The following is a 57671-nucleotide window of genomic DNA, read 5'->3' on the forward strand; positions in this document are numbered from 1 at the left end:
ATTGGGACTTACTATGAAATTAAACAAGTAGGTTATGTTAAACCAGACAACTCACGTTATCATGCTGTTGTAGCAATTCCTAAAAATAAAAGTAAAGGGGCTGTTCGCGACCATAAAGTCCGTGTTAAGATTGTTGACTACTTAGAAAATAATGTTGTTAAAGCAGAAGTTTTAGAAATTCTTGGACATAAAAACGATCCAGGTATTGATATTTTATCTGTTGTTTATAAATATGACATTGTACCTGAATTTTCAAAGGATGCATTAGAACAAGCTGCTGCTATTCCTACGGAATTAGATGCAGACAGCTATAAAGGTCGTCGTGATTTACGTGGTGAAACCATTGTTACAATTGATGGCGATGATGCTAAAGACTTAGATGACGCTGTTCATGTAAAAATGCTTGATAATGGAAACTATTTATTAGGTGTTTCAATTGCAGACGTTTCGTATTATGTAACCGAAGGGTCTCCATTAGATCGTGATGCGTATTTTAGAGGGACTAGTGTGTATTTAGTTGACCGCGTTATCCCAATGATTCCACATCGTTTATCAAATGGAATTTGTTCATTAAATCCTCAAGTTGATCGTTTGACGATTACTTGTGAAATGGAGATTTCACCTAAAGGTGAAGTGGTTAACCATGAAATCTTCCCTTCTGTAATTAATACAACAGAACGTATGACTTATCACAATGTGAATTTGATTTTACAGGGTGAGGATCAAGAGGTTTTAAATCGTTATGAAGCGTTAGTACCAAATTTCCATCTAATGTATGAGTTATCTCAAATTCTACGTAAAGCTCGTCATGATCGTGGATCAATTGATTTTGATTTAGATGAAGCAAAAATTATTGTAGATGAGTATGGTTTTCCAACAGGTGTTGAACTTCGTGACCGTGGGATCGCAGAGCGCATTATTGAAGATTTTATGTTAGCAGCTAATGAAACAGTTGCTGAACATTTCCATTGGATGGATGTTCCATTTATTTATCGAGTTCATGAACATCCAAAACCTGAAAAATTAGAGCGTTTCTATAAGCTAGCTCGTGCTTTAGGTTATGAGATTAAAGGAACAAGAGAACATGTTCATCCAAAAGCATTGCAAATGATTACGGAAGCCGTACAAGGAAAACCTGAGCATGCTGCAATTAATACAATGATGCTTCGTTCATTACAAAAAGCAAAATATAGTGAAGAAAGTTTAGGACATTTTGGATTGGCTGCAGAGTTCTATACTCACTTTACATCACCGATTCGTCGTTACCCGGACTTAATTGTTCATCGATTAATTCGTCGATATTTGTTCGAACAGGACTTATCAAATGAGACTTTAACATATTATAATACTATTATGCCTGAAATTGGTCTTCAAACTTCAAAACGTGAGCGTGATGCAATCGATGCAGAACGTGAAGTGGAGGATATGAAAAAGGCAGAGTATATGACACAATTTATTGACGAAGAGTTTGAAGGTGTTATTTCATCTGTTACGAAATGGGGAATGTATGTCGAACTACCAAATACGGTAGAAGGGCTAGTTCATGTAAATGATTTAACAGATGATTATTATGAATTTGATGAAGATAATTTAGCATTAATTGGACGTCGTACGAAAACCATGTACAAACTTGGGGATGTTGTAAAAGTTGTTGTAGTAGCTGCAAGTAAAGAGGAAAGAACTATTGACTTCCAATTAGTTGGTATGAGTAAGAGCCGTCCTAAACGTTCATTTAAACGTATTGATACACGAGGTGCATCAGGAGCAAATGATCGAAGAAGAGATGGCAAACCTAAAACATCTTCATCATCAAATTCGAGAAATAATCGTAATAAAAAATCATCTGATCGTTTCAATGATAATAAGAAACCAAAAAGAAAAAATAATAAAGGTTCAAAAAACTTTTCGAATCAAAAAAGTAATAGTCAAAAAAAATCTAATAAATAATAGTTTGGCTAATTAGTGAAAGGGTGCAGGTAAATCATGATGAAGAAGTTAAAAGGTATTAAGTGGTTCAATGTCATTTTGTTCCTATTCGTCATGGTTGGTTTATTAGTTTTAGCTCAATTTTTTGTTCGTCCTAATATGGAAGGATGGGATGTTGAGCGTGTTTTACATTATGAAGCTGCTAATGATATAAATATTATTTATGATTATATTTATTCAGACGAAGTGGATTATGGGATCGTTGTTGATCAACAAAAATGTGAAAATGAGGAGACTTGTGATGTTAAATTAACGATATCAAAAGGAAGAGATGTCTCAAAAAACACAGAAACAGAAATTAGAGCCTACCTAGATGAATTGATTGCTACGGGATTAATTACAGCAAATGAAGTCAATTATCATGACTCAATGTACTCAAATGATGTAAAGCCTGGATTTGCAGTTTATTATGAACCAGATCCTATTAAACAGCGTATTGATATTAGCTTTTCTTTAGGACCCGAAATACGTGTCTATAAAGCTTCTATGGTTGCTGTAGGTGATATTTTACTACATGATACTGTATTTAATGATTTTAGATTAGAAGGAGATTTGTTTGATTTTTCTCCATTACTTGAAAATGTAAAATCATATATTGAACCAGCAGACTTTGCTTTTGCAAATCAAGAGTCAAATATTGGAGGTATAGAGATTGGATTATCTTCATATCCAAACTTTAATAGTCCATATGAAATTGTTCGAGATCTTGTTGGCATTGGATTCAATATGTTTTCAAGAGCTAATAATCACACATTAGATAAGGGAGAAAATGGCGTGATTTTGGCTGAATCATACTGGCAAACCTTAAATGGAATTATTTCAGCTGGATCAACTGATTCACAAGAAAAACGTGATCAAATCCCTGTGATTGAACAAAATGGAATTAGATTAGCATTACTAGCATATTCTTACGGATTTAATGGATATAGGGTTCCAGAAGATAAACCTTATTTAGCTAATGAGTTCAGTTATGAACAAGCGGAACAAGATATTCAAAAAGCTAAAGAAGTTGCAGATGTTATCGTGGTTTCAATGCATTGGGGTACTGAATATCAAGATACACCAAATGAAACACAGTTAGAACAAGCCAAGTGGCTAGCAGATCAAGGTGTAAATGTTATTTTAGGTGAACATCCTCATGTTTTACAACCTGTTGATATCTTGGTTGGACGTGATGGAAATGAAACATTAGTTGCGTATTCATTAGGTAACTTTATTTCAGGTCAAACAGGACTTGCTAAATTAGTAGGTGGAATTTTAAAGTTTGATATTATTAAAACAACGATTGGTGATGAAGTGAAAATTGAAATTTCGCAACCTCAATTAATGCCAACCTATAACTATGCTGAAAATGGAACAGTTAATTATCAATTAGTTCCATTAGTTGAATCTGATCAACGTGATTATTTTGAAACGGTTCAAGCTTTAATGGAAAATTACTCGAATGTAGTTGATGTTGTAGATTACATTACTTACGATGAAAATTAGTTGGAGAGCTTAAAGGTGGTGTAAGAATGCCAAAAGGTGTGGGATCAACGCTTGCGCAAAATAAAAAAGCAGGACATGATTATTTTATTGAAGAAACATTTGAAGCGGGAATTGTGCTGCAAGGAACTGAAATCAAATCGATTCGTGCCGGTAAAGTCAATTTAAGAGATTCATTTGTTCGTATTGATCGTAATGAAGCTTTTGTACATAATATGCACATTTCTCATTATGAACAAGGAAATCGATTTAATCATGATCCATTACGTACAAGAAAACTATTATTACACAAACGTGAAATAGCAAAATTAATTGGAACACAAAAAATGGGTGGTTATTCACTTATTCCATTAAAGTTATACATTAAAGATGGATATGCGAAATTATTATTTGGTATTGCAAAAGGGAAGAAAAATTACGATAAACGTCAAGATTTAAAGGCCAAAGATGCAAATCGTCAAATTGAAAAAGCATTGAAAGACCGTCAAAAGTATTAATTGAAAAAGACCTTGAGCTTAAGCTTGGGGTCTTTTTTGCATGATTTTTAAAAATTAACAAATAAATATAATAACAATAAACTGAGAGGCGGTTTACAGATGATTGAAGCACAAAAAAAAGTTATTATTGTTGGTGCTGGAATAGGAGGATTAGCCAGCGCTTTAAGGTTGTTAAGCAAAGGTTATGAAGTCGTCATATACGAAAAAAATGAAAGAGTCGGCGGGGTTGTAAATCAGTTTTATCAAGATGGATACACATTCGATTTGACAGCTTCTTTATCTCTAATTCCTCAAAATTTCTCGCAACTTTTTGACGATTTAAATTTAAAAAACGAGCTTGAAATGCTTTCGCCTAAGCTTTTGTATCGAGTCTTTAGCGCTAAGGGGGAAAAATTAGATTTTAGTACTAATTTGATACAGTTGACTCAAACATTAGAATCTATCTCTAAAAAAGATAGCATCGGCTATTTGAATTTGATGACAGATATTTATCAGAAATATCAACTGATTGAAGAGAATTTTTTGACTCAATCTTTTGAAAAAAAGAAAGAATTTTTTAATTTAGAAAATATGAAAAATATCTTTAAAATTCATCCTCTTCAAACGACTGAAGATTATGTCTCTCAATTTATTGAAAGTGAGATTCTTCAAAACTATTTATATTTTCAGGCAATGTATATTGGGTCATCTCCATTCGATAGTTCAAGTACATATAGCTTACTTCCAGGCGTTACTCAACTGTATGGGTTACCATACTTTAAAGGGGGAATGTACGCCTTTGTACAAAGGTTAGAGTCTTTAATTTTAAAACTGGGTGGTAAAATTTATTGTAGCCAGGAAGTAACGGAGTTAGTGACGGAAGGTAAACATGTGAAAGGGGTTAAAATAGGAGAAAAATTAGATAAAGCTGATCTTTTTTTAGTCAATTGTAATGGTTTTGAATTAAAAGATAAGTTGTTAGAAAATAAAGATAAGTTATCTTGTTCAGCCTTTATTTTATATCTTGGTATTAAAAAAGAATTACCTCAACTAAATGTTCATAATATTTATATAGGCGATGAATTTAAGAAAAATATTGAGACAGTATTCAAGGGGAATTTACCTGATAAACCATCTGTCTATATTTATTGCCCAAGTCGATTGGATTCTTCAATGGCCCCTAAAGGATGTGAATCGTTGAATATTATGATGAGGGTTCCTAATTTAACGTCACATATTTCTTGGAATGATGAAATCGTAATCCTGTTAAAACAAAAAATTTATCATATTTTAGAAGAGGTTTTAAATTGTGAGAATCTACAGCAATGGATTGAAGTGGAACAATTTTTGACGCCGAAAGATTTAGAAGAAAAGTTTGGTGAGGTTAAGGGATGTGCTTTTGGACTAGGGCATCATCTATTACAAACTAATTATTTTAGACCTCATTATCGAAGTGAAAAGTATGATAATTTATTTTTTGTTGGTGCTTCTAATCATCCTGGAACAGGGATTTCATTAGTTTTAAATAGTGCTAAGCTTGTCGTAGAAGAAATTGATAAGCATATCTTATAATTTAAAACATATAATTTTTGATGTAGACGAAATCAAGCACCAACGAGTGGTAAACTATGTTATAATAAATTAATGCCAAACCTAAAAGCATTATAAAACGGTTAAGGGGGGATTGTATGTTAAAAAGTGAAACTCTTAAAATCATCGAATTTGCTAAAGGTGAAATAAAAAAACCGGTATTGATTCGATATACGATAACAGTTGATTTAAACAGTCCAAAAGTATACGATGAAGATGCACTTAAGCTAATAGGCTCTGTCAAAACATTACCAGATAACATCTATTTAGCTGAATTTGTTTACGAAGTAACTGATTCACGTTTAACTCATCTTAACCGCCAAAAAATTACAATTAAAATAAACGAAAAAAATTATTTTACACTTGTACTAGATGATGATTTAGATATCTTCTTCTCATTGTTGAGATTATACAAAAATTATGAAGCTGAAGTAGAGGCTTATGAACAAACAATCACTCAAGGCATGTTGTTAAAAGTTTTAGAAACATATTATTCTTAATCAAAAAGAGATGAGTATTCATCTCTTTTTTTGTTAATTATTAATAATTATTTAAAATTATAATAAATAAGCTATAACTTTTGGAACAAAATAGGCAATAGGGTCGTCTAATTTAATGTAAAGAGCTAAATTTGGAATTCTATTTGAATCAAAATATTAGGAGGAACAATTATGAAAAAATTAAAGATGATGTTAATGGCTTTATTAGTAACAGTTGTAGCGGTAGGATGTAGTAATTCAAAAGAAGGAGAATCAGCTAGTAATACATCCGCGACACCTGAAGAAATCATGAATAAAATTCAAGAAACATTAGCAAGTGATTACGATATGCAACTTCAAGATGGTGTATTACCAGGATTTCAAGTGATTGATATGACAGATTCATTACAGTTAGGAATGTATGCGGATCATTTTAATACGGCAGATATTGAATCTGGATATATGTTATTACCAATGATGAATGTTAAATCTTCTTTAATTATGGTTGTAAAAGCTAAAGATGAGAAAGCATCAGAAAGTGTTAAAGATGGGTTTGAAAAAGTATTATCTGATCAAGAAGCAACATGGTCAATGTACTTACCAGATCAATATGAATTAGTTCAAGAAAACCAAATTAAACAACAAGGAAACTATTTATTATATGTAACAAGCGATGTAGCAGACAAAATTGTAAAAGTATTTGAAGAGTCAGTAAAATAATTTCTTTGAAAAAAAGATTGTTGATTGCTAAATGCTTCAACAGTCTTTTTTCTTCTTTGGGTGGTGATGAAGGATGGTTTTTAGTAGTCTTGTCTTTTTATTTGTTTTTTTACCAATTACGTTGTTGTTATATTTTATCGTTCCAAGACGTGTCCGTAATTTTATTTTACTACTAGTGAGCTTAGTTTTTTACGCATGGGGAGAACCTATTTATGTTGTTTTAATGATATTCTCAACCATTGTTGATTTTATTCATGGGTTACTTGTAGAAAAATATCAAGATCAACCTAAAAAGGCAAAGCGTGTGGTATTATCCTCAGTAATTATTAATTTAGGATTACTAACATTTTTTAAGTATTCGGGGTTTATCATTACAAATATTAATACGATTTTTGGAACAACTTTTTCAACTCCAGACATTGCTCTTCCAATTGGGATTTCATTCTATACGTTCCAAACAATGTCTTACACGATTGATATCTTTAGACGTGATGCTCGTGCACAACGGAATATCGTTGATTTAGGAGCTTATGTTGCAATGTTTCCACAACTTATTGCAGGACCCATTGTTCGTTACCGTACCGTGGCTGAACAATTAAATCATAGACAAGAAACAATCGAACGTTTTGCGGATGGAGTCAGACGATTTATTATTGGACTTGGGAAAAAAGTTTTATTAGCAAATAATATTGGTTTGCTTTGGGATAGCATTTCAACAACTGAAGTCACAAATTTAACAGTTTTATCTGCCTGGTTGGGGGTTATGGCCTTCGGACTTCAAATTTATTTCGACTTCAGTGGATATTCAGACATGGCTATTGGACTTGGTAAAATGCTTGGATTTGAATTGTTAGAAAACTTTAATTATCCATATATCTCACAAAGTATCACAGAGTTTTGGAGACGTTGGCATATCTCACTCGGTTCTTGGTTTAGAGATTATGTTTATATTCCACTTGGCGGGAATCGTAAAGGAAAGTATCGTACCTATTTAAATGTTTTTATTGTTTGGTTTTTAACAGGCCTTTGGCATGGGGCGAGTTGGAATTTCGTATTTTGGGGACTTTATTTTGGAAGCATTATTTCAATTGAGAAGGCCTTTTTAATGAAGTGGTTAAATAGAGGTCCAGCTTTTATTCGTCATTTCTATACCATCTTCTTATTATTAATCGGATGGGGATTATTCGCTTTTGATAATTTTGAACATTTATTGAATTACTTCAAAGTTATGTTTGGAATGCAAGGAGAAGGTCTTTATAATCAGATGACGTTGTTTTACTTAGCTTCTAATGCCATTACCCTCATTGTGTTAATTATCGCTTCTACGCCTTTAATGAAGCTAATTTATGGTTATGCCACACGCACGTCTAAATTCAAATGGCTTTTTGAACTAATCATTATGCCATTAATCTACTTTTCGATTTTATTTATTTCAACAGCTTACTTAGTTGATTCGTCTTATAATCCGTTCTTGTACTTTAGATTTTAGGAGGTGAGGATGATGGATAAAGTTAAGAATTTAGTTTATAGTTTGATGTTTTTAATTTTTATTTTTGGAATAAGTTTATGGAATATGATAACGCCAGATAAAAGTATTTCTGAAAGTGAAAATCGTCCTTTACAGCAATTTCCTAAGTTTACATGGGAAAGACTTGCATCAGGAAAATTTACGAGTGGATTTGATGAGTACATGACGGATCAATTTGTATTTAAGGATGATTGGGTAGGGGTAAAATCTGATGTCGAGCGTTTACTTTTAAAGGGGAAAAATAATGGAGTTTATTTTGGAAAACAAGGCTATTTACTAGAAGAATTTTTGACGCCTGGAAAATACTTTATAAGAAACTTAGATTCAATAAATGCCTTTCATAAAAAGTTGCCCTATTTGAATACAGAAGTCATGCTCATTCCAACGGCAGTTGAAATTTATAAAGAGTTATTGCCACTATATGCACCAACATATGATCAAAATCTGATGCTTAAACAAGCAAGTGCTACATTATCAGTTGATTTAATTGATGTGTATTCGGTTCTAGAAGCACATAAATCTGAATATATTTTCTATAAAACCGATCATCATTGGACGACACTTGGGGCTTTTTATGCTTATCAAAGTCTAATGGGTGCAATAGGTGAACAAGCTTATCATTTAGAGGATTTTAATATTAAACAAGTCAGTGATTCATTTTATGGAACATATTATTCAAAGGCAAATAACCACCATTTACAACCTGATTCAATGGATATCTTTATTCCAAAAACTGACGTGAGTTTTTCTGTGAGTTTGAATGGAGAAGAAGTTAGTTTAGATGGTTTATACGATTATAATTACCTTAATCAAAAAGATAAATACTCAATGTTTTTAGGAGGAAATCAGCCTTTAACCATTGTAAAAAGTAGTATAAATAACGGTAGAAAACTTGTTGTGTTTAAAGATTCATATGCTCACAGTTTAGTACCATTTTTAGCGTTACATTTTGAAGAAATTCACTTAATTGATTTAAGATATTTCAATATGAATCCATATGAATATATTAGAGATGAATCATTTGATCAGGCATTGTTTTTATATAATTTATCAACATTTGGATCAGAACCTAACTTAATAAAATTACAGTCTTATAACTAAGTGGGGGGGAACATTTAGTGAGAAAAATATATCTGTCATGTTTAAGTTGTTTAGTGGGATTCATGGGCTTAAGATATTATTTTGGGTTAACATCATTAAATGGACCATTTTTTAAGGGATATGGCTTAGTCTGTTTAATCATTGCAGTTTTATTACTGAGTTGCTATTTTAAAGATTTACCTCAAAAGTTAGTAAGGCGTCTAACAATAATTAATTTGATTGCTTTATTTGGCGTTCAATTAATCCCACTTTCAACATTTGTTTTTACTTTTGAATGGAATGTTGAACTCATCTTGCCAACGTTAATTGTATTATTTGAAGTAATGGGATTTTTTTATAGGGCATTAAAATCATTAATTAATTATGTTTCACTCAAAAGAACACGATTAAAAGTTAAATAAGGTGATTCTAGCACATAGAATCACCTTATTTTTATTTATTAGCTCCTTGGCGTTTTTTAAGTTTTTTTTCATAGTAGCCTAGAAGTTGATACATTAAAAGTGTACAGATTGCAAGGACTAAGATTCCCATCATAACAAGGCTTAAGTTAAATACTTGGCCACCATATACGATTAAATATCCAAGTCCAGCACGAGAAGCGATAAATTCCCCAACGATAACCCCGACCCAGACCATACCAATATTGATTTTTAACAGGTTAATCATATTACTTGTATTTGATGGTAAGACGAGTTTCGTTAAAATTTGAAACTTACTAGCTCCGAAACTTTTCATAAGTTTAATCTTATCCTCATCAACTGTTGAAAAATAGTTATAGGCAGATAAAATAGTGACAGCAATAGAGGTAATAATCGAGATGACGACAATCCCTTTTACTCCAGTTCCGACCCAAACGATTAAAATGGGAGCAAGAGCTGTTTTTGGCAAAGCATTTAGTACAACAAGAAATGGATCGAAAATTTTGGCAAGTTTTTCTGACCACCATAAGCAAATAGCAATAAATAATCCAGAGCAGGTCCCGATAATTAAACCAACAATTGTTTCATATAATGAAATACCAAGATGTTTGAAGATTTCTCCATTTGAAACATATTTGACGAGAATATTCCAAACAGCTGATGGTTTGCTAAATAAGAAATCATCAATAAATCCTAGTTGAGCGCCGACTTCCCAAAAAATTAGGAAAGCGACGAGTAGAAAAATTTGAAGAAAGTGAATATTGAATGCCTCTTTTTTACGATCTTTTAAGTATTTTTGATAGCCAGGAGTTCCATTAATTTGTTTCTTCATCATTTTGCAACTCCTTCCAGAATAAATCAAAGTAATCTTTAAACTCAGGAGCAGTTCGGGAGCTTAAAGGTGTTTTTTCATGATCAAGTGTCAAGTTGATCGGACGCATGCTTTTTATTGTCGTTGGACGATGACTTAAGACAGCAACATGGTCTGCTACTGAAATAGCTTCAGAGATGTCATGGGTTACTAAAATTGCTGTTTTATTTTCACTTTTAATAATTTTATAAATATCATCGGTAACGATTAATCTTGTTTGATAATCAAGTCCTGAAAAGGGTTCGTCTAGTAATAAAATATCAGGGTTTAATGCCAGTGTTCTAATTAGGGCAGCACGTTGCTTCATCCCACCAGAAAGCTCCCGAGGATAATTATTTCTAAAATCCCATAAATCATAAATTTGTAGTAATCGCTTAATTTCTTCCATTGCTTCATCTGTCAATTTGTTTTGAATTTCTAGGCCTAAGGTGATATTTTTCATAATAGTTCGCCACTCAAATAGATGATCCTTTTGAAACATATATCCGATTTTTTTGTTATAGGTATTAATCTCTCCACTTGTGGGTTCTAGTAAGCCAGAAATCATGTTTAAAATTGTAGATTTTCCACATCCTGAAGGTCCGAGTAAGACTAAAATTTCACCTTCTTCAACTGAAAAGGTGATATCATTTATAATATTTCGCTCTTCTTCAACTGAGTAAAAATCTTTATAAACATGGCTCACATCTAGAATTTTTGACATATAAGGTCACCTCCATTTTCTCATATGTCCTACTTTATAATATTAGGTAAAAGAATAAAGGGTACCTAATATCAAAAAAGATTTACTCCCTATTTTGATTAGGGAGTAAATCTTTTTATTTGATATTATTAATTGCATTTTCAGCATAGCTTGTATCGACGATTGTTTCATAAGGCGCACGATTATCAAGTTGTCCTGCTAATTCCATAACATCCATTAGGTTATTTAAGCTATCTTCTTTTAAAACAGGATCAGTTGCCCAGGCATCAATAGATTGATAACGTTCAACAACTGTTACTAAGTCCTCAATTTCCATATCAGGGAAAAATTGATGAATTGATTGTGCAATTTCTTCACTTGTATGTGTTGAAACCCATAACTGCGCTTTATAAATAGCATTTGTAAATGATTGGATGACATCACTATTTTCTTTTAAGTATGATTCGGTTGTTTGGTAGCAAGTATAAGGAATGTCACCACCTAGTTCACCAATTGATGCAACGATGTAACCTTTACCTTCTTTTTCCATAGTTGTTGCTAATGGTTCGAAAAGTGTTACATATTCAGCGTCAAGTCCTGTAAAAGCTCCTGCCATGGCATCAAATGAGATATCAGTACGCACATTAACTTCTGCTGTTTTATCGTCTGGACGAGCATCAAGACCTTGTGATTTTAAGACATATTCAAGTGTCATTTCAGGCACTCCACCTTTACGACCACCGATGACTTCAGTTCCTTTCATTTCATCAAAAGAAAAGTTTTCATGAGGATTTTTAGCCACTAAGAAACTACCATCACGTTGAGTGATTTGTGCAAAATTTATGGCAAGGTCTTTTCCACCTTCGTTGTAGACATAAATAGAAGCTTCAGGTCCCATAAATCCAATTTGCACATCGCCTGATAGTAAAGAGGCCATTGCTTTATCAGCACCTCCAGCATTAATTAATTCAACTTCTAATCCTTCTTCTTCTAGGAATCCTTCACTAATGGCAACGTAGTGTGGTGCATAAAAAACAGAGTGAGTTACCTCAGCAACTTTGATTTGAGTTAATTCATCAGATGACTTGTTACATCCAACTAATGTAGCTGTTGCAAGTGCCATCAATCCTAAAAACGAAGTAACACGTTTAATTGATTTCATATTAGCCCTCCTATTTGCCGAAATTTTAACTCTCGGTCTAATACATCATATTTTAACTTGGGCGAATGTGTGCACACGAAGTATTAAAAATTTTTTGAGTTAAGTAATAAAGTCTGCTTGATTGGGCATAATTGTAAGAGGAAAAAGAATAAAATAAAGTAATTTCGACAAGAATAGATAAAATTAATTAGAAATTAACATAAATTCCATTGACTTGTGATACTAAAATTCATTAGAATACTGTTTGGATGTTATTTTTCTAATAGAAATAGTAAATGAGAATTTTTACAAAGTATCCATATAAAAATAAGTCGCAAAACGGATGCATAATTTTGGAGGTTAGTTCGATGGAAGTAAGATTAGAGGGCATTACCAAAAGCTTTGGAGATTTTACGGCAGTTAACAATTTAAACGTAACAATTGAAGATGGAACACTTGCTGGTCTTTTAGGACCATCTGGATGTGGAAAATCTACAACACTTTATATGATTGCTGGATTAGAAAAACCAACAAGTGGTCGTATTTATTTCGGTGACGAAGATGTAACGGATTTACCACCAGAAAAACGTGGAATTGGATTAGTATTCCAAAACTATGCTTTATATCCACATATGACGGTACGCCAAAATATCATGTTCCCACTTGAAAATGCTAAAGTACCAAAAGCAGAAGCATTAAAAATTGCTCAAGAAATGGCTGATTTAGTTCAAATTGGACACTTAATGGATCGTAAACCTGGAGAATTATCAGGTGGTCAGCAACAACGTGTAGCAATCGCACGTGCTATTGCGAAAAAACCTCGCGTTTTATTATTAGATGAGCCGTTATCAAACTTAGATGCTCGTTTACGTTTAGAAACTCGTGAAGAAATTCGTCGTATTCAACAAGAAACTGGTATTACAACAATTTTCGTAACACACGATCAAGAAGAAGCAATGAGTATCACAGATGCAATTGTTTTAATGAAAGATGGAGTGTTACAACAAAAAGAAGCACCTCAAGAAATGTATCGTAAACCAGCTAATCAGTTCGTTGCCTCATTCATGGGAACACCACCAATGAGCTTTATGAATGGACGTATTGAAAATGGAAAAGTAATGGTTGGTGGATCTGTATTAGGAGATGCAACTGGTTTAAATAATACAGATGCAATTGTTGGAGTTCGTCCTGAGTCATGGCGCCTTGCACAAGAAAATGGTGTTGATGCAACAGTTGTTATGGTTGAAGTAATTGGACGTGACAAATTAATGACAGTAACAATCGATGGACAAAAAGTTCGCTGCTTAATTGATTCAGAAAATGAAGTTAATGTTTCAGATATCGTTAAATTAACGGTAAAACAACAAAATATTCATTTATTCGATGCAACGAACGGTCACCGTTTAGCGTAGGGGGCAACTATGAATAAAAAACTATCAAATGCTACCCGAACAACCATCAAACACAATTTTTTAGGTTATTTGTATTTATTACCAACATTAATCATTACAGCTGTTTTCGTAGTTTATCCATTAATTATGTCATTCCGTATGGGATTCTATGAAAAATATAATTATTATACAGATGAAGGAAGTGGATTCGGTTTAGCAACGTTTAAATTCGTCTTAACAGATCCTAATTTCCATCAAGCATTAAAAAATACATTTTTAATTGTAGTAATCGCGGTTCCGGTTTCAATGATTATTGCATTAGCAATTGCATTGTTATTAAATACTGGAATTAAGGCAAGTAAGTTTTTCCAAGCGATTTATTTCTTGCCATATGTAACATCAGTTATTGCCATTGGGATTGTATGGAGTTGGTTATTCCATAGTGACTTTGGATATATTAATCAGTTTTTAGGAATGTTTGGTGTTGATCCAATTCAATGGCTAAATGATCCAAAAATGGCAATTTGGGCATTAATCATCTTCAATATTTGGAGTGGACTAGCCTTTAAGATTGTTATTTTCTTATCAGGATTACAAAATATTGATCCACAATATTACAAGGCAGCGCAAATCGATGGAACACCTAAATGGAAAGTATTCTCTCGTATTACATTACCTTTATTATCGCCAACTGTATTTTTCTTAACAATGACTTCAGTCATCGGAAGTTTTAAGGTGTATAATGAAGTATTTGCGTTATTTGGTGGAAAGCCAGGACCTGCAAATAGTTGTATGACGGTTGTATACTACATTTATGATATGTTCTATGGTTCATCACAAGTACATAAAGCTGCAGCAGCTTCAATTATTTTATTCGTTATTATTTTAGCTGTAACGCTTGTACAAATGGTATTAAGTAAGAAGTTAGTTCATTACAAATAGGGAGTGTGCTCAATGGAAAGTAATACAAAAAAAGTTACCTCAACATGGGCTAAAGTATTGATTTACATTGCGTTATCACTTGGAGCAATTATCATGCTTTTCCCATTCATCTTCATGATTTTAACATCATTTAAAACATATTCAGAATCTATTGCTGTTCCACCAAAATTATTACCTGAAATTTTCCAATTTGAAAATTATAAAACAGCAATGGAAATGGCACCTTTTGATGTTTATTTTAAAAATACTGTTATTTCAGCAGTTGGAAATACAGTATTAACCATTTTCGTAACAATTTTTGCAGCATTTGCGTTTACACGTTATAAATTTTTCGGAAGTAACACAATTTTCACTTTATTATTAGCAACGATGATGGTTCCAGGTGAAATGTTAATTATCCAAAACTATCAAACTGTATCAGCATTAGGATGGATTGATTCATTCAAAGGATTAATTCTTCCATATATTGCGAATGTCTTCTATATCTTCTTATTAAGACAATACTTTATGCAAATTCCAGAACAATTATATAAAGCAGCAAAAATTGATGGATGTAGCGATTGGAAATACTTATGGAAAATCATTATTCCAAATACGATTAGTGCTGTCGCAACAATTGGTATTTTAAACTTTATCGCAAGCTGGAATGCATTCTTATGGCCATTATTAATTACAAATAAAGATAGTATGCGTGTTTTAACAATCGGGTTAACTCACTTTACAAATGAATCAGGATCACAAGTTCATTTACAAATGGCTGCTGCAACAATCATTATTGTTCCAGTTGTGATTATTTACTTATTCTTACAGAAATACATTATCAGTGGGGTAACTCGTGGAGGATTAAAAGGATAGTCCTTGTATACTAAATTATTATGAAGTAGGTATTAAATGGGGTATTAAAGGAGATAATCCTTTTATACATAGATAAATAACTCAATGAATTGTGAGTAGGAGGACTACAAAGTGAAAAAATTATTTACATCATTATCACTTTTAGCTGGTGTAACAACTTTAGTAGCTTGTTCAAGTGGGAAAGACACAGGAACAACTAATGAATCTACAGCTGAATTAGTGACTACAATTGAATCACCTGTAACAATCGAATTCTGGCATGCAATGTCAGGAACAAATCAAGAAGCAGTAGATGCATTAGTAGAGCAATTCAATACGACAGTTGGGGCTGAAAAAGGAATTACTGTAAAATCAGTTTATCAAGGTGCTTACAATGATTTAAAAACTAAAACAACAGCTGCTTTAAAATCTGGTTCAGCTCCAGCAATTTCACAAGCATATCCTGATTGGGTTGCAGAATATTTACAATCAGGTGCAGTTGTAGCATTAGATGATTATATTAATGATAAAGAAGTTGGAATTTCTGATTTTGATGATATTATTGAAGCTTATCGTGCAGAAAATAGCCAATATGAAGGTGGAAAATTCTATTCTTTACCTTTCAACAAATCAACAGAAGTTTTATACTATAACAAAACATTCTTCGAAGAAAATGGATTAGAAGTTCCAACAACTTGGGAAGAAGTTGAAGCTGTTTCAGCTAAAATTACTGAATTAACTGGTAAACCAGCATTCGGTCATGATTCATCACAAAACTACTTCATTACAATGGTTCAGCAATTTGGTGGAGAATATACAAATTCTAAAGGTGACATTTTATTCTCAGAAGATAATGCACAAGCAGCTATTGAAGCTTTAACATTAATGCAACGTAATACTGATGCTGGATACTGGCGTTTAGCTGGAGAAGATAAATACATGTCTGGTCCATTCATGAGTAATTTAGTTCAAATGTATATTGGTTCTTCTGCTGGTTATTCTCATATTGCTTCAGCTGAATTCGAAGTTGGGGTAGCACCAATTCCTCAAGTTTCTAAAGAAACTGAAGCTGTTATTCAACAAGGAACTAACGTTGTAGTATTTAACCAAAATAAAACTCCTGAAGAAGTTTATGCAGCATATGAATTTGCAAAATACTTATCTTCATATGAAGGAAATTTATACTTCGCAACTCATACTTCTTACTTACCAATCCGCCAATCAGTTATTGATTCAGCAGATTATCAAGCATATGTAACAGAGTCTAATGATCAAACGAAAATTGTAGGACCATCTCAAGATAGTGCTTTCTTCTATGATCCATCATTCTTCACTGATACATTCTCTTCTTACAATGTACGTACAGCAGTTGGTCAAGCTGTTGAGCAAGTTGTATTAAATGGAGTATCTCCTGAACAAGCAGTTCAAGATGCCTTAAATCAATTAAAATAATTTGATTATGAATAGAGGTAGAATTTCTACCTCTATTTTTTCTTTATAATTTGATAGAGTGTCATAATTTGACGTATAATTAAAGTAGGTAATCATTTTTATATTAGGAGGTTCAATATGTCAATTCAACAAGAGATTTTAAAGAAAATTGAAGAATTTGAAACAATTATTATTCACCGTCACGTCATTCCAGATGGAGATGCATATGGTTCATCATTTGGATTAGCTGAAATCATTCGTGAAAGTTTTGAGGGGAAGAAAGTTTACCTTGTAGGCGAGGAAGTAGCTTATTTAAATTACATTGGTCATACAGAAGAAATTGAAGATGAACTATATAACAATGCTTTAGTTATCATTACAGATACATCGAACGCAGCACGTATTTCAGATGAACGTTGGAAATTAGGTGCTTTCAAAATTAAAATCGATCATCATCCATTTAGCGATGAATATGCAGATATTGAGTGGATTGATACAAGTTATACATCAACTTGTGAAATGATTACAGATTTATTAGTTAAGAATAATTTAAAAACAAATGATAACGGTGCTCGTTGCTTATTCAATGGAATTGTATCAGATACAGGACGCTTCTTATTCCGTGGAGTAAGTGAGCAAACATTCCGTTATGCATCAGAATTATTAAAATATAATTTTGATATGGTAGAGTTATACTCAAAAATGTATACACAATCTAAAGAATTAGCACGTTTTAAAGGTTATGCGGTTTGTAACTTTGAAGAAACGGCTCATGGTGTTGGGTATTTAAAATTAACAGATGAATTATTACAATCTTTAAACGTAAATGAATTAGCAGCTTCAGCTAACGTTAATACGTTGGCAAACATTGAAGGAATTAAAATTTGGGCATTTTTTGTTGAAAATGCTGAAGGAAATGATATTCGCGTTAATTTACGTTCAAGTGGGGCAGCCGTTAATGAAATTGCTAAAAAATATGGCGGAGGTGGTCATGTGCAAGCAGCAGGTGCTCGTGTAATGGATTGGGAAACTGTTGATGCGATGATTGCTGACTTGGATGAATTAGCTCAAAATAACTAAGGAGATGATGTCATGAAAATTTTAATTACAAATGATGATGGAATAAAAGCGCCAGGAATTGCAGCCTTAGCTGAAATTGCATCAAAATTTGGTGATATTTATGTGATTGCTCCTCATCAAAATAATAGTGCAGTAGGACATGGAATTACAATGCGCCGTCCCTTAAAAGCTTATATTGAATCAATTCCTTATACCAAACTGGCTTATGGAATTGATGGGACACCAGCTGATTGCGTGAAATATGCCCTTGGTCATTTGAAGATTCAACCCGATTTGGTTTTATCAGGTATTAATGATGAACGTAATGTTGGGACTGATGTTTTATATTCAGGAACAGTATCGGGTGCGCTTGAAGCAAATCTTTGTGGATATCCTTCTATTGCTGTATCAACAACAGAGTCAAACTTTGAGGTAGTAAAAAAATATTTGCCTCAACTATTTGAAAAGCTATTTTCTCAAAAATTAGAATCAAATATTACATTTAATATTAATTTCCCTTCATTAACGGAACCTAAAGGAATTAAAGTTGCAAGTTTAGGAGTTACACGTTATGATGAAGTTTATGTTGAAGAAGATGGTGGCCATAAATTATCAGGTCCATTTATCGATATTGAACAATCTGAGGATACAGATGTAAAATCTATTCAAAAAGGTTATATTACTATTACTCCGTTAAAAATTAAGCTAGATGATGATGATAAAATAAAAGAATTACAAAAATTATTTTAATTTAATATAAAAAATCCTGAGATTTTTTCTCAGGATTTTTAACATGCTATTTTTTGTTTAAATAAAGCTTGATATTCTTTTTTTAAATCTGTATAGCGGTCCAGATAAGGTTTAGAATCAATACTTAATTCGTAAACTAAAGTATCGTAATGAGTAACGATAAATTCTACAATATCAGCATCAATTTTATAGTCACGTGCTAAGTTCTCTAAAATATTGATAATTTTCTCTTTTGGAAATTCTTGTTTATAGCTTCTCACGCCAAGGAGAGCACTCATAATATCAGCAATACTAATAATGCGAACCGGAATTGAAAGTTGATGATCTTTTAAACCAAAAGGATAACCGCTACCATCTAATTTCTCATGATGATAAGCTGCCATTTCAACGATATCTTTAGAACAGATACAATTTAAAATGTCATATGTAATCGTAACATGTTGTTTCATAATTTCCATCTCACTAGAAGTAAGTTTTGTTGGTTTTTCTAAAATTTCGATGGGAGTAGCGATTTTTCCAATATCATGCATCGTCGCTGCAAATGCAAGATTCGTTACCACTTCATCATCAAGTCCTAGTTTTATTGCGATAATCTTTGATAAACTAGTCACTGTTATAGTATGGATGAGCGTACTCTCACTTCTAAAATCAATCATATACATCATCATTCTAACGTATTCCATCGTTGTTTCTTTAGAGGGCTCGAAATGATTTAAAAAATGATATAATTCCTTTAAATATCGCCCATCTATTACTTTGCTTATTAATTCTTCTGATTGATTAACTTCTTTAAAATAGTCGAGAAGGGAAGAGTTTAGAGGAGAATGTAAAATCTTTTTCAAGGCTTCATCTGTGATATATGATTTACGATGAATAAATAATGATATCTTATCTAGGAGATTTAAGAGAATAGTCTCATCTTTATAAGGAAAATCTAGTTTTTCATATTCTATTATAGAATCGTGATGATGGAGGATAATATCTGATAAATGAGATAAAGGTGAAAAATATTTAATAAATAAAGAACCACAGATTGAATGCAGATGTGGATTTGGTGAAGTATTATAAAGAAATTCACTAAAATCTTTTGTTTTATAAGTACCAATATCATGGAATAAAGCAATGAGAGTAAGGTTAACGAGCTCTTCCTCAGTATATTTTCCTGTATGTTGAAGAGTTTTCCAGTAAAGAAAAGCTACTTGTTCACAGTGTCGGTCTAATCTAGTATCAATGTAGTTAAAACATTTTTGAAAAACTAACATAATGTCTTTAAATGTAAAGTTGTTCATCTGTATCCTCCGCGTCTATTCATGTAAATATTTTATCATAATTTGTATTTTAAATGTAAAAAAATGTATAGTATGCAGATAAGGGGATTTTTCTTTCTTTTCAAATTTAAAATTAACGTGTAAAATTATTATGAAATGATAAGCAGGAGGAAATTATAATGAAAACTGTATTAGATAAGTTACAACAAAATGAAAAGATTTTTCAATTTATTAAGTTTGTAATCGTTGGTGGTTTTGCAACAGTTATTCATTACGGAGTGTATTTAGCACTTGAATATGGAATTTCTGTAAATGCCAATATTGCCTTTACAATAGGATATATTATCAGCTTTATCTTTAACTACTTTGCTTCAACAGCCTTTACATTCAAAACAGAAGCAAGTGCATCAAATGGAATCAAATTTGCTGGCGCACATTTAATCAACTATTTTGTTCAAATGATCTTACTAAACATATTCCTTGCAATCGGAATCAACCAATCATTTGCACCAATTCTCGTATTCCCAATCGCCATGATCATCAACTTCTTCATGGTACGATTCGCACTTAAGAAGTAGGGACCCGGCTACGTAGTAAGCCTCAGGCGAGCTCGTAGCTATCCTCAACTGGTGGGCAGGGAGTCCTCGGGGGAGCGAACAATCCACCGCTGCTGAGTCTATAAAGGATTATAGCCTGATACAAATAACTTTTAAAAATGCGAAGTTAGGTGTCCATAATTGATGGGGGATAATAAGTAATAGCTCTTTTCTATTTCTAAATATAATGAAACAATAAAAAAAGTCTCTATCTTTGCATTTAAGATAGGGACTTTTTTATTAATCGATAAGTCGACGTAAATTTTTTTGTATTAAGGTGACTCTTTTAAATTAATGGCGAAATATAGGTAGACTGTTTTTTCTTATTGTTCATTAGATGAAGACACTGTTTTAAAATATCAATTCCTTTGATGATGTCCGCTTCTGTACATGCTGCAAAACTTAAACGCATATATTGATTTAGATGAGTATCTTCCGTTGGACTGAATAGTTTTCCTGGGGTCGTAATTAGTGAATGAGATAAACAAAGATCATAAAGTTCATTAGCATTAAGATGTGGCGGCAGTTGAATCCAAAAATGAAGGCCACCATGTGGAATATGAAATTTGACATCATATGCTTTTAATTTATTTAATTCTTGAACCATGATATCGTATTTTTTCTTATAAATAATTCGCATTTGATTAATATGTTCATCCCATTGACCTTCACGTAAATATAAATCTACTGTACGTTGGATTAATCCAGATGATGAAATATCTGTATGATGTTTGGCATTCATAATATCTGTAGAGAGGGGAGAGGGAACAAGGATAAATCCAATACGAAGACCAGGCATCATAATTTTAGAGAAACTTTTTATATAAATAACACGTTCATTTTGATCTAGACTTTTGAAACTGATATTGCTAGCATCAGGTTCATAATTTAGCTCAGACATTGAATCATCCTCAACAATATAGAAGTCGTATAGTTGCGCGAGTTCTATTAAACGTTTCATTTTTTTTAAGGAATAAGTCACGGTACTAGGGTTTTGATATTTAGTCATGACATATAAAAGTTTTGGTCGAACAGTTAGTAGTGCTGCTTCTAATTCAGAAAGATTAAGGCCATCCTCTTCTAAGCTGATTCCTTTAATTAAAACATCTCGAGATTTGAAAACAGCTAAAGCTCCTGTATAGGTTGGGTCTTCAACGAATACACAGTCACCGCTTCCAAGAAGTGTTTTACCAATAATATCAATTCCTTGTTGGGCACCTGATACAATTTGAATTGAGTTAGGTGAAACCTCAAGTTTTTGATGGCGTTTTAGGTATTGGCATAAACTTTCACGAAGAGGTTCATATCCATTACTTTCTTGATATCCAAAGGCGTATCCCTGATCTCGATCGAGAACATAATTTAGATAATGTTTAAATGAGGCAATTGGAAAGATGCTTGGTTCAGGTGTGGCACTCGCAAAGTTAATTTGGTTGTGTTCTAAATGCAGATGCTGACTTGTAATTTGTTGCATTGATAATTTAGGTGAGGGAATTGAGGGAGGAATGATTTGTTTTTCTTTAACGTAATAACCGCTCCCTTTTTTTGCAATGACAAGTCCAAGTGTTTCAAGGTGTTTATACGCAGAAACAATCGTTACATTATTAACTTCGAGTAGAGTAGCTAATTTTCGAATAGAAGGAAGAGAGCGACCACCTTCTAATTGTTGGTGTTGAATCATAGTTGCTACTTGATTAGCGATTTGTAAATACATGGCTTCAGATTTATTCTTATCTAATTGTATGGGTACAGGTAACATTGTATTACTCCTTTTAAGTAATTGTATTGATTTATTAGGGATTATTTGGTATAAAATAATTGTTAGAAATCATTTTAATAATAATTGTTTCGATACAATTATTATATTGAAGATGAGTAAAAATGTAAAGGAGTGAGGAAAATGAGTGAACGTTATGAATTAAATAAGAATCTAGCTCAAATGCTAAAAGGTGGCGTTATTATGGACGTCGTAAATGTTGAGGAAGCTAAAATTGCAGAAGCTGCGGGGGCAGTTGCTGTTATGGCACTTGAACGAGTACCGTCTGATATTCGTGCGAAAGGCGGAGTAGCTCGTATGTCTGATCCTAAAATGATTAAAGAAATTCAAGAAGCAGTTAGTATCCCAGTAATGGCTAAAGTGCGCATTGGTCATTTAGTAGAAGCTCAAGTGCTTGAAGCACTTGAAATTGATTATATTGATGAAAGTGAAGTATTAACTCCAGCTGATGATGAATTCCATATTGATAAAACAGAGTTTAACGTACCATTTGTATGTGGGGCTAAAAACTTAGGGGAAGCACTTCGTCGTATTGGAGAAGGAGCCTCAATGATTCGTACGAAAGGAGAAGCGGGAACAGGAAATGTTGTAGAGGCAGTTCGCCATATGCGTACGATGAATAAAGAAATTCGTGAAATCCAAGCAGCAAGCAAACAAGAGTTAATGACAATAGCGAAAAATATGGGAGCTCCATATGACTTAGTGTGCTATGTTCATGAGCATGGAAAATTACCAGTTGTAAACTTTGCTGCAGGTGGAATTGCGACACCAGCTGATGCTGCCTTAATGATGCAACTTGGATGTGATGGGGTATTCGTAGGATCTGGAATTTTTAAATCAGATAATCCACAAAAACGTGCTGAAGCAATCGTTAAAGCTACTACTTATTATAATGATCCAAACATCATTGCACAGGTTTCAGAAGGATTAGGAGAAGCGATGAGTGGAATTGACATTCGTCAATTACCTGAAAATGAACAATACGCAAAACGAGGATGGTAGTATGAAAAACATTGGAGTCTTAGCTGTCCAAGGTGCCGTACAAGAGCATATGAACCTTTTAAGCCAACTAGACGATGTAAATCCACTTCTAGTAAAATATGAAGATGAGTTGGAAAAAATCGATGGTTTAATTATTCCAGGAGGAGAAAGTACCGCTATCGGACGGCTATTACGTGATTTTAATTTATTAAAACCACTGCGGAAAAAAATTAAAGATGGTTTACCTGTTTGGGGGACATGTGCTGGAATGATTATCCTGGCTAAAGAACTTGCTAAAGATTCAACAGTTCATTTAGGATTAATGGATATTGAAGTTGAGCGTAATGCTTATGGGCGACAATTAGGAAGTTTTAAAACGGAAGTGGAAATTGAGACAGTATCGTCCTCTAAAATTCCATTAGTGTTCATAAGAGCGCCATATGTTACTAAGGTAGGACCAGAGGTTTCAGTCATACTAGAACTTAATAATCATATCGTAGCATGTAAACAAGATAATATGCTTGTTACTTCATTTCATCCTGAATTAACGAACGATTTAAGTTTTCATCAGTATTTTTTAAATATGATTGATAAATAAAAAAAATGACCATTTCGGTCATTTTTTTATTTAGATAGAGAATACTAAAAGAAAATAAAAATATTTTAAAAGAGAAGGAATCAACATGAGAAAAGCAATCGGAAAATTATTATTTTGTTTAGTTTTTATATTTTTAATGACAGTAGCTATTTTAGATTATGAATCAACTCAATCTGCTGCTTTGATGCAACAGACTAGTCCCCAAATTATTCAAAGAGAGTCGGCAGAAGAGCTAATGGATAATACAAAAGAAATCCTTATTATTGATGTCCGTGATGCAGATGAATACGAGAAAGGTCATATTCGCAATGCCATAAACATACCATATAATCAATTAGAGCAACATCTTGATGAACTTATGGCCTATCAAGATACACCGATTATTATTTACTGTCAAAGTGGTAACCGTAGTAAGATAGCTGGTGAAAAATTAGAGGAACTTGGATTTACTAAAGTTTATGTGATAGAAGATAAAATGGATTAAAAAAAACCTACAATAGTAGGTTTAAGCAATATCAATTCCAAGTGCTTTATATTGTTCAATAACGCGCTCAATTTGATTACGTTTCCCTTGCATTTCATATAAAGTCACGAAAAATTTAGCACATGTTGTTGCTTCTTCCATTAAACCTTGATCCGCTAGAATGCTTCCCTTGCACATAAATAAATCGGCAACAACCGCAAAAGAACGTTCCTGTAAACAAGTTTTAATTCCTATTTCACAGACTTCAAGTGCTTTATCATAGTAATCTAGTCGATAATAAACATTGGCTAGGTTATAATACATACGGCCTAGTAAATTAATATCGTATTTATGATAATATTTTAAATAGTTCTCAATGATTAAGGGTAATAATTGAGAAGCTTCAACTAATTTATTATTGATAATATAGAATAGAATAATAATAGTATGAATAATATTTAATTCATTTAGGGTACGGAATCCCACACAAGCTTCTTCTAAATTTGTAAAGTTCATAGTTAGTTTTAACAAATCAATGTAGTATTCAATAGTTGGACTTTCATATTGGGGAAGATGAAATTTAGCAGCACCTTCATACCATCCTAAATATTGTTGAAAGTCTACTGGTGGATTAGGATGAAGAGAACGGTATTGATCGATTAATTCCATTAACGGAACAAAGTCTTTCTCGTAGAAATAATAATCTAATTGTTGCTTTAATTCAATGACTTCCATCGGATTTTCGTGGTTGGCAAAAAGCAGAAAAGGTTCTAGGTTCTCATTTAATTTTTTTGATAATGCACTGAGTAAAAATCCCGTTGGTAAATTCTCATTTTGCTCAATTCGAATAAGCTGGCGCTTTGTACAAATACCATCAGCTAACTTTTCTTGACTCAATTGTTTTTTTAATCTTAACTCTTTCAATACATTTCCGAAATAAATTTCGTTCATGAGCGTCCTCCTAACCCCCAGTATTTATTATTCTTATAATAAATAAACATCATGTGCTAAAAAGTAGAAAGTGAAAAAATAGTCACTTTACGTCTTATTTAATTTATTATATCATGAAAATAGCAAAAGTTGAGAGGAGAGACAAAGACAATGAAAAAAAATTTAAAACAATTAGTTGTTGCATTTGTATTAGGATTAGTATTAGTTCAAGGAGTTACTACAGTACAAGGTAGTCAACAACCTTCAACTCGTGCATCAATCGAACTTCCTTGGTGGTTATAATCAATAATTAAAAATTAAATTGGGGATATGAGATAGAGGGGAAAAGATGTGAATCATGATTCACATCTTTTTTTTATATTTAATTAAAAAATATAAACTCTTTAGAGGAATAGAATAGGTTAAAAATCAATAATAATACCCCAAATTTGTGTGATTTACATGACCAAAAATCCTTCCGTTTAATATATTATAGTGTAGCTCGAATTTGAAGGGGGGGATAGAAATGACTATTAAACGTTCTTATTACCCTCAAGATACGGATAATCCAGTTAAATTATTTGAGCCAACGACGCAAACATTTACATTTGATAAACGAGATTTTAAAGAATTTTGTTCATTGGATAATATTTCTGTTATCGTCACAAACGTTGAAAATCACCATTATGAACATGAATACATTTATGAATATATAGACGTAAAAGAGTTACATTGTTATCATCATGGAAAGCGAGATGGTAATAGTTATAATTTGAATGACGAGTAGAAATAGTGATGTAATTTTTATAATTATTCAAGTTAAAGGAGATAGAGCTTATGAAACAATATCCACGTTGTCAGGCTAAACACCAACAAGAAAGTAAACCATCTTTGTTTGATGAAGAAAAATTTTTCTCAGATGAAAAATTATTTGGGAGAGATGAATTAGAAAGAACATCTAACGCTAAATGGTATCCTGCGGATGTTAAAGGTGGTAAACATAATCTTTGGGACGACAATGCCGAAACTATTGAGTCACACCATTTTTGGGAAGGGGAAGAAGATAAAGCAGAACCTTTTGGGCCAGGTAGGGATGAAGAAATGGAGTTAGAACATCTTTGGGAAAATGAAAGTCAATGTAGTGAAGAAGATCAAAGTGCTGTAACAGATTCTCTTTGGGAAGGTCAAGAGGATGAAGAACATGAAATGTTGAATGAAGAGAAAGGATGTGAAGGTAAAAAACATCCGGAACCTTGTCATCATCATGAAGATTGCAAAGTCATTCGAGAAAAACCTGTTTATTGTAAAGAAGAAAAAAATTATTATCATAAAGTAAAACATATTATTCCTGTTATTTGTAAAAAAGTCGAAAACCATCACTATAATCATGAATATATTATCAAAAAAGAAGTTATCAAAAAAGAACATCATTATGATCATGGAAAACGTGATGAAGATTGGTGTAAAGTTGCCGGATGCTGCAACAATCATAAAGATGATTGCGGTTGCGAAGAATAAAATAGGTTATGAAGTGATGAGGTTAAGATTGAGTCAATCTTAGCCTTTTTATATAAAAAAGGTATCTTTACTTTTAAGATACCTTTTAATGTATATCGAACTTATATAACAAATAAATAAATGCATAAAAAATGACAAAGACTACCGAGTAAGATAAAAATATGAAAGATTTCATGGAACCCAAGGTATTTAAATTCCAAGCATTTGGGTTTAAGCGCATAAATAATTCCACCAACAGTGTAAAGAATCCCTCCAGCAATTAATAAGCTAAGACCGGTTGCACTTAAAGACGCTAAAAGTGGTTTAAAGACGAAAATGGCCATCCACCCCATAATGATGTAAATAGATGTAGAAAGAATGCGAGGACAATTGAACCAGGCCATTTTAAAGGTAATTCCGCAAATAGCAATAGCTATAATGACAAAGAATAATACCCATCCAGACCATCCATTAAGTGCGATCAAACAAAACGGTGTATAAGATCCTGCAATAAGAATGAAAATCATACTATGATCGAGACGTTGTAAAAAGTTAATGACGCGATCAGATGAAATGATCATGTGATAAGTGGCTGAGGTAGCATATAACAAGATCATACTGATTCCAAAAATAATCACTGCTGTGATGCCAATAGCATTTGGATTTTCGCAAGCTACTTTGATAATCATAGCAATAAGAGCAATAAATGATAGAATGGCACCAATTAGGTGAGTTATTGCATTAATAGGTTCGCGCATATAATTACTCATTTTTTATCCTCCTTACTTCGTTATGTGGTTTTTAAAACTACATCTACTTTTGTCTATATTATATGGCTATTAAGTAATGTTGTCAACATTTACATTATGTGAAACTATGATATAATTTATGTATATAATAAAAAGTAGTTTTAGATACTATATAACAGGTGATAAAAATGAATTTTGATGAGAAAATTAAGCAACTTCATTTAGAAAGACAGTTGAAATTAGAAGATTTACCTCAAGTCGATTTATATATGGATCAAGTTATTCAATTATTTCAAAATGTTTACGGTGAAACACTTCGAAATGACTCAGAAAAAGTTTTGACAAAAACAATGATTAATAATTACTCTAAGGGAAAATTATTATTTCCAATTCAAAATAAAAAATACACTAATGAACATTTAATTTTAATGAGTTTTATTTATCAACTAAAAGGCGGTTTATCAATCAGTGATATTAAGACATCTTTAGATGAAATTAATGAAAAAGTTATTGAACAATATGAATTTCCATTAACATCAATTTATGAAACATATTTGAAGTTGGTAGACAAGAATGTCGAAATATTCAAACAGAATGTTTTACAGAGCGTAGATGAAGTTTCACATGAGATTAATCAATTAGAGGGAATTCATCTAGAATCAATGGAAAAATTTCTACTATTATCTTCTCTTGTGAATATGAGTAATATGTACAGACGGTTAGCTGAATCATTAATTGATGATATGAAAAAGGAAGAAAATTAGCTATCGTATACTAGGGATTGTGTGGATAGAATAGATAAATCCAGATAAGTTTTTTATGATTTAAAAAAATCCACTTTATCTAATGGTGAAAGAAAACTACGAATCCACAAACTTATGATGTGGGATAGGTAACTAGTTTTAAAAAGTTCTATGAATTCAGACAGATTCTGAAGATTTGGGTTCTCTAGTTTTTTCATATAAGTCCATCTTCAACTGCTAGGTAAAAACATTTCTGATTCATATGGATGGTTATTGAAGTCTTAATTTGATAGAATGTGAGAGTAAGATTTTGAGAAAATTTAATTAGTAGGGAGAGGGCGACTATGTCTTTAACTAAACAATCGTATCATGCATTTCTTGCTATTTTAAAAGAAGAACTTGTACCTGCTCTTGGATGTACAGAACCAATTGCCATTGCTTATGCAGCAGCTAAAGCACGTGAGGTATTGGGGATATTTCCTGAAAAAATTATAGTTAGATGCAGTGGAAATATTATTAAAAATGCTAAATCGGTTGTAGTCCCTAATACAGGCAACTTAACAGGAATTGAGGCAAGTGCTATTACTGGTGCAATTGCAGGTGATTCAAGTAAAGGTCTTGAAGTGATTGAATGTGTAAATGAAAGTCAAATTCAAGAGGTAGGGAAGCAACTGCGCCAAAATTTATGTATAGTTGAACTAATCGAGAATGATGCAAATTTACATATTATTATGGAGATGGTTGCCGGTGATCAATCTTCGTTAGTAGAATTAATTCATACGCATACAAATGTGTGCCGTATTGAAAAAAATGGTGAAGTTTTATTATCTAAACAATTTAACAAAGATGACTTTAATTCTGCGTTAGCCGATCGTTCGGTTTTAAATGTAGCGGATATTTATGAGTTTGCCAATACAGTGGATTTATCTGATTTGAATGAAATGCTTGCTAAGCAAGTTAAATATAATTTAAGTATTGCCAAAGAAGGTTTATCTAATCAGTATGGTGTTAATGTTGGGAAAATGATTTTAGAATGTTATGGTGATGATGTTAAAACCAAAATGAAAGCTTATGCGGCAGCGGGATCTGATGCTCGTATGTGTGGATGTAGCTTACCAGTTATGACGACATCTGGAAGTGGAAATCAAGGAATGACGGCATCATTACCTATTATTATTTACGCTCGTGAAAAAGGATTAACAGAAGAACAAATGTATCGTGGATTAATTTTGGCGAGTCTTGTGACCATTCATCAAAAAACGTTTATTGGACGTTTATCAGCCTACTGTGGTGCTGTAAGTGCAGCCTGCGGTAGTGGTGCAGCCTTAACGTATTTAAAAGGTGGAACTCTTGAACAAATTGAAATGACGATTACAAATACATTAGCTAATATTGCAGGAATTGTTTGTGACGGAGCTAAAGCATCATGTGCGGCTAAAATTGCGTCAAGTTTAGATGCGGCTATTATGGCACATTATTTAGCTTTAAGAGGCGTGGCATTTGATGAAACATGTGGAATGGTGCAATCTAATATCGAAAGTACAATTGAAGCTTACGGACGTCTAGGCCGTGAAGGAATGAAACAAACGGATATTGAAGTTTTAAATATTATGTTAGCAAAATAAGTGAAAAGGGCTCAAAATCTTATATTTTGGGCCCTTTTGTTCTATTTAATAGGGATTATTAATATGGTTATAACAGAGTAAGTGTGAGGGGGATGAGGGATGTTAGAATCGATAATGCCAATGTTAAAGTGGGTTATTTTAATTGTGGTAATTTTAATTCTTTTATGCATGGTTTGGAAAAAGGCACCGCAGGATAAGGCAATTGTTGTAACAGGGTTAAAACGTCGTGTTATTAGTGGTAGTGGTGGAATTGTGATTCCTTATTTAGAACAAATTTCACGAATTTCACTTGAAAATATGAAAGTGGAAGTTAAGACCCATGAATCATTAGATAGTAATGGAGTTCCAATTGATACAGATGGAGTTGCAATTATTAAGGTTAATTCAGATCCTAAGTGTGTTTTACTTGCAATGGAACAATTTAATACGGGTCGTGAAAAAGAAACGATTAATGTTATTAAAGAAACCGTCCAAGATGTTCTTGAAGGAAAGTTACGTGAAATTGTTTCTAAGATGTCGATTGAGGAAATTTATAGAGATCGAGAAATGTTTGCAAATGAAGTTGAGAATGTGGCAAAAGATGATTTAGAAAAGATGGGGCTTGAAATTAAAACATTTACAATTCGAGATATTGATGATACAAAAGGCTATTTAACTGCACTTGGAGCGAAACAAATTGCGGAAGTAAAAAAGAATGCAGCGATTGCAGAAGCGGAAGCTGAGCGTGATCAAATGCAAAAAACTTCAGAAGCTAAACGCTTAGGAACGGAAGCACAGTTAAGGGCTGAAACTGAAATTGCTCGTGCAAAGAAAGAAAAAGAATTACAAATTCAGTCTTTTAAAGAAGAAGAACAAAAAGCGCAAGCAAAAGCCGATTTTGCTTATGAAGTAGAACAAAATATTGTAAAGAAAAATGTGATTGAAGCATTAAAAAATACTCAGTTATTTGAAGAGCAACGTCAGACTGAGATTGCAATGCAACAAGCTTTAAAACAAGAAAAAGAATTAGAGGCAACCGTTAAAAAGGTAGCGGAAGCACAGAAGTATAAAGCAGAACAAGAGGCCGAAGCAGAGCGTTATAAGTTGATTAAAAAGGCAGAGGCTGAAGCAGAGTCAATTCGGATAAAGGGAGCTGCAGAAGCGGAAGCAACACGTGTTAAAGGACAGGCATTAGCAGATGCGATGAAAGCAGAGGCGGAGGCGATGCGTGAAAAAGCTGAAGCTTATAAACAATACGGCGAAGCTGCGGTGATTCAAATGGTAGTAGAAAGGCTACCAGAAATTGCGCAACATATTTCAGCTCCGCTCGCACAAACTGAAAAAATGGTTATCATTGATAATGGTGGTGGCGGTGGGGCTGCAAAAGTCTCACAAAATGTAACGAAGATGATTGCTGAGGTTCCAGAAGTTGTGGAATCTTTAACGGGAATCAATTTAATTGACTTAATTTCTTCTATTCAACATAAATCTGAAAGTGATGAAACGGAAGAATTAAATGAAGCATAAGAAAAAGAGCCAATAGGCTCTTTTTCTTTATTTTTGAAGTTCCATAGCACCTGTCACTTTTGAAGTATCATCCATTTTAAAGCTATCTTTAGCTGCTTGGTCTTTGAAATAAATATTTCCATTAACTGTTGCATCAACTAATTCAAAGTTGTTACAGTCAACGTAAATATCACCCGCTACAGTCCCACCTTTAATACGAGAACCATCTTCTTTGAATGTCATTTTAGGTGCAGTTAGAGTATAGCTTGCTGTTTTATTACGGTTTTCATCTTGATTATACAGAGCTAATAAACGAGGTGTTTCAACGCCATCTTTTTTTAATCCACCTTCAAATGTTAAATCTTTTGTTGTATTCATATCTTTAGTAATGATAACAATCCAACTTTCTTTAACAGCTTTTTCTAGTGTTGCTTCATCTGTTACCCAAGAAGGTCCAGTTGTTGCATCTGCTAGCTCACCTGTATTTGGATTTGTTGTTGGAGATTGAGTGGTAGAATTATTAGTTGTCTCATTAGTATTAGTGTTATCTGCTTTACTACCACATCCACTTATTAAAGTGGCTAACGTGAATAAGGATAAAATAACTGTTTTCTTTTTCATATAAATCGTCCCAATCATTTAAAATTTAAATCCAATATTAATGTATCCAGATTCATGAGAAATATAAAAAAAACATCCACAAAAGTGGATGTTTTTTAGATGAAAGTTAAAATTATGCTTTGTTAACTGATCCGAATAATTCCATTTTTTCTTTAACGCAAGCTTTAATAGCTTCGAATCCTGGGTTTAATAATTTACGAGGGTCGAATCCTTTACCTTCTAAATCTTTTCCAGCTTCGATGTATTTACGTGTAGCTTCTTGGAATGCTAATTGGCATTCAGTATTAACGTTGATTTTAGCAACTCCTAAAGAGATCGCTTTTTTAATCATTTCTTCGTTAATTCCTGTTCCACCGTGTAATACTAATGGAGTGTTTCCAGTTGCAGCATTGATTTCTTCTAAAGCATCGAATGCTAATCCAGCCCAGTTTTCTGGGTATTTACCATGGATGTTTCCGATTCCAGCAGCTAACATAGTTACTCCTAAGTCAGCGATTAATTTACATTCAGCTGGGTCAGCAACTTCACCTTTACCAACTACACCGTCTTCTTCTCCACCGATTGATCCAACTTCAGCTTCTAAAGATAATCCTTTTTCAGCAGTTAATTTAACCATTTCAGTTGTTTTAGCGATGTTTTCTTCGATTGAGTAATGAGAACCATCGAACATGATTGAAGAGAATCCAGCTTCCATAGCGTCTAAAGCACCTTGGTAGCTTCCGTGGTCTAAGTGTAATGCTACAGGAACAGTGATGTTTAATGTTTTCATCATTCCTTCAACCATACCTACGATTGTATTATAACCGCACATATATTTTGCAGCACCTTCAGATACACCTAAGATAACTGGTGAGTTATTTTCTTGAGCAGTTAATAAAATAGCTTTAGTCCACTCTAAGTTGTTGATGTTGAATTGACCAACAGCGTATTTACCTTCATAGGCTTTTTGTAACATATCTTTAGCAGAAACTAACATGTTGTAACCTCCATCGATTCAATTATTATTGGATTGAGATTTTACTTTTTTCTCGTCCTAAAAGTTATTATAACGGAATTTGTGAAAAAAATAAATAAAAATGTTTTACTTTCACTTTGATGAATTTGAACGGAAAATATGGTTTAAAGTCGAATATTAAGTAAGAAATAATAAAAAGGCTATCATTCGATAGCCTCGTTTCATAGCATTAAGCACGCGTTTCTAATTTTTGAAATCTACGATCAATGTATACTTTGCATAAAGCGGCAATTGGAACAGAAAGAATCATACCAAGAGCTCCTAAATAATTCCCACCAATTAAAATGGCAATAAAAATCCAAACGGGTGCAAGACCGACGCTATCTCCTAATATTTTAGGTTGAATAAAGTATCCGTCTATTTGCTGATAGGCAATTAATAAGATAAATCCTAAAATACCAAGTTTAACACTTGTAAATAACCCAAGAATTAAAGCAAGTGCAGCACCGATGATAGGCCCAACATAAGGGATGATATTAGAAACCCCGGCGATTAATCCAATTAATAAAGCAAACGGATGACCGATAATGAGTAATAAAAGACTAGATGCAACGCCAACAATAGCGGCATCAATTAATTGTCCAACAATAAAATTACCAAAGACCTCATGTAAGTCATGTAAGAAATGTTTAATTTTTGCTTTTATCTGTGGCTTAAAAATAACAGTTCCTAATTTATCAATACCTGCAAAAATCGTTTCTTTATCTTTAAGGAAGTAGAAGGTTAAGATGATAGTCGCTAATGTATTGATTACAAGTCCTGTTAAATTTGTTACAACACCTGTTCCAATATTTAAAGCATTTGTTAATAAACCTTTTAAAAGGTTTGTTAAGAATAACGTAAACTCTTGAATTTGTTCGTTAGTAATAGAAACTGCTTTAATATATGGCGTTAAATTATTAATCCATTCCGTAATAATGGTTTGGAAGTTAGGAAGTGATTGCATAACGGTATCGATATTTTCAATGAGAGGAGGAAAGATTGAATTAATCAACGTATAGATAGCGAAGAAGACAAGGATAGCTAGTAATAAAATACTGATGGTGCGTGCCATTCCATTTGAAATCCCTTTTTTACTTATCTTTTTAAATCCTTTTTTAAAATTACGCTCAATAAACATGAGAGGGCGATATAAAATATATGAAATAACAAAGGCATATAAAATAGGTGAGATGACGGATAAAAAATTGGTTAAAAAACTTTTTGTCCAAAGAACGATATCCGATGATTTTAAAGATAATTGATAAACGAATAATAAAATGATTCCGATGACTAACGTAATCATGGCAATATTCAAATATTTTTTGCTAATTTTAACTTTATCAAACAAAATAATCCCTACTTTCTCTTGATGTCGTTTATTATGTCATATTTTAGTTTGAAAATCAAATAAATAATAGTGAATAGATAGGCTAGATAAGTTTTGTAAAAAAATTCTAACAACTAAGATTAGGTTAACATGATTGAAAATAGTTCTGTTTCAATAGAGATATACCGTTAGTATAATCCATTTTGCCATAAAAATTCCTATAGGAAACTCTTGGTTAATTGACAGAAGATAGTCGTTTAAACTCTTTTTTTATTAAGAAGAAACAGAGTAATGAAACACTTAAATCTGTGATTGGCTGAGCTAGCCAGACTCCATTCAGTCCTATTAATCTAGGAAGAATGATGAGAGCGGGAATCAAAATAATCATCTGACGAATAATCACAAGCCAAATAGAGAGTTTTGAATTCCCAATTGATTGGAAGAAGTTTGGGGCAGTTAAAGATAAAGCACATAATGGAAGACTGAAGGCGTAGAGTTTAAGTTCAGTTACAGTTGTGTTAATGAAGGTTTTATCTGGATTAAAAAAGCTCACAAGCGGCGTGGGAAGAATATAGATAAGTAAAAATCCGAGTGTGAAAATAATAGTTGAAGCAATAGTTCCTTGTAAAAATGTTTTTTTGACACGGGTATAGTTTCGTTGACCAAAGTTATACCCAATAATTGGAATCATTCCTTGATTAATTCCGACGACCGGCATCATGACGAGATTATAAATAGTGCTAATGGTTGTGAAAGATCCGATGGATAGAGCGGTTCCATAGTGTTTTAGAGACTGATTTAATAAAATTTGAACGAAAGCAGAAATGAGCTGGATAAGCGCTGTGGATAATCCAAAGGTAATGATAGGTTTTACTAAATGATGTTGAATTTTTAATTTTTTAAAATCAAGTTTTAGGTTAGAGGCACCTCGTGTGTAATAGTACACAACATAAAGAAAGACAGTGGCCTGCGATAAGATGGTAGCAAGTGCAGCTCCGCTAATCCCGAGATTAAGTCCAAAAATAAAGAGCGGATCCAAAATAATATTAATGAGACAGCTTGCCATTAAAATTAAAGCCGCTCGTTTTGGATCTCCTTCAGAGCGGATAATTCCCATTAAAGAAAAGCCCATAATATAAAATGGAATACCGATTGTTAAAATATTGAGATAATCTTTGGCATAGCCAATCGTATCTGATGTAGCTCCGAATAGGTAAAGAAGGGGTTCATTAAATAGATAGAAGACAATCATTAAGAAAATGCTAATTATGAGTCCAAGAAGCGGAACTTGATTCAAAAAATCCTCTGCTTCTTCCTTCTTTTGTTCGCCAAGTCTTAGTGAGAGGTTAGCGATAGCTCCGTACGTAATTAAAAGTTCACAGGCTAATATAATCGTTGTAAAAGGAATTAAGGTTCCAAGTCCAGTTAAAGCTAAGGAACCGGCACCTTGAATATGACCAATAAAGATACGATCAACGGCATTGTATAAGGAAACGGTCATCATACTAATGATAGCTGGGATACAATATTTGAGTAGTAATTTAGAAATGTTTGTGGTTTGTAGTGAGTGATGCAATAGATACTCCTCCTTGTTCAAGTTGAAATTGTAGCTTATAATATCAAAAGATTTTTAGAAATTCGAGGACATTTGTCCATAGGGAGAAAGATATGAATTGGTTAACATCACGAATTGAGAATGGAAGTCAGAGTTTAAAAGATGGCATAGTTATGAAAAGATACGAAAAAGGGATGACAATTTTATCTGCAGAAGATGAAATTAAGGGTGTTTTAATTGTCAAAAAGGGAAAAGCTAAAGTATATTCTCTTGCTGAAAATGGATCGACTCATATGATTAAAATTTATGAAGCGGGAGAATTGCTAGGTGAGATGGAAATTCTCACTGGAAGAACTGTCTTTCATTATGTGGAGGCATTAGAAACGTGTGAGATGATGTGGATTTCACAGTCTTTATTTTTTGATTGGATAAAAGAGGATTCGGATGTTTCACTTTATATCATGAAGCAATTAGCAGAAAAATTATATCGTAGTGCAACCGTGATGAAGTCAGTTGTTTTATATCCACTTAAATATCAAGTGTTGTTTTTTATCTGGCGGCATATTTGTGAAACCAAGGAAATGGTCATAAAGAAAGAACTTGTTGTTGAGGCTTTAGGTTCTAACACAAGAAGCATCAATCGTATTATTAAAGAATTAGATGAGGATGGTATTTTAGATAATTTAAGTGGCGAAATTATCGTTCATGAATTTTCAAAAGTGGTTCAATTAGTTAGTCAATATGAATCATAAAATTTTAGAAAGCTAAGTTCATTTGGTTGACTTTTACGGAGGTTGTGCATATACTAATTACATGAACATATGAATAAATATTCATATTACAAAGTTTAGGAGGTCATTCCTATGGGGAAATCAAATCCATTTAAATTAATGTTAGAGGGATTAAATTGTGCGAATTGTGCTAATAAAATTGAAGAGCGTGTGAATCGATTAGAATTGGTAGAGGAGGCTAATTTAAACTTTTCCACAACTCAATTAATTGTGAAATTATATGATGAGTCAATGAAATCACAAGCTATTGAAGAGATTAAAAGTATTGTGAAACAATTAGAGCCTGATGTAGTAGTATCAGAAAAAACTCAATTAGTTACACAAGTGAAACAGTCACAAAATAAAGAGATTAAACTTTTATTAGAAGGGTTGAACTGTGCAAACTGTGCAAATAAAATTGAAGACCGTGTTAATCAATTAGCGTCAGTTGAAAGTGCTAATTTGAATTTTTCCACAAGCCAATTAAGTGTTACACTCGAGGATGGAGCAATCAAACAAGAAACACTCGTTGAGATAAAAAGTATTATTAATAAATTAGAGCCTGATGTAGTGGTATCAGAAAAAGTATCAACTGTTACTGGTAAAATCAGTTCATGCCAAGATAGTTCTTGTTCAACACACGATCATGATACACATGAGCATAGTCACGAACATTTTGATGCCGAGTCAGGGTTTAAAGGCTTTATTAAGGAAAATATCGCCTTGCTACTTGGAGTTATTGTGTTCATTATCACGAGTGTTGGTAATTGGCCAGCTGAAGTGCTGTTATATGCGATTAGTTATTTATTAATCGGAGGAAATGTGTTGACGACAGCATTTAAAAATATAATGCGTGGTGAATTTTTTGATGAAAACTTCTTGATGATGGTTGCCACTGTTGGAGCTTTTGCCATTGGAGAATACCCTGAGGCCATCGCCGTTATGTTATTTTATGAAATTGGTGAATTGTTCCAAGGTTATGCGGTCAATCGTTCACGTAAATCAATTAGTTCTTTACTTGATATTCGTGCAGATCATGCTAATTTAGTGACAACTGGGGGGGTAAAGGAAGTTTCGCCGGAAGAGGTATCGATTGATGACGTGATTATCGTAAAACCTGGTGAACGTGTACCACTAGATGGAATCGTGGTTGAGGGTGAAAGTTACTTAGATACATCGGCTTTAACAGGCGAGTCAGTGCCACGTCTTGTGCATGTGGGGGAGGAGATTTTAGCTGGATGTATTAATACGAATGCTTTAGTACGTGTTCGCGTCAGCGCAACTTATGGTGACTCAACGGTTGCTCGTATTTTGGAGCTAGTTGAAAATGCGTCATCTAAAAAAGCTCAAACTGAAAAATTTATTACGAAATTTGCTCGTGTTTATACACCAATAGTTGTGTTATTGGCAGTGGCGATTGCGATTATTCCAAGTTTAATTTTTGGGGCAGATTTTTCAACATGGCTATATCGTGCGTTAGTGTTCTTAGTTGTTTCATGTCCTTGTGCTTTAGTTGTTTCGATTCCGTTAGGATTCTTTGCAGGACTTGGTGGTGCTTCAAGTCTTGGTGTTCTTATTAAAGGAGGAAACTATTTAGAAGCATTAAATCATGTGGAGACAGTCGTTTTTGATAAAACAGGAACGTTAACAAAAGGTGTTTTTAAAGTAACACAGATTCACTCAGTCAACATGACTGAAGAAGATTTTATTCAAGTTGCTGCTCATGCTGAAAGTCATTCAACTCATCCGATTGCAAAATCGATTGTAGTTGCATATGGGAAAGAGTTAAGCACAGATCGTTTAACCAATTATGAAGATATCGCAGGTCAGGGGATTAAAGTTAAAGTTGATGATCAACAAGTTTTAATTGGAAATGCGACTTTAATGCAAAGTGCTAATTTAGAAGTTTCAGAAGTCGATGCAATTGGAACCATTATTCACATGGCGATTAATGGTGAGTACAAAGGATACATGGTTATTGCAGATGAGATTAAGGAAAGTTCTAAAGCGGCTATTGCAGAACTAAAAAAACGTGGTGTTTCTAAAGTTGTGATGTTAACAGGTGATCACAAATCAGTGGCTGATAAAGTAGCTAAAGAATTAGGGATTGATGAAGTTTATTCACAATTATTACCTCATCAAAAAGTAGAACATGTTGAAGCATTGCTCGCTAAAAAATCATCAGATCAAAATTTAGTCTTTGTTGGAGATGGAATGAATGACGCACCTGTTCTTGCTCGTGCTGATATCGGAGTTGCAATGGGGGGAATTGGATCTGATGCAGCCATTGAAGCAGCAGATGTGGTCCTAATGAAAGATGATCCAATGGCATTGGTTGATGCGATTGTTAAAGCAAAACAAACAAGCCGTATTTTATATCAAAATATTATCTTTGCTTTAGGTGTTAAAATTCTAGTTATGATACTTGGAGCTTTGGGATTTGCAACGATGTGGGCAGCTGTGTTTGCAGATGTTGGGGTTACTATTCTCGCTGTTATGAATAGTACACGCGCTTTAAAAAGAAAATAATAATTAAAAGGTATCTCATCATTTGGAGATACCTTTTAATTTATTTATAGTAATGGTTGATTGTTTGATAACGCTCACTTCTTACGTTTTAAATTTTCAATGTTGGTTTCTAATGTTAACAACGAAATAGTAAAAAGAAAATTAGGTTTCTAAAATTGCAATAATATGCCTATATAAAAAGATACATTATTGGATATATTTTTGTATCTAATTTTATATTTATAGAGTTTTAATTGTGAGTTGTTTGAATATCTTTAGAATTTCTTAAGTTTTATATAAGGTATTTCTTTATTTATTATTGTTAAGATATAAGTGTCTTAAAGATGTAGGAATAGTCAATCTTTAATTAGGTATTATCCTAGCAATTGAGGATGGTATAACTTACTGGCGGAAGAAAGCTACGATCTCACTTTTTAAGTGAGCCACGTAGCGTAGGGAACCTACATAGCTCACAGCTGGGGGCCCATACCCCAGCAATTGGGGATGGTATAACCTACTAGCGGAAGAAAGCTACGATCTCACTTTTTAAGTGAGCCACGTAGCGTAGGGAACCTACATGGCTCACAGCCGGGGTCCCCATTCTTAAGTTATTGTTGATAGGATAAGTTTTTAAATTAATAAAGTGAGGTGAGAAGTTTTCTAAGTTTGTTATATAATAATGGAAACACATGCTTAGAAAGAGGGTTTTTATGAGTCAGTCACATATTTTAATTGTTGAGGATGAAAAAGATATTGCATTAGCAATTGAAGCTTATTTAACAAATCAAGGATATAAGGTTAGTATTGCAGGTAATGGAATTGAAGCATTAGAAATTGTGGAAGCAACGCCAATTGATTTAGCCATTGTTGATGTCATGATGCCTAAAATGGATGGTATTACGTTTACGATGAAATTACGTGAACATCATCATTTTCCAGTGATTATGCTCTCAGCAAAATCGGAAGAGGTCGATCAAATTATGGGATTAAATATGGGGGCTGATGATTATGTGACGAAGCCATTTCGTCCATTAGAATTACTGGCTCGTGTCAACTCTCAACTTCGTCGTTATAAAAGGTTTTCAAATCTTTTAAATGAAGAAAGTTCAAATGTTATTACGATTGGTGGACTTGAATTAAATACTGAAACAAAGGAATTTACTGTAGACGGAAATGCAGTTAAATTAACGCCTATTGAGTACAAAATTTTGAACTTGTTAATGAAACATCCAGGTCGTGTTTTTCCTACGGAAGAAATTTATGAGCGCATTTGGAATGAAACTGCCATAAATACCGATACGATTATGGTTCATATTCGAAACATTCGAGAAAAAATAGAAATAAATCCGAAAAATCCAAAATATTTAAAGGTGGTGTGGGGAGTTGGATACAAACTCGAAAAGCAGTAATAAAATAAGTAAATGGATTGTTGGCATCATCTCCGTTTTAATAATAGGAATGATTTCAGGTTGGCTTTATTCACAGTATGAGAACATGGGGAAAATCGCTAAACAACAATCTGGAACTATATACACTGATCATGAGTTTTATACATATTTATCTGAATTAAGTTATACCTTATACTTTGATACCTTAAAACAGGAAAATAAAGAAATTAGTAATGAGGAATTAATTCAGATAACGACAAATGATTTAGAGTATTTATATGATAGGTACTATCATGAAACATCGATAGAAAATGTAGATTTTTATTATTTATCAACAGATGAGCAATATAAAGTTCTGATGAAATCTATCGGCTCATACGTTAAAAATAACTTAATTGATTCTAACTGGATTTTTAATCAGCTACAAAATATGGAGTACTTAGTCATTGATCAAACAGAGGGTTCGAACTATAAATATGGGAATCTTAATCTTGAAACATTGAACAATGCAAATTTAACTGCTTCACAATTAGAAAATTTAAAGAATCAATATCAGTCATTTGTTGTTTTAAATTATGATGCAAATGGAAATTTAACCGTGATAAATAACTATGAATTCGATTCTTCGACTAACGTGTATAATCACTTTGAGTATCAAGATGGCTATAAATTAGCTCCCATTAAAAACATGACGATTGTTTATGGGGTCCCTAAAATCTTAACCTATACAGATTATATCTGGCAGATGAATTATAGATATGATTGGTGGAGTATACAATCTGTTGTAGGCTATTTTAGTTGGATTGCGATTGCCTTAACAGCGATAACAGCTATTATTTTACCCATTAACGCTTTTAAACAAAGTAAGTTATTTACATGGATATTAAAAATTCCGTTTGAAATCATGCTCTTTTTATCCATCTTTTTGTTTCCGATTTTTATTGAGGCAATGCCAAGTCTAGTTCAATCTACACTTGAAGAGATGGAGTTTATGAATACTAGTTATTTAATCTTCCCTGAGAGTGTCCATCATTTAATTGCTCCAACATTTAATATCGTGATGTGGACTATCGTTTTATACTGGTTTTTCCTAGATTGTGTCTATCTTAAAAATCTATTTAAAATAGGATGGAAAGCAACAATAAAAACAAAATTTATCAGTATTAATCTCATGAGAGGGTTTGTAAGAAAAGGACGATTAATTTATCAAAATTTAGCTAATATTGATTTGAAAAATGCTAATACCAAAAAGTTAGCACTATTTTTAGGAATTCAATTTGTTATGATTAGTATCATGTGTTTAACTTGGTTTTTTGGTTTATTTATTGCTATCATTTACACAGGTTTCCTATTTGTTTACTTAAATAAAAAGATTAAAAAAATAGAATCAGATTATTCAAGGTTATTTGAAGTCACAAATGAAGTTGCAGAAGGAAACCTAGATGTGGTCATTGATGAAGACTTAGGAATTTTTAATTCATTTAAAGATGAAGTTGTTAATATTCAAAGTGGATTAAAAAAGGCAGTTCAAAATGAAGTGAAGAGTCAGCGCATGAAAACAGATTTAATAGCGAATGTTTCACATGATTTAAAAACACCTCTGACGTCAATTATTACATATGTTGATTTACTTAAAGATGAAAATTTAACTCATGAAAAACGAACACAGTACCTTGAAACATTAGACCAAAAATCGCAGCGACTAAAAATTTTAATTGAAGATTTATTTGAGATGAGTAAGGCAAGTAGTGGTAATATCACAATGAATTTACAGATGGTGGACGTGGTTTCTTTAATGAAACAAACGTTGCTTGAAACAGAGGATAAAATTGAAGAAGCGGGACTTATGATTCGCCGTCAATTTCCAGAACATAAGGTAATGATATCACTTGATAGTGAGCGTACATTCCGTGTGTTTGAAAACTTAATTTCAAATATGACAAAGTATGCAATGGCTAGAACACGTGCTTATATTGATATTGTGGATGATGAAGAAATAGTTCAAATTATTTTTAAAAATATGTCGGCTGAGGAAATCAATGTTAATGTCGATGAACTAGTGGAACGATTTGTAAGAGGAGATCAATCTCGTCATACAGAGGGATCAGGTCTTGGACTTGCGATTGCAAAAAGTTTTGTGGAATTACAAGGTGGACAATTTGTGGTTCAGGTCGATGGAGACTTGTTTAAAGTCATCATCACGTTTAGTAAATAACTAAAGGCATCGAGATTCTTCTCGGTGCTTTTTAATGTGAATTATGATAGAATTTGTTTTGTTAACGGAAGTGGGGAATTAGGGTGATTTTAGGAATATTATTTATCTTTGGATTTTTAGTTTATCGAATTAGTTGTAGTTTGAAATTTAAGACATTTAATGTATGGCGTGAAGTAGCGATCTGGATATTTTTTATTTACTTGGTTGTTGTAGCGAATTTAACTTTGTTTAAGCACGGCGTTTTTGAGTATCCAATTTCTATACAGCAGTTGATAGATAGGGTGAATTTGGTTCCACTTGTAGAAACTTATAAAATGTTAACTGATGGTTGGATTGTGGCGTATTCTTGGTACCAAGTGATTGCGAATATTTTAGTATTAATACCGCTGGGCTTTTTAACGCCAATCTTATTTAAATCGTTAACTAAGTGGTGGCATATTTTAATTGTTGGATGTAGTACCTCATTATTAATCGAAGTATTCCAAATCTTAACGCCTCAAAATGTTGTAGATGTGGATGATTTAATTTTTAATACATTGGGAGCTATGATTGGATACGGTGTGTATCTACTATTTATAAAGCTAGTTAAGTATTTCAAGTTGATGAATGTTGTGGAAAAGTTTGAGGTTCCGTTGAAAAAGCCTATTATTAGAGTCGCGAGTGTTCCAATTAGTATTATGGTTTTGATCTCCTGTTTGGCATCGATATTGGCTTATTATGAATCTACACTGTGTGCTAGTTTAAGTGATGAAGAACTAGTAACAGCCCATTTATCTTATGAGGGTGAAATTATTTCAACATCTTTGGAGGATTATCGTCTAATTTTAAAGGATGATGGTGAGTATTTAGACTTAGATATTTATCAAGAGCTACCGCTTAATCGTGTCCGCATGATTGGTGGGAGTCAGTGGCATCCTGAATATAATGAAATGAATTATGAATTTATGTTTTTGACTGATGATTTTAGAGTCGATGATGAAGCAATCTTTGTGATATTTGGAAAAAATGAAGCAGCAACTCAGATTAAAATCACGTATTTAGAAGAAGAATATATAGAAGAACTTTCGCCTGGAAATTTCTTAGTTGTTTATCCAAAAATTATTTTAATGGATGACGATAGCTTGTATCAGTTGTATGACAGTAAAGAGTCGAAAAATTTTGAAGTTGAATTTTTAAGTGAAAATGGAGAAGTGGTGAATAGTTTATGAAAGTATTAAATATGGGTTCATGTAACATTGATTATATTTATGAAGTTGACCATATGGTTAAACCCGGTGAAACGCAGTCTGTAAGTTCACTGCAAGTTGTTAGTGGTGGTAAAGGATTAAATCAATCGATTGCTCTTGCTAAGGCAGGCGTTAATGTTTATCATGCCGGATTAATTGGAGCAGACGGTGGAATTTTAAAAGAAGCATTAACATCTCACGGAGCCAATTGTGAGTATTTAAAAGAAGTGGATGAGAAGTCGGGACATGCGATTATTCAAATTGATCGTCGTGGAGAAAACTGTATCTTAGTTTATCCGGGAGCTAATCATTGTTTTACAGAAGCAAAAGTTGATGAGATTTTATCAGATTTTAATGAAGGTGATTTATTACTGTTACAAAATGAGATTAATTTAATGGATTATATCGTCAAATCAGCTCATGAACGTGGTTTGAAAATCGCACTTAATCCCGCTCCATTTAACGATAAAGTGAAAGCAATTGATTTATCTTTGATTGATTATCTTGTCGTTAATGAAATAGAGGGATGTGATTTGGCAAATGAGGAAGATGAGTCAAAGGTAATAGATACTTTAAAATCCATGTATCCACAGACACATATTTTATTAACACTTGGAAGTAAGGGGTGCCTTTATACACAGGGAGAAATGGTTATTAAACAAGAAGCATACAAAGTAGAAGCTGTGGATACAACAGCAGCGGGAGATACGTTCATTGGATATTTTATTGCTGGATTAGTTGAAGGATATGAGATTAAAGAGTGTTTAGAATTAGCAGCTCGTGCTTCTTCAATAACGGTGACGAGAAAAGGATCATCCTCTTCTATTCCAACAATAGAGGAAGTGAGACAGTTATAAAGGGGAGTATGGATGAGAAGAAAGTTAGCAGTGATTGTTTGTTTGCTTTGGATGGCATTTATTTTTTATCAATCTTCACAAACTTCACAACAATCAAATGAACTGAGTCATGAAATTGTCAATTATATTGGTAGCCAACAAAAAGAAGAAACGAAAGTTGAAACACCTGAATCAATGGTGATACAGGAAAGTAAATGGAGCTTCGAACAAGTTAACGTGTTTATTCGCAAAAGTGCCCACGCGTTTGAGTTTTTTATTTTAGCTATTTTATTAGCTTGGGTTTTGATAGAATATCATATTTCAGGATGGAAAGTTACTGTTATGACACTACTAGCTGTGTTGCTTTATGCAATAAGTGATGAATTTCATCAGTTATTTGTTGAAGGAAGAAGTGCTAGGATTTTTGATGTCACGGTAGATTTTGTTGGTGGGGTTATTGGAATTTCATTCGTTCAACTTATATTAAAAATAAGGCAAATAAAAAGCAGGAGATAATCCTGCTTTTTATTTGGAGTTTGATAAGAAGTGTATTAGTTCTTTTTGATTTCTGCGTAGAGGAGATTTTTTATATCGAATGATTCCAAGTTCACTTTTAATTGTTGGTTTAATCGGGATAACAACAATTCCATGTTGATTAAAACTATTTAACTGTTGGCTCATTAGTAAACTAATCATGTCCCCATTGATGACAGAACTTAAAATGGTTTCAATTCGTGCTGTTTGAAGTATTTTAGGATAAAATCCTGCATCTTGGCAAGATTTTAAACAGAGTGTATAAATTCCCGTATGTTTATTCATAAAAATAAATGATTCATCTTTTAAATCCGTTAAAGAAATTTCTGTGGTATTAGAAAATGGATGATGGATAGGTAATAGAGCGACCAGTTCATCTTCTGCAATTTTATAAAAGTCAAATTCCTTCTCATCTATATATTCTTTTCTAATAATTCCAAGATCATAGACTCGATGTTTTAGGCCTGTAATAATTGCTTCTTCTTCAAGTTCTTGAATAGAGAGATTCAGATTTGGATACTGATTTTTAAACTTTTGTAGAGGTGCCAATAGATGATAGGGTGCTAAAACGGGTAAAGTGGCTAATTTAATGCTTCCACGTCCATTCATTGTAAATGGTTGAATAGTGTGTAACATCTCCTCATAACAGAGTATCATTTTTTGGGATTCTTCATAAAAAACTTTCCCGGCTTCGGTTAATACAATAGAGCGTTTACTACGGTCGAATAAAATAATATCTAATTCATTCTCTAGAGCAATAATTTTTTTTGAAAGCGAGGATTGAGAAATATTTAACACTTCAGCTGCTTGTAAATACGTTTGATGTTCAATGATTGAGATAAAATATTTTAATTGTTCAATTTGCATAAGAGTACCTGACCTATTCCAATTTGGAATAGATTATAGCAAATATGAAATTGATTGTCTATCTGATTAGAAGATAAAATTGAATTAAAGCTTTTATGAAAATAAAGGAGCGAGTTAATAAAATGGCTAACCAAATTCATGATTTAAGGAGTGCTATTGAATTTTTAAAACAACATGAAAATCAAATCGTTTATACAAATTCAGAAGTTGATTGCGAAGCTGAAATTTCGGAGATTTACCGTTATGTTGGAGCGGGAGGAACAGTTATGCGTCCAACTAAAATCGGTCCAGCTATGTTATTTAATCATGTAAAAGATTATGAACATTCAAAAGTGTTAATCGGTTTATTCGCATCTCGCGAACGCGTCGGATTAATGCTCGGTTGTGAGCCTGATCGTCTTGGATTTTTATTAAATGATGCTTTAAATCATCCAGTTGATCCTATTGAAATTCCACAAGCAAAGGCAAAGTGTCAGGAAGTCGTTCATTTATCAACAGATGAAGGATTTGATATCCGAAAAATCTTACCGGCACCCAAAAATACACTAGAAGATGCAGGCCCTTATATTACGATGGGACTCTGTTATGCAAGTGATCCAGATACGAAAGCTGGAGATATTACGATTCATCGCTTGTGCTTACAATCTAAGGATGAATTAACAATGTTTTTTACGCCTGGTGTTCGTCATATTGACGCGTTTAGAAAGAAAGCTGAGGGAAATCAAAATAATTTACCTATTTCAATTAGTATTGGAGTCGATCCAGCAATTTATGTAACTTCTTGTTTTGAACCGCCTGCTACTCCTCTTGGATTCAATGAATTAAGTATTGCAGGTGGCCTTCGAGGGAAACCAGTTGAATTGACAAAGTGTTTAACAATCGATGAAATGGCAATTGCAAATGCTGAGTATGTGATTGAAGGTGAACTTGTTTTCGGTCAACGTATGCGTGAAGATATTAATACGAATACTGGAAAAGCAATGCCTGAGTTCCCTGGCTATACGGGCGTTGCGGATCAAGCTTTACCTGTGATTAAAGTGAAGGCCATTACTCATCGAAAAAATCCAATCATGCAAACATGTATTGGCCCAAGTGAGGAACATGTAAATTTAGCAGGGATTCCTACTGAAGCTAGCATCTTAAATATGGTAGAACGTGCTATGCCAGGGCGTGTTTTAAATGTATACGCACATTCATCAGGTGGAGGAAAATATTTAGCAATCTTACAATTCAAAAAATCAATTCCAAGTGATGAGGGAAGACAACGTCAGGCTGCCTTAGTAGCATTCTCTGCCTTTCCAGAGTTAAAACATGTTATCTTAGTCGATGAAGATGTGGATATCTTTGATTCAAATGATGTTTTATGGGCATTAACAACTAGATATCAAGGTGATTTAGATACTGTTTTTATTCCAGGTGTTCGTTGTCATCCACTCGATCCATCTTCATCTAATTTATATCATCCAAGCATTTTGAGTACAGGGATTGCTTGCAAAACCATTTATGATTGTACCGTACCATTTATACAAAAAGAGCGATTTAAACGTTCAAGTTTTAAAGAAGTTAACTTATCAGATTATGATATTAAGCCGTTAAAATAAGAGGGGGAATTTATAATGACTAAACAAAAGCGTCCATTCAAAGAAAATTTATTAGACGTAACAAACATTGAGCCTAAATATTTGGATATTTCATATGCGACATTAAGTGAAAGACAAAAGCTAGATATCTATTTACCAAGTGTTGATGAGGGGCCGTTCCCCGTTATTGTTCATATTCATGGTGGAGCATTCAAAATGGGAAATAAGCGTGATGAACAATTAACGAGTATTTTATTAGGGCTTAAACGAGGATATGCTATTGTATCAGTTAATTACCGATTAAGCCAAGAAGCAAAGTTTCCAGCAGCGGTCGAGGATGTAAAAGCAGCTATTCGTTTTATTAAAGCAAATGCCAAAAAGTATCAGTTGAATCCGAATAAAATTGCAGTATGGGGTGGTTCTGCAGGTGGACATTTATCAGCAATGGTTGGAGTAACTTCACATCTAAGTCTATTTGAACATCCACAATTAGGGAATATAGAGCAATCATCGGCTGTTCAAGCAGTTGTAGATTGGTTTGGACCGATTAACTTTTTAACGATGGATGAGCAGTTTAAAGAACTTGAGGTTAATACTAAATTAGGTATCACTTGTTCTATTAATTCACCAGAATCTGAGTATATTGGAACGTTAATTACAGAAGTACCTGACTTAGTTCAAAAAAGTAATCCTGAAACTTACATTGATGCTTCTAATCCACCATTCTTTATTCAACACGGAACAGCAGATGGGAATATTCCATATCTTCAATCGGTGTATTTCTCAAATAAATTAAAAGAAGTGATAGGCGAAAATAAGGTCTACTTTGAATTACTTGAGGGAGCAGGACATGGAGATGGGGTCTTCTCAGACAAACTGTATTTTACAGCTTCAGAAAATTTAGAAAAAGTATTTGTATTTTTAGATTCAGTTTTAAAATAAAGTAACAGATATCCTTAGGAAAAAGTCCTTGGGAAACTAAATAAAAATTATGAAAGCAGAATGTGTGAATTTACATTCTGCTTTTTGTTGTAAAACGCTATCATAAAATGTAAAATATAGGAAGGAAATGAAAGGAGAGAGAAGTTATGAGTAAAATTTTTGACGGTAAATTAAAAAGAGTAGGGGGCGTTCGACATTCTGAATACAGTGAGTATTTAGAAAGAAAAAAGCATGGTGATTTTGTCGTAAAAGGTGGTGTCTTCACAGATAGTGAGCGTGCCTTTTATTCAAAGCTAGAATTAGTAACAGAAAGATTTCCACTTCGACCATTAGTGAAAGTAGCATTAAAAGATATATTTGATATTAAAGACAGCTTTCTGAATCATAATCAAATTCATTTAGAAAGATTAAAAAATTATTACATTGATTTCTTAGTTTGTGATGAAGAAACAATGATCCCATTATTAGCAATCTTTTTAGGCAAACATAATTTAGATGAAATGAAATTTATCGAGGGATTATTCGAAGAATTCGAGATTAATATCGCTCATGTCGAAGAAAAAGAAGAATACAATGTAATTGAATTAATTCAAATAATGGAGTTAAATATTGATATGAAAAGTTTAATCAAGTAGGTGAGATAAAGATGAAGTATGATGTTATTGTAATTGGATCAGGACTTGGCGGATTAACATGTGCTTCTCATCTATCAGTACTTGGGTACAAAGTCGCAGTGTTTGAACAACATTTTTTAGCAGGAGGATATGCGACAAATTTTAAGCGACATGGATATGAATTTGATGTTTCACTACATGGAATTGGTGGTTTACAACCAGGAGGAAATGTTTATAGTATTTTACAAGCATGTCACGTACTAGATAAAATAAAACCGATAAAAAATAAATTAGCTTATCAGGTTGAATGGAAAGGAAAGCTCATTGAAATTCCGAATGATTTAAAGAAATATCAAGAACTCTTGATTGAGTTGTTTAAAGAATATGAAAAAGAAATTATGAACTTATTTAAGGCGATTACACGGTTTGAAAATGGATTTAATCGATTCATTTTACAAAGTCATAAAGGAGTATTGAATAAAGTGCATCCTGATGCAGCGCTATCTATGAGTTGGTCGATGAAAACAACGGATGAAGTCATCAGAAAATACGTTAACGATGATGAATTTATACGCTTCTTCACGACTCTATGGTCGTACTATGGGTTGCCCCCTAAGCAACTTAGTGCCATTTATTTTTTCATTCCATGGGTTAGCTATCACCATCATGGAAAGTTTTATATTCAGGGTGGCGGTGGAAAACTATCAAATGCTTTTGTAGACGTTATTCATGAGCATGGAGGAAAAGTCTTCTTAAAATCAGAGGTAGTCGAAATTACTTTAAAGCATCGACAAGCAAGTGGCATCAAGTTGAAAGATGGAACGCAGTATGAAGCTGATATCATTGTTTCAAATGTTAATCCGATCACGTTAAGTACTTTATTACCGACTAATCATTTGAAAATAAAACCTCAAGAAATCGGATGCAGTTTAAGTCAACTTTACTTAGTCTTAGACTGCCATCCATCTAAGTTGAAAATTCCAGAAGAGGAAGTTTTCTTCTTAGGAGGAGACACACCTGAACAAGATTATGAAATAACCTTAAATCAACAATTTGATACATGTGGATTTTTGTTGACGAATTATGGTTCAATTGATTCAAATTTCGAAGGAATCTTGACTATGACGTATTTAGATAATTATGAGAGGTGGCCAAGCGAAAAAACACAATATAAGTTGAAAAAAGAAGAAGTTACTCAAATGATGTTAGCAAGGTTAGAAAAAATGTATCCTGGCATCACATCTCATATCGTGGTTAAGGAATTAGGAACGCCTAAAACGATGGAGCGATACACTAAAAATCCTAAAGGTGCTGTTTATGGATATGCCCAAACAGTGAAACAATCAGGAAGATATAGATTGAAAAATCAAACAAATATTTCAAATTTATTTATGAGTAGTGCTTGGAATAATCCAGGTGGTGGTTATGAAGGTGTTATTTCCTCGGGAATAATGACGGCTAGACGAATTCATTTAATGAATTATAAATAATTTTGACGAAATGATTTTATAAGCTTAAAGGGATGCTATAATACCCCTGTATAGGAGGGGATTTTATGAGGCATTTTTTGGGGGATTATACGTATCGATTTTACCTTGTGGTTTTAAAGTTAGTTTTAACAATTGTCCCAACAATTTCGATTGTTTTAGTCGTTCTAAATCTATTTTTCTATCAAAATGATTATCAGGTTAATTCGATTCAATTTTTTTCAATGATTTTACTTGCTATTCTTAGAAATTGGATTAGTGTTGTTATTTCATGTATTTTTTGGGTTAGTGCAGTCTTTGTTTTATTGAAGATATGTCATGTTGAAATAGGTGAAGAGAAAATTGAATCACTAGAACATCTTTTTAAACGTTCGAAAACGTCAAGTTCAATTTCAATGATTGAAACGATTTTAGAAATGTTAGGGATTATCTTTTTAGTTTGGCTTCTTTATTTTAACCCTGAGTATATTTCAAGCTATAGTATAAAGGACAATCGCTTGATTCCATTAACTCCCTTATTTAATAGTAGTGTATTAATTTTTTATCATCCCATGATCATAGCTGTTTATAGCGTTGGTTTTATTTTATCAATTGGAAAATTATTGATAAGAAGATGGTCGCTTGGTTTAGCTATTTTACATTTTGTTTATAAAGCAGGAGTTTGTCTGCTGCTTTGCTTCATTATAATGAATCAATCAGTTTTTAATCCCGAATTTTTTGAGGAAATCTTTATTTATCCTCCTCAAAAAATCATGCTTTACTTTGACATATTCAGCAATGTTATTATAGCAATCATTATCGGGATTACTTTTTTTGATGTGATAAGACCATTCTCAAAAGTTATTAAAGAAATCTAGGAGGCGGATTTATGTTGCTGGATGGATTATCCCTTCTTTTCTAAAATTTTAAAGAAAAGAAGGGGACTTATTTGAAAGATAAATTGAATCAATTAGCAATTCCATTAATGTTAAATAATGTGTTAGGCCTATTAATTGGACTTTGTGATCAGGCAATGATTGGACATGTTTCAATAACAGGGTTTGCAGCTGTTGGAATTGTAGCAGGAATTATTAATAGTTTATCTGGTGTGTTAGGGAGCATATCTATCACTTTTAATATTTTAGGGGCTCGTGCGAAAGGTGTTGAGGATGATGAATTATTGGAATCATATTACCAAATTCATCTGATACAAAGTTTAATGATTGGCCTCATCTTTACTAGTTTTGTTTTTCTTTTTGGAAGACCTATTCTTCAAATTGTTTATCAACTAGAAGGAAAAGTATTAGATGAAGCCATGAGTTATGCCTTTATTTTTAGCATGACACTTGGATTAAACTTACTTCTATTTACGGGTTCAGCCTATTTTAAAATAATGAATCAAACAAAGTATATTTTAATTAGTAACTTAACAGCGGCTATTTTAAATGTTATCTTTGATTATATTTTAATTTTTGGTTTGTTTGGATTGAAGCCACTTGGGATTATTGGAAATGCGATGGGTTCTGTATTAGCACTTCTTGTTAATCTATGTATCTATTTCTTTGTTTTAAAAATGAGAATACGTAAGAAACCTAAGGCGCTAAATTTAGAACATCTTAAGTGTTCATTAAAATTATCCATGCCATTAATGATTCAAGAATTCCTTGAAAGTACGGTTATTGTGCTAATTATAGGGGCATTAGTTGCCAGAATTGGATTACTTGAAGTGGCGGTTTATCAGCTATTGACGATGATTATTGAGATTACATTGATGCCTACGTATGCGTATGGGCAAGGAGTATTGACCCTCATTGGAGAAGGGATAGAAAATTCGTCTAAAATTTTGTATCAGGGAATTATAAGGGCGCTTCTTTTTTACTTTATTTTCGCTACTTGTTTTATGATAAATCGTGAATCATTATTAGGGTTTATCACAAATCAGTCTGTGATGATTGAGACAGCAAGTAGCTACTTACCGTTTGTATACCTCATCTCAGTTTTATTCATTCCAATGACGTTGTATAAATTTAAATTACAAGCCATTGGTTCCACGAAAAGAGTCATTGCTGATACTTTAATTAGTTATAGTATAGGTCTTTTAGTTGCATTTTTATTGGGTTTAATTACTCAACGATTACTTAGTATTTATATTGGACTAGGGAGTGCCTATTGTATTTGTCTATTTCTATTTAGAAGCCATTCGTTTAAAGTTTAATAAATTTAAAAATCACTCTTCTTATTTGATGAGTGATTTTTTTAGTGGGTTACTATCAAATTTTTAAATATATTTGATGAAAAATGATATTAGAGTAAGGAGTATATATAAAGTAGGCAAATGCTTAAATTACAGTTTATGAAATCTTTTAAATCAAGAATAAAGCACGATGAAATAGAGATTATGCTCATCTCATTTTTAGAGGGATTAAAATAATTTCTAAATTCAGAAACTATAAAGGATTTATTCTTCATATCTTCTTTATATTTATTTGATAAAATGATGAAGTGACTAAAAAAGGAGTTGTCTGGGTGAATATTTTATTAATTGAAGATGAAGTGCTGGTTTTAGATGCATTAAAAGCTTATCTTGAACGTGAGCAATATCGAGTATTTGTAGCAACAACAGGAAATGAAGGATTGACTATTTTTGAAAAAGAAAAAATAGATCTCGTTATTTTAGACCTCATGCTACCCGATATGAAAGGGGAAGAGATTTGCCAACAAATTCGTGCTATTTCGGATGTTTACTTGTTCATGTTAACAGCTAAAGGGAGTCTTGAACATCGAATTTTAGGATTAAATTTAGGAGCTGATGATTATCTAGTTAAACCATTTAGTCCTCGTGAACTAGTCGCGCGGATTAAAACAGTGGTTAGAAGAATGAATGGACCTTTACAAAATATAAACCTATATGATGATGGTTATTTACTGATTGATCAATCCAAAAGAATCGTTAAAGTTCAAGAAGAAATCGTTCCCTTTACAACAACCGAATTTAATTTGCTTGTTTTGTTAATGGATAATAAAGGTAAAGTTTTGACGCGAGAACAATTGATTAATCAGATACTCGGTTTTGATTTTAATGGCTATGATCGCACAATTGATGTGCATATCAAAAATATTCGTAAAAAAATTGAACAAGATACAAAACAGCCCCGCTATATAGTGACTGTTATGAAAGTGGGATATAAATTTGGGGGGCACTTTTAATGGTTAGTATTAGAAGACAATTAACTGTCATGTTTTTTGGATGTGCTAGTTTAACCGCTATTTTAATTTATTATTTTGTCAATTTAACCATTTGTTCTCGAATAGATGAGTATATGATGGAAAATCAGGAAAAACGTAATGAACGCTTGGTCACCTATTTTGAAGATTATTATCAGAAAAATAAGCAGTTCTCATCTGATGCAGGTTCCGAACTAATGCACGAAGCTTATATGAATCAATTTTGTTTGATTTTAATGGATTCAAATCAAAATGTCATTTGGGGGATGAGTCCCGATTCAATAAAAGGAGATAGTATGGCTCCAATATCTGGGGACTATCAGGCAAAGATATACGAACTAAAAGTAGATGATGAGCTAATTGGATATTTAGAAATTGGTCAGCATACCCCATTATTATTATCTCAACAAGATCTTGATTTTAAAGAATCGATTAATCGAAGTATGATATTAAGTACGCTAGTCGCAATTGTGATTATTTTAGGATTGAGTATTCTATTCTCTAAACCTTTATCAAAGGCAATTCATGACGTTTCAAATATGGCATTTAAAATCTCAAAGGGAGTATTTGATTTACGGATTCAACGTAAAAGTAAAATTCGAGAAATACAAATTTTAAATAATAGTATTAATGAATTAGCAGATAAGTTACAACAACAGGATACATTAAGAAAACAATTAATCTCTGATGTATCACATGAGTTGAGAACGCCATTAAATATTCTACAAACTAATTTTGAGGCGATGATTGATGGAGTATTGCCATTAAATCAAGAACGATTACAATCGCTTAATAGTGAGGTCATTCGCTTTGGAGAATTATTAAAAAATCTAGAAGTGTTGAAGAGATTCGATTCGGGAGATGAAAAATCGATGTATGCCCCATTATCTTTATTTGAGCTGATTAACGGGATGGAATCAGAAATAAAAGCTCTATTATCCCAAAAATATATTCAGTATGAATTTAATTCAAGTCTTCTAGAAACAGATCTTATCATTGGAAATTCAAATCAAATTAAACAGGTTATCTTAAATTTAGTTTCAAATAGTTTTAAATTTACCAAAGAATATGGGGTTGTTTTAATTAAGTTATCCAAAACATCAGATGAAATTATTTTACATGTTGAAGATAATGGAATAGGGATTAAAGAAGATGAAATACCCTATCTATTTGAACGATTTTATCGCTCAGCTCAGATTCGTCATCAAACAGAGGGTAGCGGCATCGGCTTAAGTATTGTAAAAAAAATTATTGATTTACATGATGCAAAGGTTGAAATTAAAAGTGAAGTGGGGGCAGGAACAATTGTTGAAATTCATTTTTTAAAAGTTATTTAATTTCTTCATATTATCTTTATATCTTTTTGTTATTGTGTTAGGGAAGAGGTGTTGAAGATGAAAAAAATGACCTTTGTAATTGAAGGTATGAGTTGTATGAGCTGCAAGCAAACGATTGAAAAACGATTAAAAAAGCAAAATGGAATCAAAAAAGTGGGAATTAACTATGAAGCAAAACGGTTGAATATTACATTTGACGAATCTTTAATTTCTATAGAACACTTAAAATTAGAGTTAGAATTATTAGGGTATCAATTAAAAACTGAAAAAGAGGCAAGAGAAGATAAAAAATTAATCCTATTAGCCATTATTTTAATAGCAATTATCTATTTTTTATTTGAACGAGTTACTCCAGATTTTAGTGGATTATTAACCTCAAATCAAAACCTAAGTTATATTATTTTATTTATTATTGGGATTACGACTTCTTTTCACTGTGTCTCTATGTGTGGAAGTCTTGCTCTTTCACAAGTGATTCATCATGAAAATCAAGTTAAACGAAACATTCTTTATAATTTAGGACGTATTATTTCGTATACCCTACTAGGGGGTATCATTGGATTGCTTGGAGGGGTTGTCACAACGGATATTCCATTCTTTAATTTGATGCCAATTATTTTAGGGATTATTATGATTGTCATGGGATTAAGTAAATTCGGATTAATTAGAGAATTAAAAATACCAATGTTTAAATTAGGACGATATAAATCAAAGTTCCAATGTCAAGGACCTTTTATTTTAGGTCTTGCTAATGGACTAATGCCATGTGGGCCATTACAACTCATGCAGTTGTATGCATTAGGAACTGGTACTTTTATACAAGGGGCATTAGCGATGTTTTTCTTTAGTCTTGGAACAGTTCCGTTAATGCTAGGGCTTGGTTTGTTTTTAAATAAACTATCTGCTTTTTCGCGGACATTTGTCTTTAAACTAGGAGCTATCCTAATTATCTTTTTAGGAATCAATATGACATTAAATGGATTAACAACGATTGGCTTCGGTTCAACTTTAAGTTTGCAAACTGAATCTCGAATTGAAGCAGAAATGATGGAGGGGAAGCAGGTCGTCGAATTTGATCTAGGTCGTCGTAATTACGAAGAGATTGTTGTTCAAAAAGGAGTGCCTGTTGAGCTAATAATCAACGCCAGTCAAGGAACGCTCAATGGTTGTAATCGTACACTTATTTTAAAAGATTTTAATTTGAAATCAGATTTAAAAGTTGGAGAGAATGTAATTAAATTTATGCCAACTAAAACAGGGACCTTTACCTATTCATGTTGGATGGGAATGATTCGAAATACAATTAAAGTAATTGATTAAAAAATTGGGATTTTTTTTAAAATCCCAATTTTTTTATAATAAGTTTTTGGTTGACAATAATAAGAATGGCATTATAATATAACCATAGACCCCCACCCCGGGGGAGGGAGGTATAGTTAATGAACGAAGAACGAAAAAAAGCACTACAATCATTAAAAACAGCTAAAGGTCAAATAGATGGAATTATTAAAATGATTGAAGAAGAACGTTACTGCATGGATATTTCAAATCAAATTGTAGCAGCGCAAGCGTTACTAAAACGTTCGAATCTTTTAATTTTAAAACAACATTTAAATCATTGTGTGAAACAGGCTGTTATAAACGGTGAAAGCGACGAGAAAATAGATGAAATTATGACCATACTCGAAAAAGCAATGTCTAAATAAAGTGAGGTGATATTATGGAAAGTAAGTCAATGAAAATTGAAGGAATGACCTGTTCTGCTTGCGCAAATCGGGTTGAAAAAGTTGTTTCTAAATTAGATGGCATAAATAAAGCCTCTGTAAACTTCGCAACTGAAACTTTGAGTGTTGAATACGAGACTGGAAAAGTAACGGAGCAAAACATTCAAGAAGCAGTAGAAAAAGCAGGGTATAAAATTCATAAGAATATGAAGACCTATACAGTAGATGTTAAGGGAATGACTTGTTCTGCTTGCGCAAATCGCATTGAAAAAGTAACCGGAAAAATTTTAGGTGTTGAAAATTCAACCGTCAACTTTGCAACCGAAAAATTAACAGTTACGC

55 protein-coding genes (2 of these 55 only partly in view) are annotated in these 57671 nt (G+C 32.8%); 43 read left to right on the plus strand and 12 right to left on the minus strand.

The genetic code is table 11. The features are described from left to right. From rnr to HLK68_RS07030, 9 genes are all read left to right on the plus strand, one after another. Positions 1 to 1947, plus strand: the 3' portion of a protein-coding gene (gene rnr / locus HLK68_RS06990) for a ribonuclease R (protein WP_006785200.1). The gene continues 399 nt to the left of window position 1, outside the view; 1947 of the gene's 2346 nt are visible here — the last part of the coding sequence; its start codon lies beyond the left edge, outside the window; it ends in the stop codon at positions 1945 to 1947. Between the two features lie 36 nt (positions 1948 to 1983). Next, entirely contained in the window at positions 1984 to 3474 is a 1491-nt protein-coding gene (locus HLK68_RS06995) for a CapA family protein (RefSeq protein ID WP_006785201.1), read from the plus strand. 26 nt (positions 3475 to 3500) lie between these two features. Then, positions 3501 to 3968, plus strand: coding sequence for an SsrA-binding protein SmpB (smpB, locus tag HLK68_RS07000; protein WP_006785202.1), 468 nt, complete (start codon positions 3501 to 3503; stop codon positions 3966 to 3968). 99 nt (positions 3969 to 4067) lie between these two features. Continuing rightward, a complete protein-coding gene (locus HLK68_RS07005; protein ID WP_006785203.1) occupies positions 4068 to 5519 on the plus strand; it encodes a phytoene desaturase family protein in 1452 nt (483 codons plus the stop codon). A gap of 116 nt (positions 5520 to 5635) precedes the next feature. Then, the gene (locus tag HLK68_RS07010) at positions 5636 to 6037 is read left to right on the plus strand and encodes a hypothetical protein (RefSeq protein ID WP_006785204.1); all 402 of its coding nucleotides are present in this window, start codon (positions 5636 to 5638) and stop codon (positions 6035 to 6037) included. 171 nt (positions 6038 to 6208) lie between these two features. Next, positions 6209 to 6736: a DUF4358 domain-containing protein gene (locus tag HLK68_RS07015; RefSeq protein WP_006785205.1), complete on the plus strand. Its 528-nt coding sequence runs from the start codon at positions 6209 to 6211 to the stop codon at positions 6734 to 6736. Positions 6737 to 6809: 73 nt separating this feature from the next. Then, positions 6810 to 8225, plus strand: a complete 1416-nt coding sequence (locus HLK68_RS07020) for an MBOAT family O-acyltransferase (protein WP_132942553.1) — start codon at positions 6810 to 6812, stop codon at positions 8223 to 8225. A 12-nt stretch (positions 8226 to 8237) separates the two neighbouring features. Further along, complete coding sequence (locus tag HLK68_RS07025) at positions 8238 to 9365, plus strand: DHHW family protein (protein WP_230321562.1); 1128 nt, start codon at positions 8238 to 8240, stop codon at positions 9363 to 9365. 17 nt (positions 9366 to 9382) lie between these two features. Beyond that, positions 9383 to 9766: a hypothetical protein gene (locus HLK68_RS07030; RefSeq protein ID WP_238672939.1), complete on the plus strand. Its 384-nt coding sequence runs from the start codon at positions 9383 to 9385 to the stop codon at positions 9764 to 9766. 31 nt (positions 9767 to 9797) lie between these two features. Here HLK68_RS07030 and HLK68_RS07035 read toward each other — a convergent pair whose 3' ends face one another. The 3 genes from HLK68_RS07035 to HLK68_RS07045 form a co-directional block, all read right to left on the minus strand. Beyond that, positions 9798 to 10616, minus strand: a complete 819-nt coding sequence (locus HLK68_RS07035) for an ABC transporter permease (protein ID WP_006785209.1) — start codon at positions 10614 to 10616, stop codon at positions 9798 to 9800. After that, entirely contained in the window at positions 10600 to 11358 is a 759-nt protein-coding gene (locus HLK68_RS07040) for an ABC transporter ATP-binding protein (protein ID WP_006785210.1), read from the minus strand. Before HLK68_RS07040 ends, HLK68_RS07035 begins: the two co-directional genes overlap by 17 nt. Before the next feature lie 115 nt (positions 11359 to 11473). Further along, positions 11474 to 12499: an ABC transporter substrate-binding protein gene (locus HLK68_RS07045; RefSeq protein ID WP_006785211.1), complete on the minus strand. Its 1026-nt coding sequence runs from the start codon at positions 12497 to 12499 to the stop codon at positions 11474 to 11476. A 347-nt stretch (positions 12500 to 12846) separates the two neighbouring features. Between HLK68_RS07045 and HLK68_RS07050 the strand changes: the two genes are divergently transcribed. The 6 genes from HLK68_RS07050 to surE all read left to right on the plus strand — a co-directional run bounded on the left by HLK68_RS07050 (position 12847) and on the right by surE (position 18885). Continuing rightward, the gene (locus HLK68_RS07050) at positions 12847 to 13890 is read left to right on the plus strand and encodes an ABC transporter ATP-binding protein (protein ID WP_006785212.1); all 1044 of its coding nucleotides are present in this window, start codon (positions 12847 to 12849) and stop codon (positions 13888 to 13890) included. A 9-nt stretch (positions 13891 to 13899) separates the two neighbouring features. Continuing rightward, the gene (locus HLK68_RS07055; RefSeq protein ID WP_006785213.1) at positions 13900 to 14811 is read left to right on the plus strand and encodes a carbohydrate ABC transporter permease; all 912 of its coding nucleotides are present in this window, start codon (positions 13900 to 13902) and stop codon (positions 14809 to 14811) included. 12 nt (positions 14812 to 14823) lie between these two features. Then, positions 14824 to 15666, plus strand: coding sequence for a carbohydrate ABC transporter permease (locus tag HLK68_RS07060; protein WP_006785214.1), 843 nt, complete (start codon positions 14824 to 14826; stop codon positions 15664 to 15666). A gap of 111 nt (positions 15667 to 15777) precedes the next feature. Beyond that, on the plus strand, positions 15778 to 17097 hold the full coding sequence (locus tag HLK68_RS07065) for an ABC transporter substrate-binding protein (protein ID WP_006785215.1): 1320 nt from the start codon (positions 15778 to 15780) through the stop codon (positions 17095 to 17097). 117 nt (positions 17098 to 17214) lie between these two features. Further along, positions 17215 to 18156 carry a DHH family phosphoesterase gene (locus HLK68_RS07070; protein ID WP_006785216.1) on the plus strand — a complete coding sequence of 314 codons (942 nt, stop codon included), beginning with the start codon at positions 17215 to 17217 and terminating at the stop codon, positions 18154 to 18156. 12 nt (positions 18157 to 18168) lie between these two features. Then, positions 18169 to 18885: a 5'/3'-nucleotidase SurE gene (surE, locus tag HLK68_RS07075; RefSeq protein ID WP_006785217.1), complete on the plus strand. Its 717-nt coding sequence runs from the start codon at positions 18169 to 18171 to the stop codon at positions 18883 to 18885. A 38-nt stretch (positions 18886 to 18923) separates the two neighbouring features. Here the strand turns inward: surE and HLK68_RS07080 are convergent, their stop codons facing one another. After that, the gene (locus HLK68_RS07080; protein ID WP_006785218.1) at positions 18924 to 20174 is read right to left on the minus strand and encodes an HD domain-containing phosphohydrolase; all 1251 of its coding nucleotides are present in this window, start codon (positions 20172 to 20174) and stop codon (positions 18924 to 18926) included. Positions 20175 to 20332: 158 nt separating this feature from the next. Here HLK68_RS07080 and HLK68_RS07085 point away from each other — a divergent pair, with 158 nt between their 5' ends. Then, positions 20333 to 20731 (plus strand): GtrA family protein, encoded by a 399-nt coding sequence (locus HLK68_RS07085; protein ID WP_006785219.1) that lies wholly within the window; start codon positions 20333 to 20335, stop codon positions 20729 to 20731. 304 nt (positions 20732 to 21035) lie between these two features. Here HLK68_RS07085 and pdxR read toward each other — a convergent pair whose 3' ends face one another. Then, positions 21036 to 22508 (minus strand): MocR-like pyridoxine biosynthesis transcription factor PdxR, encoded by a 1473-nt coding sequence (pdxR, locus tag HLK68_RS07090; protein WP_006785220.1) that lies wholly within the window; start codon positions 22506 to 22508, stop codon positions 21036 to 21038. Between the two features lie 141 nt (positions 22509 to 22649). Here pdxR and pdxS point away from each other — a divergent pair, with 141 nt between their 5' ends. From pdxS to HLK68_RS07105, 3 genes are all read left to right on the plus strand, one after another. Further along, positions 22650 to 23528 (plus strand): pyridoxal 5'-phosphate synthase lyase subunit PdxS, encoded by an 879-nt coding sequence (gene pdxS, locus HLK68_RS07095; protein ID WP_006785221.1) that lies wholly within the window; start codon positions 22650 to 22652, stop codon positions 23526 to 23528. A 1-nt stretch (position 23529) separates the two neighbouring features. After that, positions 23530 to 24105 (plus strand): pyridoxal 5'-phosphate synthase glutaminase subunit PdxT, encoded by a 576-nt coding sequence (gene pdxT / locus HLK68_RS07100; protein ID WP_006785222.1) that lies wholly within the window; start codon positions 23530 to 23532, stop codon positions 24103 to 24105. An 85-nt stretch (positions 24106 to 24190) separates the two neighbouring features. Beyond that, a complete protein-coding gene (locus HLK68_RS07105) occupies positions 24191 to 24589 on the plus strand; it encodes a rhodanese-like domain-containing protein (RefSeq protein ID WP_006785223.1) in 399 nt (132 codons plus the stop codon). A 21-nt stretch (positions 24590 to 24610) separates the two neighbouring features. Here HLK68_RS07105 and HLK68_RS07110 read toward each other — a convergent pair whose 3' ends face one another. Further along, positions 24611 to 25519 carry a helix-turn-helix domain-containing protein gene (locus tag HLK68_RS07110; RefSeq protein WP_006785224.1) on the minus strand — a complete coding sequence of 303 codons (909 nt, stop codon included), beginning with the start codon at positions 25517 to 25519 and terminating at the stop codon, positions 24611 to 24613. A 150-nt stretch (positions 25520 to 25669) separates the two neighbouring features. Here HLK68_RS07110 and HLK68_RS14690 point away from each other — a divergent pair, with 150 nt between their 5' ends. The 3 genes from HLK68_RS14690 (at position 25670) to HLK68_RS07120 (ending at position 27016) form a co-directional block, all read left to right on the plus strand. Continuing rightward, positions 25670 to 25801 carry a hypothetical protein gene (locus HLK68_RS14690; protein ID WP_006785225.1) on the plus strand — a complete coding sequence of 44 codons (132 nt, stop codon included), beginning with the start codon at positions 25670 to 25672 and terminating at the stop codon, positions 25799 to 25801. A gap of 223 nt (positions 25802 to 26024) precedes the next feature. Continuing rightward, positions 26025 to 26285: a hypothetical protein gene (locus tag HLK68_RS07115; protein ID WP_055164601.1), complete on the plus strand. Its 261-nt coding sequence runs from the start codon at positions 26025 to 26027 to the stop codon at positions 26283 to 26285. A gap of 50 nt (positions 26286 to 26335) precedes the next feature. Then, positions 26336 to 27016, plus strand: coding sequence for a hypothetical protein (locus HLK68_RS07120; protein ID WP_132942552.1), 681 nt, complete (start codon positions 26336 to 26338; stop codon positions 27014 to 27016). Positions 27017 to 27117: 101 nt separating this feature from the next. Here HLK68_RS07120 and trhA read toward each other — a convergent pair whose 3' ends face one another. Beyond that, positions 27118 to 27765, minus strand: coding sequence for a PAQR family membrane homeostasis protein TrhA (gene trhA / locus HLK68_RS07125; RefSeq protein ID WP_006784804.1), 648 nt, complete (start codon positions 27763 to 27765; stop codon positions 27118 to 27120). A 167-nt stretch (positions 27766 to 27932) separates the two neighbouring features. On the opposite strand from trhA, the gene HLK68_RS07130 reads away from it, so the two are divergent. The 3 genes from HLK68_RS07130 to HLK68_RS07140 all read left to right on the plus strand — a co-directional run bounded on the left by HLK68_RS07130 (position 27933) and on the right by HLK68_RS07140 (position 31618). Beyond that, entirely contained in the window at positions 27933 to 28508 is a 576-nt protein-coding gene (locus HLK68_RS07130) for a DUF1836 domain-containing protein (protein WP_006784805.1), read from the plus strand. A gap of 323 nt (positions 28509 to 28831) precedes the next feature. Continuing rightward, entirely contained in the window at positions 28832 to 30112 is a 1281-nt protein-coding gene (locus HLK68_RS07135; protein WP_006784806.1) for an L-cysteine desulfidase family protein, read from the plus strand. Positions 30113 to 30211: 99 nt separating this feature from the next. After that, entirely contained in the window at positions 30212 to 31618 is a 1407-nt protein-coding gene (locus HLK68_RS07140; RefSeq protein ID WP_006784807.1) for a flotillin family protein, read from the plus strand. A 27-nt stretch (positions 31619 to 31645) separates the two neighbouring features. Here the strand turns inward: HLK68_RS07140 and HLK68_RS07145 are convergent, their stop codons facing one another. The 4 genes from HLK68_RS07145 to HLK68_RS07160 all read right to left on the minus strand — a co-directional run bounded on the left by HLK68_RS07145 (position 31646) and on the right by HLK68_RS07160 (position 36118). Then, positions 31646 to 32218, minus strand: a complete 573-nt coding sequence (locus HLK68_RS07145; protein WP_229040185.1) for a lipofamily protein — start codon at positions 32216 to 32218, stop codon at positions 31646 to 31648. A gap of 112 nt (positions 32219 to 32330) precedes the next feature. Further along, entirely contained in the window at positions 32331 to 33194 is an 864-nt protein-coding gene (fba, locus tag HLK68_RS07150; protein WP_006784809.1) for a class II fructose-1,6-bisphosphate aldolase, read from the minus strand. 208 nt (positions 33195 to 33402) lie between these two features. Beyond that, positions 33403 to 34563 carry an AI-2E family transporter gene (locus tag HLK68_RS07155; protein WP_132942551.1) on the minus strand — a complete coding sequence of 387 codons (1161 nt, stop codon included), beginning with the start codon at positions 34561 to 34563 and terminating at the stop codon, positions 33403 to 33405. Between the two features lie 214 nt (positions 34564 to 34777). After that, positions 34778 to 36118, minus strand: coding sequence for an MATE family efflux transporter (locus HLK68_RS07160; RefSeq protein ID WP_055164592.1), 1341 nt, complete (start codon positions 36116 to 36118; stop codon positions 34778 to 34780). A gap of 92 nt (positions 36119 to 36210) precedes the next feature. On the opposite strand from HLK68_RS07160, the gene HLK68_RS07165 reads away from it, so the two are divergent. From HLK68_RS07165 to HLK68_RS07195, 7 genes are all read left to right on the plus strand, one after another. Next, positions 36211 to 36849, plus strand: coding sequence for a Crp/Fnr family transcriptional regulator (locus HLK68_RS07165; RefSeq protein ID WP_006784812.1), 639 nt, complete (start codon positions 36211 to 36213; stop codon positions 36847 to 36849). Positions 36850 to 36960: 111 nt separating this feature from the next. Next, on the plus strand, positions 36961 to 39396 hold the full coding sequence (locus tag HLK68_RS07170; RefSeq protein ID WP_132942550.1) for a heavy metal translocating P-type ATPase: 2436 nt from the start codon (positions 36961 to 36963) through the stop codon (positions 39394 to 39396). A gap of 689 nt (positions 39397 to 40085) precedes the next feature. Further along, a complete protein-coding gene (locus HLK68_RS07175) occupies positions 40086 to 40784 on the plus strand; it encodes a response regulator transcription factor (protein WP_006784814.1) in 699 nt (232 codons plus the stop codon). Next, positions 40759 to 42978 carry a sensor histidine kinase gene (locus HLK68_RS07180; protein ID WP_132942549.1) on the plus strand — a complete coding sequence of 740 codons (2220 nt, stop codon included), beginning with the start codon at positions 40759 to 40761 and terminating at the stop codon, positions 42976 to 42978. The genes HLK68_RS07175 and HLK68_RS07180 overlap by 26 nt, the downstream gene beginning before the upstream one ends. An 83-nt stretch (positions 42979 to 43061) precedes the next feature. After that, the gene (locus tag HLK68_RS07185; protein WP_006784816.1) at positions 43062 to 44186 is read left to right on the plus strand and encodes a VanZ family protein; all 1125 of its coding nucleotides are present in this window, start codon (positions 43062 to 43064) and stop codon (positions 44184 to 44186) included. Beyond that, positions 44183 to 45061, plus strand: coding sequence for a ribokinase (locus tag HLK68_RS07190; protein ID WP_006784817.1), 879 nt, complete (start codon positions 44183 to 44185; stop codon positions 45059 to 45061). The genes HLK68_RS07185 and HLK68_RS07190 overlap by 4 nt, the downstream gene beginning before the upstream one ends. A gap of 12 nt (positions 45062 to 45073) precedes the next feature. Further along, positions 45074 to 45556, plus strand: a complete 483-nt coding sequence (locus tag HLK68_RS07195) for a VanZ family protein (RefSeq protein ID WP_006784818.1) — start codon at positions 45074 to 45076, stop codon at positions 45554 to 45556. A gap of 9 nt (positions 45557 to 45565) precedes the next feature. Here the strand turns inward: HLK68_RS07195 and HLK68_RS07200 are convergent, their stop codons facing one another. Further along, positions 45566 to 46441: a LysR family transcriptional regulator gene (locus HLK68_RS07200; protein WP_006784819.1), complete on the minus strand. Its 876-nt coding sequence runs from the start codon at positions 46439 to 46441 to the stop codon at positions 45566 to 45568. 122 nt (positions 46442 to 46563) lie between these two features. On the opposite strand from HLK68_RS07200, the gene HLK68_RS07205 reads away from it, so the two are divergent. The 11 genes from HLK68_RS07205 to HLK68_RS07255 form a co-directional block, all read left to right on the plus strand. Continuing rightward, entirely contained in the window at positions 46564 to 48042 is a 1479-nt protein-coding gene (locus HLK68_RS07205) for a UbiD family decarboxylase (RefSeq protein WP_170837669.1), read from the plus strand. Between the two features lie 15 nt (positions 48043 to 48057). Next, positions 48058 to 48963: an alpha/beta hydrolase gene (locus HLK68_RS07210; protein ID WP_055164580.1), complete on the plus strand. Its 906-nt coding sequence runs from the start codon at positions 48058 to 48060 to the stop codon at positions 48961 to 48963. Between the two features lie 146 nt (positions 48964 to 49109). After that, a complete protein-coding gene (locus HLK68_RS07215; RefSeq protein ID WP_006784822.1) occupies positions 49110 to 49598 on the plus strand; it encodes a DUF2726 domain-containing protein in 489 nt (162 codons plus the stop codon). Positions 49599 to 49609: 11 nt separating this feature from the next. Further along, entirely contained in the window at positions 49610 to 51067 is a 1458-nt protein-coding gene (locus tag HLK68_RS07220) for a phytoene desaturase family protein (protein WP_132942547.1), read from the plus strand. A gap of 65 nt (positions 51068 to 51132) precedes the next feature. Then, positions 51133 to 51921 (plus strand): hypothetical protein, encoded by a 789-nt coding sequence (locus tag HLK68_RS07225; RefSeq protein WP_132942546.1) that lies wholly within the window; start codon positions 51133 to 51135, stop codon positions 51919 to 51921. 71 nt (positions 51922 to 51992) lie between these two features. Next, entirely contained in the window at positions 51993 to 53258 is a 1266-nt protein-coding gene (locus tag HLK68_RS07230) for an MATE family efflux transporter (protein WP_132942545.1), read from the plus strand. Between the two features lie 311 nt (positions 53259 to 53569). Then, the gene (locus HLK68_RS07235) at positions 53570 to 54250 is read left to right on the plus strand and encodes a response regulator transcription factor (RefSeq protein WP_132942544.1); all 681 of its coding nucleotides are present in this window, start codon (positions 53570 to 53572) and stop codon (positions 54248 to 54250) included. Continuing rightward, positions 54250 to 55605, plus strand: a complete 1356-nt coding sequence (locus HLK68_RS07240) for a sensor histidine kinase (RefSeq protein ID WP_132942543.1) — start codon at positions 54250 to 54252, stop codon at positions 55603 to 55605. Before HLK68_RS07235 ends, HLK68_RS07240 begins: the two co-directional genes overlap by 1 nt. Before the next feature lie 57 nt (positions 55606 to 55662). Then, positions 55663 to 56925 carry an urease accessory protein UreH domain-containing protein gene (locus HLK68_RS07245; RefSeq protein ID WP_132942542.1) on the plus strand — a complete coding sequence of 421 codons (1263 nt, stop codon included), beginning with the start codon at positions 55663 to 55665 and terminating at the stop codon, positions 56923 to 56925. A 119-nt stretch (positions 56926 to 57044) separates the two neighbouring features. Further along, positions 57045 to 57311 (plus strand): metal-sensing transcriptional repressor, encoded by a 267-nt coding sequence (locus HLK68_RS07250; protein ID WP_006784829.1) that lies wholly within the window; start codon positions 57045 to 57047, stop codon positions 57309 to 57311. Between the two features lie 14 nt (positions 57312 to 57325). Beyond that, on the plus strand, positions 57326 to 57671 hold the start of the coding sequence (locus tag HLK68_RS07255; protein ID WP_055277124.1) for a heavy metal translocating P-type ATPase. 2084 nt of this gene lie beyond the right edge of the window; the window shows 346 of its 2430 coding nt (coding positions 1–346); the start codon lies at positions 57326 to 57328; its stop codon lies off the right edge, out of view.

This window comes from Turicibacter sanguinis, from assembly GCF_013046825.1.
GTDB lineage: Bacteria > Bacillota_I > Bacilli_A > MOL361 > Turicibacteraceae > Turicibacter > Turicibacter sanguinis.

Bases quoted from the DNA above. Each gene is read 5' to 3' on its own strand.
- HLK68_RS06995 (WP_006785201.1), top strand. From the start codon at position 1,984: ATGATGAAGAAGTTAAAAGGTATTAAGTGGTTCAATGTCATTTTGTTC.
- smpB (WP_006785202.1), top strand. From the start codon at position 3,501: ATGCCAAAAGGTGTGGGATCAACGCTTGCGCAAAATAAAAAAGCAGGA.
- HLK68_RS07005 (WP_006785203.1), top strand. From the start codon at position 4,068: ATGATTGAAGCACAAAAAAAAGTTATTATTGTTGGTGCTGGAATAGGA.
- HLK68_RS07010 (WP_006785204.1), top strand. From the start codon at position 5,636: ATGTTAAAAAGTGAAACTCTTAAAATCATCGAATTTGCTAAAGGTGAA.
- HLK68_RS07015 (WP_006785205.1), top strand. From the start codon at position 6,209: ATGAAAAAATTAAAGATGATGTTAATGGCTTTATTAGTAACAGTTGTA.
- HLK68_RS07020 (WP_132942553.1), top strand. From the start codon at position 6,810: ATGGTTTTTAGTAGTCTTGTCTTTTTATTTGTTTTTTTACCAATTACG.
- HLK68_RS07025 (WP_230321562.1), top strand. From the start codon at position 8,238: ATGGATAAAGTTAAGAATTTAGTTTATAGTTTGATGTTTTTAATTTTT.
- HLK68_RS07035 (WP_006785209.1), bottom strand. From the start codon at position 10,616: ATGAAGAAACAAATTAATGGAACTCCTGGCTATCAAAAATACTTAAAA.
- HLK68_RS07040 (WP_006785210.1), bottom strand. From the start codon at position 11,358: ATGTCAAAAATTCTAGATGTGAGCCATGTTTATAAAGATTTTTACTCA.
- HLK68_RS07045 (WP_006785211.1), bottom strand. From the start codon at position 12,499: ATGAAATCAATTAAACGTGTTACTTCGTTTTTAGGATTGATGGCACTT.
- HLK68_RS07050 (WP_006785212.1), top strand. From the start codon at position 12,847: ATGGAAGTAAGATTAGAGGGCATTACCAAAAGCTTTGGAGATTTTACG.
- HLK68_RS07055 (WP_006785213.1), top strand. From the start codon at position 13,900: ATGAATAAAAAACTATCAAATGCTACCCGAACAACCATCAAACACAAT.
- HLK68_RS07060 (WP_006785214.1), top strand. From the start codon at position 14,824: ATGGAAAGTAATACAAAAAAAGTTACCTCAACATGGGCTAAAGTATTG.
- HLK68_RS07070 (WP_006785216.1), top strand. From the start codon at position 17,215: ATGTCAATTCAACAAGAGATTTTAAAGAAAATTGAAGAATTTGAAACA.
- surE (WP_006785217.1), top strand. From the start codon at position 18,169: ATGAAAATTTTAATTACAAATGATGATGGAATAAAAGCGCCAGGAATT.
- HLK68_RS07080 (WP_006785218.1), bottom strand. From the start codon at position 20,174: ATGAACAACTTTACATTTAAAGACATTATGTTAGTTTTTCAAAAATGT.
- HLK68_RS07085 (WP_006785219.1), top strand. From the start codon at position 20,333: ATGAAAACTGTATTAGATAAGTTACAACAAAATGAAAAGATTTTTCAA.
- pdxR (WP_006785220.1), bottom strand. From the start codon at position 22,508: ATGTTACCTGTACCCATACAATTAGATAAGAATAAATCTGAAGCCATG.
- pdxS (WP_006785221.1), top strand. From the start codon at position 22,650: ATGAGTGAACGTTATGAATTAAATAAGAATCTAGCTCAAATGCTAAAA.
- pdxT (WP_006785222.1), top strand. From the start codon at position 23,530: ATGAAAAACATTGGAGTCTTAGCTGTCCAAGGTGCCGTACAAGAGCAT.
- HLK68_RS07105 (WP_006785223.1), top strand. From the start codon at position 24,191: ATGAGAAAAGCAATCGGAAAATTATTATTTTGTTTAGTTTTTATATTT.
- HLK68_RS07110 (WP_006785224.1), bottom strand. From the start codon at position 25,519: ATGAACGAAATTTATTTCGGAAATGTATTGAAAGAGTTAAGATTAAAA.
- HLK68_RS14690 (WP_006785225.1), top strand. From the start codon at position 25,670: ATGAAAAAAAATTTAAAACAATTAGTTGTTGCATTTGTATTAGGATTA.
- HLK68_RS07115 (WP_055164601.1), top strand. From the start codon at position 26,025: ATGACTATTAAACGTTCTTATTACCCTCAAGATACGGATAATCCAGTT.
- HLK68_RS07120 (WP_132942552.1), top strand. From the start codon at position 26,336: ATGAAACAATATCCACGTTGTCAGGCTAAACACCAACAAGAAAGTAAA.
- trhA (WP_006784804.1), bottom strand. From the start codon at position 27,765: ATGAGTAATTATATGCGCGAACCTATTAATGCAATAACTCACCTAATT.
- HLK68_RS07130 (WP_006784805.1), top strand. From the start codon at position 27,933: ATGAATTTTGATGAGAAAATTAAGCAACTTCATTTAGAAAGACAGTTG.
- HLK68_RS07135 (WP_006784806.1), top strand. From the start codon at position 28,832: ATGTCTTTAACTAAACAATCGTATCATGCATTTCTTGCTATTTTAAAA.
- HLK68_RS07140 (WP_006784807.1), top strand. From the start codon at position 30,212: ATGTTAGAATCGATAATGCCAATGTTAAAGTGGGTTATTTTAATTGTG.
- HLK68_RS07145 (WP_229040185.1), bottom strand. From the start codon at position 32,218: ATGAAAAAGAAAACAGTTATTTTATCCTTATTCACGTTAGCCACTTTA.
- fba (WP_006784809.1), bottom strand. From the start codon at position 33,194: ATGTTAGTTTCTGCTAAAGATATGTTACAAAAAGCCTATGAAGGTAAA.
- HLK68_RS07165 (WP_006784812.1), top strand. From the start codon at position 36,211: ATGAATTGGTTAACATCACGAATTGAGAATGGAAGTCAGAGTTTAAAA.
- HLK68_RS07170 (WP_132942550.1), top strand. From the start codon at position 36,961: ATGGGGAAATCAAATCCATTTAAATTAATGTTAGAGGGATTAAATTGT.
- HLK68_RS07175 (WP_006784814.1), top strand. From the start codon at position 40,086: ATGAGTCAGTCACATATTTTAATTGTTGAGGATGAAAAAGATATTGCA.
- HLK68_RS07190 (WP_006784817.1), top strand. From the start codon at position 44,183: ATGAAAGTATTAAATATGGGTTCATGTAACATTGATTATATTTATGAA.
- HLK68_RS07195 (WP_006784818.1), top strand. From the start codon at position 45,074: ATGAGAAGAAAGTTAGCAGTGATTGTTTGTTTGCTTTGGATGGCATTT.
- HLK68_RS07200 (WP_006784819.1), bottom strand. From the start codon at position 46,441: ATGCAAATTGAACAATTAAAATATTTTATCTCAATCATTGAACATCAA.
- HLK68_RS07205 (WP_170837669.1), top strand. From the start codon at position 46,564: ATGGCTAACCAAATTCATGATTTAAGGAGTGCTATTGAATTTTTAAAA.
- HLK68_RS07210 (WP_055164580.1), top strand. From the start codon at position 48,058: ATGACTAAACAAAAGCGTCCATTCAAAGAAAATTTATTAGACGTAACA.
- HLK68_RS07215 (WP_006784822.1), top strand. From the start codon at position 49,110: ATGAGTAAAATTTTTGACGGTAAATTAAAAAGAGTAGGGGGCGTTCGA.
- HLK68_RS07220 (WP_132942547.1), top strand. From the start codon at position 49,610: ATGAAGTATGATGTTATTGTAATTGGATCAGGACTTGGCGGATTAACA.
- HLK68_RS07225 (WP_132942546.1), top strand. From the start codon at position 51,133: ATGAGGCATTTTTTGGGGGATTATACGTATCGATTTTACCTTGTGGTT.
- HLK68_RS07240 (WP_132942543.1), top strand. From the start codon at position 54,250: ATGGTTAGTATTAGAAGACAATTAACTGTCATGTTTTTTGGATGTGCT.
- HLK68_RS07245 (WP_132942542.1), top strand. From the start codon at position 55,663: ATGAAAAAAATGACCTTTGTAATTGAAGGTATGAGTTGTATGAGCTGC.
- HLK68_RS07250 (WP_006784829.1), top strand. From the start codon at position 57,045: ATGAACGAAGAACGAAAAAAAGCACTACAATCATTAAAAACAGCTAAA.